Genomic DNA, 55,534 nt, shown 5'->3' on the forward strand with positions numbered 1-55,534 from the left:
CGGCGCCAGGGTCGGGGTCGTCACCGTTTCCGCCGGTGTCACCGGTGTCGTCGCTCTCGCCGGCGTCACCGCTGTCGCCGGTGTCCTCACCGGCGCCGGTGTCGTCGGCCTCGCAGCGCGGTCTGAGCACCGCGGTGGCGGTGGCCTTGGCCGTCTTGTTGTCCGTGCCGGGGATGATCGTGTTGCCCGTGTCGAACCGCGTCTCGATGCTGACGCTGTAACCGTCGTCGCCGTCGCGCGTGACCAGGTCGCAGGCCCGCAGGTCGGACCGGTTGCGGTTCGCGAAGCGTGTTGCCGCACCACAGCCGTCACCGGTCAGCGGGGCGACCGCGTCCAGCCAGTCCCGCCAGCCGTCCTCGTCGTCGAGTGCGTCCAGGAAGCCGTCGAAGAACTGTTGCCGGTCGTCCTCGGCGGCTCCGAGCGCCGCCGCGTCAGCTGCCGTCTGACCGCCGTTACGCACCGTTCCGGCTTGGGCCACGGCGAAGAAGGCGAAGGCGAGGAAGAGCAGTCCGGCGATCACCGCGCCGTACAGCAGGACCGTCTGACCGCTGTCACCGGTCGTACGGCGCGCGGTCAGCCACCCAGTACGGCGCTCACCGCGTTGGCGATCGCGCCGGAGATCATCGCGTCGAGCCCCAGTGCCCGGATCGCCAGGATGATGCCTGCGACGAGGATGACGATGCCGGCGTATTCGATCGAGTTGGCGCCGCGGTCTCCGGGGCGCCCCCGCATGAGGTCCAGGCGGGTGCGGATACGCCCGCGGGTGGCGCTCGACATCGGGTTCTCCTCCGTTGCTGGCTGACTCGGAGCCGCCCCCTCGGGGGCCGCCGCGGGTTTGTAACGTCACGTCGCGCGCGCCCCCTCCCGTTGCCACTCCGCGGTGTAGCTAACAGTCGTTACCCGAATGCAGACTGTGCCATAACTCCCCGCGGAGGGCGATGGGGTGAGGGGGAACGCCTCACGCTGAGGCTCCCTGTGTGGGCGGCGGGTCGGGCACCGTCGGTCCCGACCACCGCAGGCGTCAGCCACCCAGCACCGCGCCGAAGTCGGTGTCGGAGCCGAGGATGAAGGTGGCGACGATGAGGATGAGGGTGCCGGGGAGCAGGAAGGCGATGGTGGTCATGGTGGCTTTGGGGACGGTCTTGGCTGCCTTGCGGCGCGCGTTCTGAGCGTCGGTGCGGCGCATGTCGGTGGCGATCTGGATGAGGGTCTCGGCGATCGGGGCGCCGAGTTCCTCGCCCTGCTGGAGGGCTGTGACGAACTGGTCGACCTGGTCGCTGGCGTTGCGTCTGCGCAGCTCGTCGAAGGCTTGGCGGCGGCTGACGCCCATGTCCATCTGACGCAGGGTGATGCGCAGTTCGTCGGCCCAGGGGCCCTGGTAGCGGTCGGCGACCCGTTCCAGCGCCTGCCGGAAGCCGAGCCCCGCGGAGACGACGACGGCGAGGACGTCGAGGAAGTCGGGCAGGGTGCGCTCGATGACGCGCCGGCGGTCCTTGATCGCCTGCCGGATGGCGAGATCGGCCGCGAACCAGCCGAAGGCCAGCACGAGCGCGGTGAAGAAGAGGCTGCCGGCCGACAGCCCCACCAGGGCCATGACGATGCCGAACGCGCCGTAGACGGCGCGGCGCGCCGCGTACCGCTCCAGGGTGAGGCCGCCGGGGTTGCCGGCCTGGTCGATCCTGCGGCGTTTGGCGGCGACCTGCTTGGGGCCCATCAGCCGCAGCACCAGCGGCGCCAGCCGCATACCGAGCCGGTCGACGGCGGCCTCGCCCTTGGTGGTGCGGGTGGCGCCGACCTCCAGGGCGACGGCCAGATCGGGCGGCAGCCTGGTCTCGGCGCGGTACATCCGGAGGCCCGCGAAGGCACCGTAGACGGCGAGGGCCAGCAGCGCGGCCAGTCCGAGAGCGATCACGTCTCACACCTCGATCCGGCCGAGGCGGCGGATGACCAGGAACCCGGCGGCGAACAGCCCCACGGCGACGACCATCGCGACCTGGCCGACCGGGCTGCCGGTCACCCGGGCGAGGGCGCCCGGCATCATCGAGTTCATCATCAGCATGGCGCCGAGGCCCAGCAGCGGGATGGTGAAGGCCGTCGCGTTGACCTCGGCGAGCATGGTGCGTACTTCGCGCCGGGTCTCCTTGCGCTCCTCCAGCGTGGTGGTGAGGTTGCGCAGGGAGGCGACGATGGTGCCGCCCGCGCGGTTGGCGAGGACCAGCGTGGTGACCAGCACGACGAGTTCGCGGGAGGGCAGCCGCTCGGCGAGCTCGTTCAGCGCGTCGTCGATGGAGCGGCCGACCGCGAGCTGGTCGGTGACCAGCCGCAGTTCGTCCCCCGCGGGGGCTTCCAGCTCTTCGGCGGCCATGCCCAACGCCGTACGCAGTGCCAGCCCCGCGGAGGTGGCGTTGGCGAGGATGCGGGCGAGTTCGGGGAGCTGGTTGATGAACTGCTCGGTGCGGCGCTGCCGCTGGTGGCCCAGGAAGGCGTTGGCGGCCAGTACGCCGACGAGTCCGGCGATCGGCCCGAAGAAGGGGGCCAGGACGGACGAGGCCAGCATCCACAGCACCGCCACCAGGCCCGCCAGGTAGACGACGTACTCGCCGGGCGTGAGGTCGAGTCCGGTGAGGGCCAGCTTCCCCTGGAGGCGGCGGCCGGGCCCGGTGGCGCGTACCCGCCGGTCCACTCCCGCGAAGCGGCGCCGTCTGCCGCCGCTGCCGGGCGGGAGGGCGAGGGCGGGGCCTTCGTGCCCGCTGAGCCGTTCGAGGAGGACCCGGCGGCGGGCCCGCCCGGAGGCGAAGAGGAGTACTCCCGCGATGCCCAGGGCGCAGGCGGCCAGGGTGGCACCGAGCGCGAACTGGGCCGCGGCCGTGGAGTCCAGCGCCACGGTCACGGAATGCTGCATCGTCCGGGTTCTCACACCGCCTCCCGGGTGGCGAGTTGATCGTCGGAGCGGGCCACGCCGAAGGCCGCGGGCACCGGTTCGCCCGCCAGATGGAACCGGTCGGCGACGCGGCGGGGCAGCGGCAGGTGTTCGAACGTGCCGTGCACCCGCCCGTCGGGGCCCATGGGCCGGGCCGCGAACCGGGAGACCGTCGCGATCTGGAAGGTTTCGCGGCCGTTGGAGGCCAGCAGGGCGATCTCCACGATCTTGCGGGAGCCGTCCGCCAGCCGCGCGAGCTGGATGATCACGTCGACGGCGGAGTTGATCTGGTCCTGGAGGGCCTCGAACGGGACGTCGACCTCCGACATGGAGGCGAGAGTCTGGAGCCGCATCAGGGCGTCCTCGGCGCTGTTGGCGTGCACGGTGGCCAGCGAGCCGTCGTGCCCGGTGGACATGGCCTGGAGCATGTCCAGCGTCTCGCCCCCGCGCACCTCGCCGACGATGATGCGGTCGGGGCGCATCCGCAGGGAGTTGCGGACGAGGTCGCGTACGGTCACCTGGCCCTTGCCCTCGACGTTGGGCGGCCTCGTCTCCAGCCGGATGACGTGCTGCTGCTGGAGCTGGAGTTCGGCGGCGTCCTCGACGGTGATGATGCGCTCGTGTTCGGGGATGAGCGCCGACTGCGCGTTGAGGAGGGTCGTCTTGCCGCTGCCCGTACCACCGGAGACGATCAGGTTGAAGCGGGCCCGGACGAACCCGGAGAGCAGCGAGAGCATGTGCTCGTCCAGCGTCCCGAGGTGGATCAACTCACCGAGGGTGTAGGCGCGGGGGAAGCGGCGGATGGTGAGGGTGGCGCCGGTCAGCGAGAGCGGCGGGATGATGACGTTGACCCGCTCACCGGACGGCAGCCGCGCGTCCACCATCGGGTTGGACTCGTCCACCCGGCGGTTCACGGTGGAGACGATGCGCTCGATCGTCTGCATCAGCTGCTCTTCGGAGGCGAAGCGGACCGGCACCTGTTCGACGCGCCCGCCGCGTTCGACGAAGATGTTGTCCGGCCCGTTGACCATGATCTCGGTGATCGAGCCGTCCTCCAGGAGCGGTTCGAGCACCCCGAGCCCGAGGGCCTCGTCGACCACCCGGCGGATCAGCAGCGTCCGGTCCCCGGTCGCCAGCACCGGGCCCTCACGGCTGATGATGTGGCCGAGTACGCGTTCGAGGCGGGCGCGGCGCTCGGCGGGGCTGAGCGCCGACATCTCGGCGAGGTCGATCTCCTCCAGCAGTTTGGTGCGGTACGCGGAGACCAGGTGCCCGGTGCTGTCGACGGGGGACCCGGGGGACGGGCCACCGCTCCGCGCGGTGCTGCTCTCGTGCGTGGTGATACGGGAGCGCAGACTCATGGACCGACCTCGCTCATTCGTCTCCCCCTCGTTCGGCGCTGTCGCTGGGCATGGTCGCGGAGCGGGACGCGGTGCCGAGGCTGTCCATGCCGGGGATGAGGGAGGGGATGGTCACTCTTGTGGTGACCTTCACCTCGTCGCCGCCGCCTCCGAGCGCGAAACTGCTGCGCCGCGCCGTCCAGTCGGACATGGCGGCGCGTCCGCTCGCCTCGTACCGGTCCGCGATCTCCTCCTGGGAGGCCACCCGTGCCGCGGCCCGCGCGCCGGTGCCCGCCTGCTGCACCGCGTAGCCGACGATGCCGAGCTGGATGGCCGCCATCGCGACGAGCAGCAGCAGCGGCAGCATCCCGGCGAACTCCAGTGCGCTGGAACCGCGGTCGCGCTCGCAGTCGCGCCAGTACGGAGGAACAGCCATGCCCCCTCATCCCTCCTCCGCCGCGCCCGCCTCGCCGCCGATCGTGAACGGCAGCCCGGCGGCGCCGGGGAACAGCAGGGGCGTCCGCAGGTCGACGTTCGCCTTCCAGACGGTGCCGCCGCGGGTGCAGCTGACCGAGGCGTCCTGGCGCCACTTCGGGGGCAGGTGCTCACGCGCTGCGGCCTCGCACGCGCCCTGCGGGTCGCCGTAGGCGGCGGCAGCGGTGGCGGCGCGGGCGGCCTCGTCTGCGGAGTTGCCCGCGAGGGAGAAGGTGTAGCCGAGGAGCACGCACTGCCACAGCAGCACCAGCGTGACCAGCACGATCGGCGCCATCCCGGCGAACTCCACGGTCAGCGAGCCCCGGTCGGAGCCGAGGCGGGAGGCGCCGGGCGCCGGGCCGGGTCGGAGGCCGGGGTTGGGACTGGGGCTGGGGTTGGGGCCGGGCCCGGGGTCGGGGTCGGGGTCGGGCCGGGTGGCGGGCGTTGAGCCGGGCGGCAGGGCGTGCCGCGACTGCGGGGGCAGCGAGGGTCTGTGCCCGGCGGTGCCGCCCGCGCCCGTACCGCCGCTGCTCCCCTGCGCTCGCCCGCTCCCCCGGCGCCGCGCGCCGAGCCCGCGAGGCTGCTCCCCGTCCGGTGCGACGGCCAGCCCCAGTTCGCCCGCGAGTCCCCACAGCGCCTGCCGGACGCTGCCCTTGGGGTCCAGGTCCTGCATCCGTCCGGCGTCCAGCGCGGACTGGAGCTCCTTGAAGTTGGCCGGCACCGTCGTACGCGCTGCCGGGCTGCCGGTGATACGGGTGACGAGCTGCGGCTGGATCTCGGTGTGCCGGGAGGCCCGGTTGACGACGGTGACGGTCTCCTCCGCCTTGCGGATCTGGAGCCGTTCCCACAGCCGCACCATGCGCTTGGCACCGCGTACGGCGATCACATCGGGGGTGGTCAGCAGCAGCGCGAGGTCGGCCGCCTCGATGGCCGCCGCGTTTCCCGCGTGCATCTGGGTGCCGCAGTCGAGCACGACGATCTCGTAGTGCGAGCGCAGCGCGGCCACCAGCTGCCGGGCGGCCCGTTCGTCCACGTCCTCGCCCCGCTCGCCCTCCTCCGGCGCCAGCAGCAGGGCGAGGCCGGTCTCATGCAGATAGACGGCGTCCTGGAGGACGCGCGGCGTCAGGTCCTTGATGCCGGCGAGGTCGACGACGGACCTGCGGAAGCGCACATCCAGATGGGAGGCGACATCGCCGGCCTGCAGATCCAGGTCCACCAGCACCGTGCTGCGGCCGGAGGCACACGCGGCCAGGGAGAGCTGGACGGCGGCCAGGGTGGTGCCGACACCGCCCTTGGCACCCGCGACGGTGACGAGGGTGCCGCCGGCGCCCTGCCCACCGGGACCGTACGGCTCGCTCCCGTACCCCCGGCCCTCGTACCCACCCAGGTGGCGGCGGACCCCGGCGGCCCAGCTGGCGGCGGCGCCGATCCGGGCCGCCAACTCGTCGTAGGTGAGCGGCAGCCCGGCGACGCCGCGCGCTCCGGCGTCCATGGCCGCCGCGTACAGCGCGGGGCTGGTGTCCTGGGTGGCGAGGACGACACCGACGGCGGGGAACCGGAGGGCGATCCGGCTGATCAGCTCCAGCGCGGGCACCGGGCCGATCCGCTCGTGGACGAGGACCACCTCGGGCAGCTCGGCGGGTGCCTCGCCCGCCTGCCGGTCGAGCGCTTCCAGCAGCTGGGTGGAGTCGACGGCGGGCGGCACCGGCTCGGCGTCGGGGAGCCGGCTGAGCAGGGTGACGAGGTGACGGGCGGCGTCCGGGTCGCTGACGGCCGGCTGGATGCGGATCACCATCGGGGCCTCACTTGTCTCCGGGGAGCGTGTAGGTGCGGTCCTCCTCGGGGACCTCCGCGTCGTCGCCCGGTGCGACCAGCGCGAGCCGGACGTGCTCGGCGAACGATTCCGCGTAGGCGACGCGCTGGGCGTCCTTGGTGGTCAGCGCGAAGGTGATGGGCACTCCGTCGCGTTCGCGCTGCCGGGTGCGCTCGTCGCGGTCGCCGTCGTCCTCGAGCGGGGTGAGCTCGCCGACGTCGATCACCTTGGCGCGGCTGACGATGACGCGGGACTCGGACGGCGCCTTGGTCCCGCTGTCGTCGCCCTTGGCGCCGGGGCGCTGTTCGCCCTCGAAGGTGGCGTAGATGTTGACGCGGTTGCCGGGATTGATCTTCCCGGCGACACCGGTCTCCGCGTCGATCATGATGGCGATCTCCTGCTCGCCCGCCGCGAGCTCGGGCCGCTCGGCCATCATGTCGGACTGGAGCAGGGAGCCCTTCTTCAGCGGGTTGACGGCGATCTTGCGGCGGATGTCGCGCAGATCGGTGACGGCTGTCTTGGGCAGCCACCGCTTCGGCATGGACACCTTGGTGAACTGCGCGCCGGTCAGCGCCTGGTAGGCGGGCACGTCCTCCTTCAGCTTGTAGGCCGTCGTCTCGTCGCCCACCTTCGACTCCACGTTCCTGACGACGGCCAGCACTCCGGCGAACGCGGCGAGGGCGCACAGGACCGAGAGCACCAGCAGAAGAACGCCGCGGCGCTGGCGAGAGTTCATGGACGGATACCTCGGGGGTCGGCGACGACTGGCTCGGACACGGGGGGCGACGCGGGTGGCACGGGTGGCGCCTCCGGCGCGGGTGGCACGGGTGGCACGGAGGGGGCAGGTGGCGCGGAGGCGGCAGGTGGCGTGGACGGTGCGGCTGGCGTGGACGGTGCGGCTGGCGTGGACGGTGCGGGCGGCGTCGGCGGCAGCGGCGTGGCGCAGAACGCGCAGCGGTCACCGATCAGTTCGAGGCCGCATCCATGGCACTCGTCCCGCCGCACCGAGGCGACCAGCTGGTAGAGGACCGAGACATCGGGGATCGCGGCCACGAACTCCGTCAGCCTGGCCGTCCCCCACCAGGCCGGCGAGTCCCGCGGCAGCCGGGCCTCCTGCACCTGGGCGACCCGCCAGCGGGCCGGGAGGGTACGCATGGCCCAGTCGGAGGAGAGCTGCCCGGGGGCGACGGTCAGCCGGGTGGCGAACTGCGGTCCGGTGAGCCCCTCTTCCGCGTCGGGCGTCCCCAGCCGGACCAGCCCGGGAGTGGGCGCCGCGAGGACCGCGAACTGGGTGCCGGGCAGCCAGGAGCGGGCGTGCGAGGTGACGGCGACGGGCACCCGGTCCAGCTTGGCGACCGAGCCGAGCACGGCGCCCGCGTACAAGTAGTGGGTCAGCAGCCGCGCTGCCGCGCCCAGCACTCCGGGCGTGAAGTCGCAGAGCGACAGCTGCCGCAGCTGCCGTACGAGCACGCCGGTCGCCAGCGGGGGCAGCTCCACCGGGAGCAGCGCGATCCGGCTGCTCTCCAGCAGCGAGCGCACGGTGTGCAGCCGGTGCCGGAAGGCGGTGGGAAGGGTGGCCGGGTAGACGGTGACGAGGTAGCCGTGCTGTTCGAGCAGGGACTGCGTCTCGGCCAGCGCCGCCGCCAGCGGCTGCTCCTTGGGCGGGGAGAGCACATGGGCCTGCGGGGTGTGCCGGTCGGGCGGTGCCAGCAGGTGGTCGGGGCTGGTGACCGCTAACGCCGTAGACACATCCGCCTCCCCCGGAGCCCGCCACCGGCCTACCACACTAGCCATGGCCCCCCACACCGTGAACAGTTCGCCGAAACGCGAACCGTTCGCCGAACCCGGAACAGCGAGACCACTACCCGCCCCACCCCGGCCCCCAATCCCCGCAGGGCTTGTCCGGCGTCTCTTGCGTACCCGGCATGGTGGGCAAGCGCAGCAGGGTGACGCGGACGCGCCCCGTCAGGGGCGCGGGGAACTGCGCGATCAGCCACAACGCAAGCCGCAGCCCGCAAACTTCAGGCAGAGGCACCCCCCGTCGGAACAACGGGAGGGGCACCCGGAAATGGCAAGCCTCACCAGGGAAGTTCCCGCACCTGCTGAACGCACAGAACAAAAAACAACACACAAGAGGCGGCCAGCAGAACATTGCTGAGCCAGCCATTACGCCACTCCCGCGGAGTCCGCTCGCTGTTGAGCAGCCAGAGCAGCGTCGCGGCGAGGAAGGGCATGAAGAAGGCGCCGAGGACGCCGTAGGCGACGACGAGCGCGAAGGGCTGGTCGAGCCAGAGCAGGGCCATCGGGGGGAAGGTCAGCCACAGCAGGTAGGCACGGAAGGGCATCGAGCGCTCCTGCTCGCCGCGGGTGAGCGGCGCGACGCCCGCTTCGGCGGCCAGGCCCCGCGCGGCCCGCAGCCGCTCCACGAAGTCGGCGAACATCAGACTCACCCCGTGCCACACGCCCACCAGCGAGGAGAAGGAGGCGGCGAAGAAGCCGATCAGGAAGAGCGTGGAGGTGGAGCTGCCGAAGCGCTTCTCCAGCACCTCGTCCAGGTCGAGCAGGCCCTTGTCACCGGTGGCGAGGGCGATCTGCGAGCTGTGCAGCAGTTCCGCGCCGACGATCAGCATGGCGACGACGAAGATGCCGGTGGTGATGTAGGCGACGCGGTTGTCGAGCCGCATCATCTTCATCCAGCTGCTGTCGGCCCATCCCTTGGCGTTGATCCAGTAGCCGTACGCGGCCATGGTGATGGTGCCGCCGACGCCACCGATCAGGCCCAGCGTGAAGATCATGGAGCCGGACGGCAGCACGGGGAGCAGCCCGGCGAAGGCGTCGCCCAGGTTCGGACTGACGCGGATCGCGACGTAGACGACGACCAGGAACATCACGCCGACGAAGACCATCATGATCTTCTCGACGATGGCGTAGCGGTTGGTCCACACGAACACCAGGCCGATCAGACCGGTGATGATGGCCCACGCCTTGAGCGGCATCACGTCCGGGAAGAGCGCCTGGAGCGGCAGCGCGCTGGAGGACATGGCGGTGGCGCCGTAGACGAAGCCCCAGATGACGACATACACCGCGAAGTAGACCGTGGTCCACGGCCCGAGGCTGCGCCAGCCGTCGAAGATGGTGCGGCCGGTGGCCAGATGCCAGCGGCCGGTCGCCTCGGCGAGGGCGATCTTGATGATGCAGCCGATGACGGCGGCCCACATCAGTGTGTAGCCGAACTTGCTGCCCGCGATGAGCGTGGCGACCAGGTCCCCGGCGCCGACACCTGTCGCCGCGACGACCATGCCGGGGCCGATCATCTTCCAACTGGCCTTGCGCTCCGGGGGCGCGGCGCCGTTGGACGTGCCGGGTGTGATGTCCTCCGCTGCCATGACGCCTCCGCCGTACGCGAGCTTCGAGGGTGGACCACCTGCAGGTGGCAGGTGATGTAACCGCCTGCGGACGATCAGCACAAGGGGTCGCGGGCCACGACGTGTGCCCGGGGCCGGCGTCCGGCGCCACCGGCGAGCGCTGTCCGATGCCTTGACAACCTCATTGGTCTGGACCAGGTTGTACGGCGCACGCGCACCACCACCTCCCCTCTCCCCCCACACCGGAGGCAGTTGTGGCACGTTCCCGTACCAGACGTATTTCGTTCCCCCGGGTACTCGTCGGCCTCGTCGCCTCGGCCCTGGCCGCGGGCGGTCTGTTCGCCCTCGGGCCGGCCGCCGCGCAGGCGGGGACCCCCGCCACCGCCCAAGCCGGTCCCCAGGTGGGTGCCTCGCAGGTGCCCGCCCACGCCGTCACGGGCTACTGGCAGAACTTCGACAACGGCGCGACCGTCCAGACCCTCGCCGAGGTGCAGGACGAGTACGACATCATCGCCGTCGCCTTCGCGGATGCGACCGGCACACCGGGTCAGGTCGACTTCAAACTCGACCCGGCCCTGAACTACTCCGAGGAGGAGTTCAAGAAGGACATCGCCGCCAAGCACGACGCCGGCAAGTCCGTGATCATCTCCGTCGGCGGCGAGAAGGGCGCCGTCTCGGTCAGCGACGACGCCTCCGCCGACGCCTTCGCCAAGAGCATCGTCTCGCTCATGGACAAGTACGGCTTCGACGGCGTCGACATCGACCTGGAGAACGGGCTCAACTCGACGTACATGACCAAGGCCCTCGACGCGATCCACGCCGCCAAGAGCGATGTCGTGGTGACGATGGCGCCGCAGACGGTCGACATGCAGTCGCCGCAGAACGAGTACTTCAAGACGGCGCTCAACATCAAGAGCTATCTGACCGTCGTCAATATGCAGTACTACAACAGCGGTTCGATGAACGGCTGCGACGGCAAGGTCTACTCCGCGGGCACCGTGGACTTCCTCACCGCGCTGGCCTGCGTACAGATCAAGGGCGGTCTCGACCCCTCCCAGGTCGGCATCGGCACCCCCGCCTCACCGAGCGCCGCGGGCTCCGGCCATGTCGATCCGGGCGTGGTCAACAACGCGCTGGACTGCCTCGCCAAGGGCACCGGCTGCGGCAGCTTCACCCCTGACGAGAAGTGGCCCGGCATCCGCGGTGCGATGACCTGGTCCACGGCGTGGGACGCCAGCAACGGCAACAAGTGGTCCAGCACGGTGGGCCCGCACGTACACGGCCTGCCGTAACCGGCCGAACCTGCCGTAACCCATCCAACCCACCCACCGGACGTCCGCCACCCCCCACAGCCGGGCGTCCCGGGCCACCGAAGGCCCGGGGCGTCCGGCGCCGTACGTGCTACTTCTTCGGCTCCGGCAGGACGCAGCCGCGCGCGTCGAGGTCGAGCTGGTTGCCGCGGCCGAAGCAGGGGTTGATCAGATAGGTCTGCTGGCCGTAGGCGTTCAGGTGGCGGACGGTGATGTTGCCGCTCTTGTCCACCTCACACGGGTTGTTGAGGGTGCAGCGCTCCCCGTCCTCGTTGTGGGTGTTGTTGACGCCGATCACCTTGCCGGTGGCGTTGTCGATCACCGGGGAGCCGGAGGTGCCGCCCTTGGTCTGGCAGGCCATGGTGTAGCGGATGGAGTTCTTCCAGGTCCAGGCGGCTTCCTTGAGCCGATGGGCGAAGCCGTCCACGGAGCAGCCGAACTTCTCCTTCCAGTAGCCGGAGACGACCGTGATGTCCCGGCCCTGGCGCGGGTGCTTGGCGTCCAGCTTCAGCGCGTCGATGCCGTACTTCTGCTTGATCTGCCGGTACGTGGAGGTCGTCTCGTACAGGGAGATGTCGGTGTCGGTCATCGTCGCGTACGCGATCTTGTTCGAGTGGACCTTCCCGGCGTCGCTGCCGTCCGCGTTCAGCAGCGTGAAGTCGCGGCTGGTCTTCTTGTTCACCACGACCTCGCCCGCGCCCGGCATGCCTTCCTGGAGGCAGTGGCCGTTGGAGAGGACGAGCGCCGGGTCGCCGGGCTTGGAGTCCTTCAGCTTGACGACGGAGCCCGAGCAGTTGCTGAGCGCGACCGTACCCTCGAAGGAGGGGGCTGCCTTGTGGGCCGCCTTGCCGCTGTCGGCGGCAGCCGCCGGTGCCGCGGCTATGCCCGTGAGTGCGGCGGCGCCGAACAGCGCCGCCGCGAGCGTACTGACGAGGGGCTTTCTCATGTACTCCTCATTCTTCCGGATCGGGTGACAGGGATAGGAACGCCCCAACGTCCGTACAGCACTGCTGCGTTACGGCTTGGGGAGCGTGCAGCCCTCGCGGCTGAGGTCGATCTTGTTCCCCTCGGCCACGCACGGCGCGACGATGTAGGTCTGCTGGCCGTAGCCGATCCCCTCGTGCACGGTGGTCTTGCCGCTCTCGTCCACCTCGCAGGGGTTGTTGAGCGTGCACTCCTCGCCGTTCTCGTTCCGCGTGTTGTTGACGCCGACGACCTTGCCGGAGGCGTTGTCGATCACGGGAGAGCCGGAGGTACCGCCCTTGGTCTGACAGTCCGCGGTGTAGCGGATCGAGTCCTTCATCGTCCAGCCGTCTTCCTTGAGCTGGTACGCGAAGCCGTCGATGGCGCAGCCGTACTTCTCTTTCCAGTAGCCCGAGACGACGGTGATGGCGTTGCCCTTCGGGGGGTGGGCCGCCTCGACGTCGAGTGCCTTGATGCCGAACTTCGACTCGATCTCCTCGTAGGTGGAGCCGACTTCGTAGAGCGAGACGTCGGTGTCGGTCATCGTCGCGTACGCGATCTTGGTGGCCTTGACGGTGCCCGCGTCGCCACCATCGGCCTTCAGCAGCGTGAAGGAGCGGTTGGACGACTTGTCCGTGATGACCTGTCCCGGCTCGGGCATGCCCTCTTCCAGGCAGTGGCCGTTGGAGAGGACCAGCGCGGGGTCGCCGGGCTTCGAGTTGGGCATCTTGACGACGGAGCCCGAGCAATTGCTGAGCGCGACGGTGCCCTCGAAGGAGGGCGCGGCCTTGGGGGCTGCCTTGGGCGCGGCATTGGGGGCTGCCTTGCCGCTGTCGGCAGCCGTCGCGGGTGCCGCGGCTATGCCGGTGAGCGCCGCGGCGCCGAAGAGCGCGGCGGAGAGTGAGGTTGCGAGAGGTCTGTTCACAGGTGGGGGTTCCTCTCTTGATACCGAAGGTTCGTTCGGTCTGACGCCGTGCATTCTTGGGCCAGTTGACGCCCACCACAAGAGCGCCCCCGGAATCGGGAGACCGGATTCCGGGGGCGTGGCTCGGTTTATCGGGGAGGCGGTGCGAAAAGGGCGTCGCTCAGCCGAGGACGGCGAGCGCGTCGATCTCGACCAGCAGGCCGGCGGGGAGGCCGACGTACACCGTCGTACGCGCGGCCGGAGCCCCGTCAAGAGAGGCGAAGTACTCGTTGTAGATCTCGTTGAACTCCGCGAAGTGCGCGGTGTCCGTCAGATACACGCGGATCATCATCGCGTCCTCCCATCCGGCACCGCCTGCCTTGAGAACTGCCTCCACGTTGGCGAGGGTCTGGAGGGTCTGCTCCCGCAGCCCGGGGCCGACCGGCGTCGGGGCCTCGCCCTCGACGGCGGGGCCGAACCCGACCTGCCCGGCGACCTGGAGGATGTTCCCCTTGCGCACGCCGTGCGAGAACTTCGCGGGCGGCGTGGTGTGCGTGGCCGGGGTGAGGGCGGTCTTGGCAAGCTTCTCGCTCATGGTGCGGCTCTCTTGCTTCTCGTCGGCGGTCGGTCGGACCGCGGTCGGTCGGACCGCGGTTCGTCGGACTGCGGTTCGTCGGACTGCGGTCGGTCGGATCGAAGGCAGGGCGACTGTCCCGTGTATTCGGCGCTGATGGCCTCGGCGGTCCGCCGCACGCGGGGCAGCAGGGTGAGGAGTTCGTCGGCGGAGACGACGACGTTCGGCGCGGAGACCGACATGGCCGCCACCACCCGCCCCTCGGCGCCGCGGATCGGCGCCGCGACGCAGTTGATGGACTCCTCATGGCCACCGAGGTCGGTGGCCCAGCCCTGTTCGCGCACCTTGGCCAGCTCCGCGAGGAACGCGGCGGCGTCCGGGGTCGAACGCGGCGTGTACCGGGGATAGTCGAGCCGCTCCGCGACGGCACGCCGCTCCGGCTCCGGCAGATCGGCGAGGAGCAGCTTGGCCACCGCGGCGACGGTGATGGCGACGGGCTTGCCGATGCGCGAGTACATCCGTACCGGGTAGCGGCTCTCGACCTTGTCGATGTAGAGGACCTCGTCCTCCTCGTGGACGGCGAGGTGCACGGTGTGTCCGCAGGCCGCGTTGAGCTCGGCCAGGTGCGGGTGGGCGATCTCGCGGAGGTCGAGGTTCTCCACGGCCTGCTGCGCGAGCGCGAACAGCCGTGCCCCGAGCCGGTAGCGCTGGTCGGCCTGGCGGTAGACCATGCCGTGCTCGTGCAGGGTGCGCAGCAGCCGCAGCGCCGTCGACTTGTGCACGTCCAGCCGCGCTGCGACCTGCTCCAGGTTGGCGGGCCCTTCGGCGAGCAGCGGCAGGATGCTCAGCGCCCGATCGACGGTCTGGCTCATGAGAGGCACTCCTCCTCGCCGGGGTTGTCGGGCCGCCCGGCGGCTGCGGCCTGTGCCCCGCGCGCTGTCCAGCCGGGGCCCAGCCGCAGTCTCCCCCAGCTCTCGTCATCGAGGGCCACCAGCCGGTCGGCGACCTCACGGGCGGGTGGCTCGGCGAGGTCGCCCGCGTCCGTGAGCGCTGCTGCGGCCATCAGGTGCCCGTGCCGCAGCCGTTCGCACACCGGCAGCCCGCGCAGGGTCCCGGAAAGGAAGCCCGCAGCGAAGGCGTCACCGGCGCCCACCGGCGAGACGACGTCCACGCTCAGCGCGGGCGCGAAGACAGCGGGCCCGTCCCCGACGAACGCGGTGGCGCCGGCCGCACCCTGCTTGACGACGAGCACCGCGGGCTCGCGCAGCACCTCCCGTACGGCCTCGGGCCCGCCCGTCACCCCCCAGACGGCGGCGGCCTCGTCCTCGCCGACGAAGACGATGTCGCTGTGCCGGGCCAGTTCGCGCAGTACCTCGGCGCCGGCCCGGGGAGCGGTGGGCGTACGCCACAGGCCGACGCGGTAGTTGACGTCGAAGGAGACCAGCGGCCCCGGGCCTGCGCCGCTCCCGGCGGGGGTGCGTGCCGAGGTGAGGGCACGCAGCAGGGCCAGGCAGTCGGCGGACAGGGCTGCGGTGATCCCGGTCAGATGCAGCACCTGCCCCGCGTGGACGGCCTGCGGCGGAACGGTGGCCGGGGACATGGCGGAGGCGGCCGACCCGGCGCGGTAGTAGAGCACTTCGGAGAGCCCGGAAGGGTGCGCTGCGGGATCGGCGGCGCCGGTCGCGCGCTCGCCGTCCGTACGGAAGTAGATGCCGGTGGGCCGCTCCGGGTCGCGTTCGACCGCGCTGATGTCCACCCCGTACGCGGCGATCGTACGGACCAGATGGTCGCCGAAGCCGTCGGCGCCGACCCGGCTGACCCAGCGGGCGCGGTGCCCCGCGCGGGCCAGCGTGCAGGCGACGTTCGACTCGGCACCGCCGATCGCGCGGTCGAAGGAGGGCACGTCGGCGAGCGGGCCGGGGCGCGCGGGCAGGAACGTGACCATGGACTCGCCCAGGCAGACGACGTCGATGTCGGAGGTGGTGGTCACGGTGGCTGCTGCTCCTCGCTGCGTGTCCCGGGGCGGACATCTGTCCCGGGCGGGGGATCCCGGGTTGATGGGGTTCCGGCACCATTGACCGGCCGTTCCGCGGGATGCTAGACAGCCTCCAGCGTTATACGCAATGGTCGTTGCAGATAATGCAACAACGCTACTGGCTACTACGGAGACCGCATGGCAGCCCCCGCCCCCTCCCCTGTTGCCCGGCTCGCGGACGAGCCCGCCGACCACCGCTTCAAGGGGCTGCCCCCGGACGCCGCCGCCGCGGGCACCACCCTCGGCGAGCTGGCCGGCGAGCGCCGCTCCCTGTTCACCGGCGGCTTCACCACCCCCGTCCTCGCCCTCTCGGCGGAGCGCCTGGAGCACAACCTCGCCGCGCTCGCCGACTACTCCGCGCGCCATGGCCTCGCCTTCGCCCCGCACGGCAAGACCTCCATGGCGCCCCAGCTCTTCGACCGCCAGCTGAGGCACGGCGCCTGGGGGATCACGCTCGCCGTCCCGCACCAGGTGCGGGTGGCCCGCGCCTACGGCGTCCCGCGGATCTTCCTCGCCAACGAGCTGGTGGACGCGGCGGCACTGCGCTGGCTCGCCGCCGAACTGGACGCCGATCCGGACTTCCGCTGCGTCTGCTACGTCGACTCCCCGCACGGCGTCGCCCTCATGGACGAGGCCCTGCGCGCCGCCGGCGCCCGGCGTCCCGTCGAGGTGGTGGTCGAGCTGGGCGCGGGCGACGGCGCACGCACCGGTGCCCGTACGGAGACCGAGTGCGCCGCCGTCGCCGACGCGGTGGCCGCGACCGGCACGCTGCGCCTGGTGGGCGTCGCCGGATACGAGGGCGAGGTACCCGGCGCCGACCTGGAGGCGGTACGCGGATGGCTGCGGCGCCTGACCGGCCTGGCCGTCGCCTTCGATACGGCGGGACGCTTCGAGGGACTCGACGAGATCGTGGTCAGCGCGGGTGGCAGCGCCTGGTTCGACGCGGTCGCCGAAGCCTTCGCCGAGCTGCCCGAACTGTCGGCACCCACGCTGAAGCTGCTGCGCTCGGGCGCGTACGTCTCCCATGACGTCGGTCACTACCGCCATCTGACGCCGTTCAACCGGCACCCCGACGAAGGAGGTCTCCAGGCCGCCTTCACGCTGTGGACGCAGGTCGTCTCCCGGCCGGAGGCGGGGCAGGCGTTCCTCAACGCCGGCAAGCGGGACGCCGCCTTCGACCTTCAGCTCCCCGAACCCCATGTGGTGCGGGGCGCCGGGGGAACGGTGCGCTCCGCCGCGGGGCTCACCGTCACCGCGCTGAGCGACCAGCACGCGTGGCTGCGGGTGGACGAGGGCGTCGACCTGGAGGTCGGCGAGTGGGTGGGGCTCGGGATGTCCCATCCCTGCACCATGTTCGACAAGTGGCAGGTGATCCCCGTCGTCGACTCCGACGGCACGGTCACCGATCTGGTCCGCACCTTCTTCTGAGCTTCTGAGGCACCCGTCTTGGACACGGTCATTCGCGGCGCCCGCGTCGTCGACGGCACGGGCGCCCCCTCCTACCGGGCCGATGTCACCCTCCGCGAAGGCCGCATCCTCCGGATCTCCCCCGAGGGGGAGCCGCGCGCCGGCGGCACCCGCACCCTCGACGCCGACGGGCTCGCGCTGGCCCCCGGCTTCATCGACATGCACGCCCACTCGGATCTGGCGATCCTCCGCGACCCCGAGCACACCGCGAAGGCGGCCCAGGGGGTCACCCTGGAGGTGCTCGGCCAGGACGGGCTGTCCTACGCACCCACCGACGACACCACCCTCGGCGCGATCCGCGAGGCGATCACCGGCTGGAACGGTGACGGCAGCGATATCGACTTCGACTGGCGCACGGTCGGCGGCTATCTGGACCGGATCGACCGGCAGGGCACAGCGGTCAACGCCGCGTATCTGGTCCCGCAGGGCAGCGTCCGGATGCTGGCGATGGGCTGGGACGACCGCCCGGCCGCCCCGGACGAGCTCGCCACCATGAAGCGCCTGGTCGCCGAGGGGATGGCGCAGGGCGCGATGGGCCTGTCGTCCGGTCTGACGTACACGCCCGGTATGTACGCCTCCGACGCGGAGCTGACCGAGCTGTGCCGGGTGGTGGCGGAGTACGGCGGCTACTACTGCCCGCATCACCGCTCGTACGGCGCCGGTGCGCTGGAGGCGTACGCGGAGATGGTGGCGCTCACCCACGAGGCGGGCTGCGCGCTCCATCTCGCGCACGCCACGATGAACTTCGGCGTCAACCAAGGCCGGGCGCCCGAGCTTCTCGCCCTCCTCGACAGGGCGCTCGCAGGCGGCGCCGACATCACCCTGGACACCTACCCCTACACCCCGGGCTGCACCACGCTGGCCGCGATGCTGCCGAGCTGGGCCAACGCGGGCGGCCCGGAGGCGACGCTGGCGCGGCTGGCCGACCCGGCGACGGCGGCCCGTATCCGGCACGTCATGGAGGTGGAGGGTGCCGACGGCTGCCACGGGGTGCCGATCGAGTGGGACACCATCGAGATCTCGGGCGTCGGCAATCCGGAGCTGGCCGGCCATGTGGGCCGCACGGTCGCCGAGTCAGCGGCACTGCGCGGCGAGGAACCGTGGGAGACGGCACACCGGCTGCTGACCGAGGACCGGCTCGGCTCGACGATCCTGCAACACGTCGGCCACGAGGAGAACGTCCAGGCGATCATGCGGCACCGCGTGCACACCGGAGGCAGCGACGGCATCCTCCAGGGCGCCAAACCGCATCCACGCGCGTACGGCACCTTCCCGCAGTATCTGGGCCGCTACGTACGCGAGTTGGGCATCCTCTCCCTGGAGGAGTGCGTCGCCCACCTCACCGGCCGCCCGGCCACCCGGCTGCGCCTTCCCGACCGCGGCCTGCTCCGCGAGGGCTACCTGGCGGACCTGGTGCTCTTCGACCCGGAAACGGTCGCCGCCACCGCGACCTTCGACGCCCCGCGCTCCCTCCCCGTCGGCATCCCCTACGTCTTCGTCGCCGGCCGCCCGGTCATCAAGGACGGGCGACGCACGGATGTCCTGGCCGGACGGGCGGTACGGCGCACGGTATGAGGGCTACGCCCGTACGGGGAAATCGGAGGTGTCGACCTCGATCCGCTCGCCGGTGCTGAGCGTGAGCCTGAAGGGCTGCCCGTAAGGGATCTCCTTGACCTTGCCGTATCCGGTCGCATGAGGCTCGGTCAGCAGAGTGCAGAGTTGCTTGAACGGGTCGGCGATCAGGTAGAGGTCGATCCCGAACCGTGCGTACTTGGCGACGTTGCGGACGTAGTCCTTCTCGTCACCGGGCCGGGAAGCGACCTCGGCCACAGCAAGGACATCGATGCAGTCATAGCTGTCGCCGTGCCGCTCGGCGTCGTGGGCGAGGATGGCCAGGTCGGGCGCGGCATCGTTCTCCCCCGGAAATCTCAGCCACACATTGCCGATCACCCGCTCCCGGCCGATCGGAAACGGCACGGCGTCCTCGACGGCCCTCCTGATCTGGAAGGCGGTCCGGGACTGCTCCGGAGTCCGCGGCGACATGATCACCGTGCCGTCGAACACCTCGACTTTGTACCCCTCCGGCACACCGTCGCGTGCGAGCAAGTCGCGCATCACCGGCACAATGACCACCTCTCCCCGGCAGGGACTACGCGTGCTGGTAGGCCACCAACGAAATCCCCACATAGTGGACGACGAACGCGGCCAGCGTGAAGGAGTGGAAGACCTCGTGGAAGCCGAACCAGCGAGGCGAGGGGTTCGGGCGCTTGATGCCGTAGATGACGCCGCCCGCGCTGTAGAGGAGGCCGCCGACGATGACACACACCAGCACCGCGATCCCGCCGGTCCGCATGAAGTCGGGCAGGAAGAAGACGGCGGCCCAGCCCATGGCGATGTAGCAGGGGGTGTAGAGCCAGCGGGGCGCGCCGACCCAGAAGACACGGAAGGCGATACCGAGACCGGCGGCTATCCAGATGCCCCACAGCAGCAGGTCGCCCCGCCCGTCGGGCAGCAGCAGGATCGTCAGCGGGGTGTAGGTGCCCGCGATGATCAGGAAGATGTTCGCGTGGTCGAGCCGCCGCAGCACGGCGTTGATCCGGGGGCTCCAGTCACCGCGGTGGTAGAGCGCGCTGATCCCGAACAACAGGCAGGCCGTCAACGTGTAGACGGCGCAGGCGATCCGGCCGCGCGTGCTGTCGGCGAGCGCGGTCAGGAACATTCCGGAGATCAGCACGGCGGGGAACATCCCCAGGTGCAGCCAGCCCCGCAGCTTGGGCTTGATGACCTGCGCCGCGGAGTGCGCCGATGCAGACAGCCGGGCGGCGGCCGAGTGACCGGCCGAATGGTTGGCCGAGTTGTGGTCGGCCGGGGCAGCGGCCGGCTGGGAGGACGAGGCATCGGCTGCGGGGGAGGCCGGATGCGGGACCGTGGGTGAGGCCGTGGGGGAGGCCGAGCGGGAGTCGGGCGAGGACGACGCGCCGGACGGTGGGGACGTCACGGCGGCGGGCTCCGAAGACGGGGACGCGGAGTCGGTCATCGGGCCATCGTACCCACGCACGTCCTCGACCTACGTGCCCGTAGGTTACGGCTCACCAGCAGCAGGAATGACCCTGCGTGCCAGCTGGGAAGACCTTACGTGTCGACAGCCACACACCCCCCGTCTGGACAGACAACCATTCGCACCGCATGATCAGATGAGCATAAGCGGCACCGGATGAGCGACGAGACAAACTGCCACGAAAGCATCCGGGTCGCGGCCCCCAAGGGGCGCGCTGACAGTCGAAAAAACCCTCAAACGTCTGGAGCGATCGTGGCGCGCAGTTCTGCGGCTCCCCTCACCTCAGCCCCGTCTCCCTCGCACACTTCGGCCACCGGGGACGCCCCCACCCGCCACCAGGAGCTGCTCTCCTGGGTCGGCGAAATCGCCGAGCTGACCCAACCCGACCGCGTCGTATGGTGTGACGGCTCCGAGGCCGAGTACGACCGTCTGTGCGAAGAGCTGGTCGCCAAGGGCACGTTCAGGAAACTCGACCCGGTCAAACGCCCCAACTCCTACTACGCCGCCTCCGACCCGTCCGACGTCGCCCGGGTCGAGGACCGCACCTTCATCTGCTCCGAGAAGGAGGCGGACGCGGGCCCCACGAACCACTGGAAGGACCCCGCGGAGATGAAGGCCGTCTTCGCCGGGGAACAGGGCATCTTCCGCGGTTCGATGCGCGGCCGCACCATGTACGTCGTCCCGTTCTGCATGGGCCCGCTCGGCTCCCCGCTCTCCGCGCTGGGCGTGGAGATCACCGACTCCGCGTACGTGGCCGTCTCCATGCGCACGATGACGCGGATGGGCAGCACGGTGCTCGAAGAGCTCGGCGAGGACGGCAACTTCGTCAAGGCCGTGCACACCCTCGGCGCCCCGCTCGCCGAAGGCGAGGAGGACGTGCCCTGGCCGTGCAACTCGACCAAGTACATCTCGCACTTCCCCGAGACCCGCGAGATCTGGTCCTACGGCTCCGGCTACGGCGGTAACGCACTGCTCGGCAAGAAGTGCTACGCGCTGCGCATCGCCTCCGTGATGGCACGCGACGAGGGCTGGCTGGCCGAGCACATGTTGGTGCTCAAGCTGACGCCGCCGCGCGGTGAGGCCAAGTACGTGGCCGCGGCGTTCCCGTCCGCCTGCGGCAAGACGAACCTGGCCATGCTCCAGCCCACCGTCCCCGGCTGGACGGTCGAGACGATCGGCGACGACATCGCCTGGATGCGGTTCGGCGAGGACGGCCGCCTCTACGCCATCAACCCGGAGGCGGGCTTCTTCGGCGTGGCCCCCGGCACCGGCGAGGACACCAACGCCAACGCCATGAAGACCCTGTGGGGCAATGCGGTCTTCACCAACGTCGCGCTCACCGACGACAACGACGTGTGGTGGGAAGGGATGACGGAGGAGCCGCCCGCTCACCTCACCGACTGGAAGGGCAACGACTGGACGCCGGAGTCTGGGACCCCGGCTGCCCACCCCAACGCGCGGTTCACCGTCCCGGCAGGACAGTGCCCGATCATCGCCCCCGAGTGGGAGGACCCGCGCGGTGTGCCGATCTCGGCCATCCTCTTCGGCGGCCGGCGCGCCTCCGCCGTCCCGCTGGTGACCGAGTCCTTCGACTGGCAGCACGGCGTCTTCCTCGGCGCGAACGTCGCCAGCGAGAAGACCGCCGCCGCCGAGGGGAAGGTCGGCGAGCTGCGCCGGGACCCGTTCGCGATGCTGCCCTTCTGCGGCTACAACATGGGCGACTACTTCGCCCACTGGCTGGAGGTCGGCGAAGGTGCCGACGCCGCCAAGCTGCCGAAGATCTACTACGTCAACTGGTTCAAGAAGGACGAAAACGGAAAGTTCGTCTGGCCCGGCTTCGGCGAGAACAGCCGGGTGCTCAAGTGGATCGTCCAGCGGCTGAACGGGGAGGTCGAGGGCGTCGAGACCCCCATCGGCCTCCTGCCGCGGAAGGAGGACCTCGACACCGAGGGGCTCGGCCTGTCCGAGGCCGAGCTGGACTTCGTCCTCGCGGTCGACAAGGACGTCTGGCGCGACGAAGCGGCGCTCATCCCCGAGCACTTGAACACCTTCGGTGACCACACGCCGCGTGCCCTCTGGGACGAATACCAGGCTCTGGTGCAGCGCCTGGGGTAACCGGCATGGCCGGTTGTGGGCAATCGTTCCTCCCCCAGCCTCCGGCCGGGGGTACCCCCAGGGTGGAACGGGTGGGCACAACCGGCCCGCACGCCGCACGACGGCCGTACCCCGCGCCGTGCAGTGGGCGTCTTTCGGGTGCGGCCCGGTGGGCAAGCGCAGCAGGTGGCGGGCGCAGCCCAAGTGCAGTAGGGGTGAGCGGTGCCCAAGTGCGGCGGGGTGATTACGCCGCGGCTGTTTCTGGGGAGTGCGCCGTGAGGCGTTCCGTCATCAGTGCGGTGACTGCCTCATCGCCGCGGGAGGTGGCGACAGCCAGCGCGTTGCCCGCGAGGGTGTGGGCCCGCGCGTGGAGGGAGGCGACATGCTCGGCGTCGGCCCGCAGGGCGGAGGGCTCGGCGCGTAGCGGCGCCCTCCCGCCGGAAAGGCGGCCCGCATGAGCGGCGAGCTCATGAGCGGCGGCGTCCAGCGAAGCGGAAGGCGTCAGCGCCCGCAGCTCGTCCGTCACGGTCAGCAACGCGGTCAGGTGCCCCGCCAGGCGGATGTCCAGCTCTTCCTCGCGGGTGCGCCGCGGCAGTCCGGACTGGGTGCTCTCGGCCACGGTGTGGACCGACTTGGTGCGGATCGGTTCGTACATGGACGGCCTCCTGATGCATTCAGGAGGCCATCCTAACTTAGACACCGTCTAAAGTTGTCCCGCGTTCATGAAACAGCTACAGGCGGTCACAAACGGTCACGGCTGGCTGTAGCCGTCCAGGAAGCGGCCGATCCTGGTCACCGCATCGCGCAGTTCGGTCACGCCGGGCAGATTGACGATCCGGAAGTGATCGGGTTCGGGCCAGTTGAACCCGGTGCCGTGGACGATCATGATCTTCTCGGCCCGCAGCAGGTCGATCACCATCTGCCGGTCGTCCTTGATCTTGTACACCTTCGGATCGAGCCGCGGAAACGCGTAGATCGCACCCTTGGGCCGTACGCAGGTGACGCCCGGGATCTGCGTCAGCAGCTCGTACGCCGCATCACGCTGCTCGCACAGCCGGCCGCCCGGCAGCACCAGGTCCTCGATCGACTGCCGTCCGCCCAGCGCGGCGGCGACAGCGTGCTGCGCGGGCACGTTCGCGCACAGCCGCATGTTGGCGAGGATCGTCAGGCCCTCGATATAGCTCTCGGCGTGCGCCTTGGGCCCGCAGACCGCGAGCCAGCCGCTGCGGTAGCCGGCGACCCGGTAGGACTTGGACAGGCCGTTGAACGTCAGCGTCAGCAGGTCGGGCGCGACGAGGGTGGTCGGGGTGTGCGTGGCGCCGTCGTAGAGGATCTTGTCGTAGATCTCGTCGGAGCACACGATCAGGTCGTGGCGGCGGGCGATGTCGGTGAGGCCGCGCAGGACCTCCTCGTCGTAGACCGCGCCGGTGGGGTTGTTGGGGTTGATGATGACGAGCGCCTTGGTGCGGTCGGTGATCTTGCGCTCGACGTCCACCAGATCGGGCATCCAGTCGGACTGCTCGTCACATCGGTAGTGCACCGCGGTGCCGCCCGCCAGCGAGACCGAGGCGGTCCACAGGGGGTAGTCGGGCGCGGGGACCAGCACCTCGTCGCCGTCGTCCAGCAGCGCCTGCATCGACATCTGGATCAGCTCGGAGACGCCGTTGCCCAGATAGATGTCGTCGACCGACAGCTCGATGCCCTGCTTCTGGTAGTGCTGCATCACGGCTCGGCGGGCCGAGAGCAGGCCCTTCGCGTCGCCGTAGCCGTGCGCGGTCCCGACGTTGCGCAGCATGTCCTCGAGGATCTCCGGCGGGCAGTCGAAGCCGAACGCCGCCGGGTTCCCGGTGTTGAGCTTGAGGATCTGATGCCCTGCCGCCTCCAGCCGCGTCGCCTCCTCCAGGACCGGGCCCCGGATCTCATAACAGACGTTGGCGAGCTTCGTCGACTGGATGACGTGCATAGCTGCCACCCTACGGGCGCCGCTGAACGGCCGCTTCGTGTTTTCCCTCACCTCGGGGATCCCCGCCCCGGCGACCTTGGAGCTGATATTGACAGTGTCTCCTATTTGAGAGTTACTGTCATCACGCTCGAAGGAAGGGGGCAGCCCCATGACCACCGCACCCCGCAGCACGGCACACCGGTGGTGGGCACTGGGCGCGCTCGGCGCCTGCATGCTCACGCTCGGTTTCGACCTGACGATCCTGAATGTCGCACTGCCCGAGATGGCGTCCCAACTGCACGCCGACACCGGTGACATGCAGTGGATCGTCGACGCGTACGTCGTCGTCTTCGCCGCGACGATGCTGCCCGCCGGTCTCCTCGGCGACCGCTACGGCCGCCGGCGGCTGCTGATGGCGGGGCTCGCCGTCTTCATCGTCGGCTCGCTGCTGGGCACTCTCGCCGACCGGCCCGGCTGGGTGATCGCGGCCCGCGCCGGGATGGGGCTGGGCGCGGCGCTGGTCTCGCCCCTGGTGCTGTCCGTGCTGCCACCGCTCTTCCCGGACGAGAAGGAGCGCACCAAGGCCATCGGAGTGGTGACGGCGGCCGTCGCGGGCGGGATGCCGCTCGGGCCGATCGTCGGCGGCTGGCTGCTGGACCACTACTGGTGGGGCTCGGTCTTCCTTGTCAACGTCCCGCTGGCAGCGCTCGGCATCCTCGCCTGTCTGCTCCTGCTGCCCGAGTCCCGCGACCCGTCGGCCCCCCGTGTCGATCCGCTGAGCGGCGTGCTGGGCGTCGCCGGACTCGCCGCGCTCGTCTTCGCGATCATCGAGGGGCCGACGCGTGGCTGGGGCGATCCGCTGGTCGTGGGGCTCTTCCCCGGCTCGGCGCTGCTGCTGGCGGGCCTGCTGCTGCGTGAGCGGCGCACGGGGCAGCGCGGGGCCCGGCCGATGCTCGACCTCACGCTGCTGCGCGCCCCCGGATTCCGCTGGAGCGCGCTGACGGTGACGCTGGTGACGATGGTGCTGGCAGGACTGCTGTTCATCGTCCCGCAGTACCTCCAGGCGGTCCTCGGCCATGACGCGCTCGGCACCGGTGTGCGGCTGCTGCCGATGATGGCCGGGATCGTGGTCGCAGCCCGGGCGGCCGGACCGCTGGCCGGGAAGCTGGGGCCGCGGCCGGTGATCAGCGCGGGGCTCACCACGCTCGCGTTCGCCGCGTTCCTCGGCGCCCGTACCGGCACCGCCGACGGCTATCCGCTGGCCGCCACCTGGCTGACGATCACCGGACTCGGCGCCGGTCTGGCCATGGTGCCCGCCATGGACGCGGCCCTCGCCGCGCTCCCCGCCGACCGCACCGGCAGCGGCTCGGGACTGCTGATGACGGTTCGGCAGATGGGCACGGCGCTCGGCATCGCGCTGCTGGGGAGCCTGCTCGCCCAGACATACGCGACGCGGCTGGACGTGGACCGGGACGCGATGGGCACCCGCGCAGCGGCAGCGGCGGAGGATTCGGTCGTCTCCGCGCATCTGATCGCCGACAGGCTCGGCCTGCCGCGGCTCACGGACGCCGCCGACACCGCCTTCCTGGCCGGGATGAGCCAGGTGCTGCTGCTGTGCGGGGCGGCGGCGATGGCAGGCGCGCTGCTGTTGGTGGCCACCCCCGGCGCGCTGCCGCGGCGGCACCGGCCCGACACCGGCAGCGCCCCGGACATGGCCCTGCCCGGGGACGATGCCCGACAATAAGATCCATGGCCCCCGCACGTACAGATTCCGCCGACGACACCGACGCGAACGCAGAGCTTCCCCCGGCCAAGCCGAGCCTGCGTGAACGCAAGAAGATCCAGACCCGCCAGGCCATCCGGCGGTCCGCCTACCGCCTCTTCGAGGAACAGGGGTACGACGCCACGCCCGTCGACCAGATCGCCGAAGAGGCGGAGGTCTCCCCCAGCACGGTCTTCCGCTACTTCCCCACCAAGGAAGACATCGTGCTGACCGACGAGTACGACCCGCTGATCGAGCAGGCGCTGCGGGAGCGACCGCCGGGCGAGCCGCCGATCGCCGCGCTGCGCGAGGCGCTGTACGCCTCGATGGCCCGTATCTACCAGGCCGACGCCGCCGAGACCCTCCAGCGCATCCGCCTCATCCGGGAAGTGCCCGCACTGCGCGGCCGGATGAGCGAGCAGTCCGCCGAGACGGCCTGGCTGCTGCGGCGCGCCCTTGCCGAGCGCACCGGCCGCTCCGAGGACGACCTCGAACTGCGGATCGTGACCGGCGCCATGCTCGGGGCCCTGACGGAGGCCATGTACTCCTGGGTGGACACCGGCATGACGGGCACGCTGGAGGACCTGCACGCCCTGGTGACACGCGCGCTGGCCGTACTGGAACGCGGCCTGACGCTGTAGGGCCTCGCGCGGCGGCGCGAACCCGGGGCGTACCTCACTCCCGCAAGGCCGCCTCCAGCGCCTCCGCGTCCGTCACCGGCGCCGCGCAGACGAATCCCCGGCATACGTACGCCGCCGGCCGTCCGTCCACCAGCCCCCGGTCCCGCAGCAGCGGAACGCCGGACGTACCCGGCGCGCCCACGGCGATCACCGCGCCGGGTGCGCCGGACAGCAGGGCGGTCCGGTGCAGTGCGCCGACGCCCTCCTCGCCCACCACGGCGACCTCACGCGGCCCGTCCAGCAGCGCCTCGCCGACGGCGAGCCCCCAGCCGATGAACCGGGGCGCCCGTGAGGCCAGTTCGCGGACGACACCGAGGGCCCGCTCGGCGGCCTCCCGGTACCGGTGGTCCCCCGTGTAGGCGCCGTATGTGAGCAGCGCACCGGCGGCGGCGTTCCACCCGGAAGGCACCGCGTTGTCGGTGGGGTCCTGGGGGCGCCGGATCAGCTGTTCGGCGTCGTCGGCCGTGTCGTACAGCGTGCCGTCCTCACCGGCGAACCGTTCCAGCACGGTGTCCAGCAGCAGGCCCGCGCGGTTGAGCCACTCCGCTTCGCCGGTCACCGCGTAGAGCGTCAGCCAGCCCTCCGCCGTGTCGGCGTAGTCCTCCAGCACGCCCGCGCTGCCGCCCCGCACACCGTTGCGGGAGGTGCGCACCAGTCGCCGCCCCTCATCGAGGGTGTGCACCTCGGCGAGCAGCCGCGCGGCGCCCACGGCGGCCTCGACCAGATCGGGCCGTTCGAAGTAGGCGCCGGTCTCGGCGAGTGCGGCGACGGCCAGGCCGTTCCAGGCGGTGACGACCTTGTCGTCGCGCTCGGGCCGGGGCCGCCCGGCACGCGCCTCGAACAGCCTGCGCCGTACGGACTCGAAGCGGGTGGCGTCCGTCAGCGGAGACTCGCGGTCCGGGAGCTGCAGCACCGAGGCACCGCCCTCGAAGGTGCCCTCCTCGGTGACGTGGAAGCACTCGGCGGCCAGCTGCGCGTCGGCCTCGCCCAGCACCTCGGCCAGCTGCGCCGGGGTCCACACGTAGTAGGCGCCCTCGGCATGGCCGCCGTGCCCGTCGTCGCTGTCGGCGTCCAGCGCGGAGGCGAAGCCGCCCTCGGCGGTGCCCAGTTCACGGACCAGGAAGTCCGCCGTCTCCAGGGCGACGCGGCGGGCCCGCTCCGCCCCCGTAGTACGCCACAGATGCGCGTAGACGCGGCACAGCAGCGCATTGTCGTACAGCATCTTCTCGAAGTGCGGAACGACCCACTCCGCGTCCACGGAGTAGCGGGCGAACCCGCCTCCGAGCTGGTCGTAGATGCCGCCCCTGGCCATCGCCTCGCATGTCGCCTCGACCATCTGCAGCGCGCCCTCGGAGCCGGTGCGGGCGTGGTGCCGCAGCAGGAACTCCAGCACCATCGACGGCGGGAACTTCGGTGCGCCGCCGAACCCGCCCCGCCGGGCATCGAAGTCCTTGGTCAGCCCGAGCAGCGCGGCGCCCATCTCCTCGGCACCGGGGATCTGCGGCGCGCCCAGCCGGATGCTGCGCCCGGCCAGATCGGCGCTGATCCGGGAGGCGACGTCGGCCACCTCCTCGCGCCGGTCCTGCCACGCGGTCCGTACGCCCTCCAGGATCTGCCGGAAGGACGGCATGCCGTGCCGGGGCTCGGGCGGAAAATACGTCCCGAAGTAGAACGGCTCGGCCTGCGGCGTCAGAAACACCGTCATCGGCCAGCCGCCCTGCCCGGTAGCCGCCTGCACGGCCTCCATGTAGACGGCGTCCACATCCGGCCGCTCCTCGCGGTCCACTTTCACGCTGACGAAGCTCTCGTTCATCAGCCGCGCCGTCGCCTCGTCCTCGAAGCTCTCGTGCGCCATCACATGGCACCAGTGGCAGCTCGCATACCCCACGCTGAGCAGCACCGGAACCCCGCGCCGCCGGGCCTCCTCGAACGCCCCCTCCCCCCAGGGCCACCATTCGACGGGGTTCTCCGCGTGCTGGAGCAGATACGGAGAGGTTTCCTCCGCGAGTCGATTCGCCATACCGCCATGGTGACGCACGGCCCCGACAGCCGCCGACTCCGCAAAGAAGTGGGCGGCGTGCCTCAGTGCGGGGTGCGGTCGCCGCCGGTGGCTTCCCAGCCGGCGACCGCGAGGGCGCGGTAGGCGGTGTAGGAGGCGGCGGGGTCGCCCTCGTCGACCCAGGGGACGGCGCCGACGTGGCCGTCGACGGCGGCGAGGGCTTCCATGGCCTCGCCGTAGCGTTCGGCGCGGACGAGGAACCAGACGAGCAGGTGCAGGACGTGGGGGCGTACCGGGTGGTCGTCCTCGACCTGGTCGACGGCGTACTCGGCGGCCTCGATGGCCTTGCTGATCTCCTCGCTCTGGTAGAGGCCGCGGACCATGTTCACCTCGGGCAGGTGGTCGTAGGCCGCGAACAGCGGCAGTGCGGCCAGCAGCGAGCCCTCGGGGGCCTGGGCTGCGGCGGTGCGGGCGAAGGTGTCGGCCTGCTCCTTGGAGCCCATCCCCTTCGCCGACCGGTAGGGCAGCGCCGCGAGGTGGGCTCCCATGTGGTCGGGTGCCAGCCGGCGGACGGTGTCCCACAGCGACTCGAAGTCGGCCTCGCGATAGCTCAGGTGGCGGGCGATGAACAGCTCGGTGATGTACGGCGTCGGGTCGGCGGGCGCGAGCTTCGCGGCGTCGTGCGCGACCTTGCGGGCCTCTTCCAGGATGATGCGGTGGTCGCCGGAGCCGGAGTCCGTCAGCGCCTGGAAGACCAGGAACTGTGCGTACACCTGCGCGCCCCCGTGGTCGCGCGGCTGCTCGGCGCGCCATTCGCGCAGCCACCGCGCGTCCCGTACCTGCGCGGCCTGCTGGTCCTTGCTGAAGGACACCACGTCGGGCGGCCCGTCCGCGCCCGCGGTGGCGCTGTGCGCCCGGGAGCGCGCCAGCTCCATCGCCGCGGCGCCCGCCAGGGACTGCACCCGCTGCCAGCGCAGCTCGTACTCGTCGCCGGTGAAGGCCAGCAGCCGTGCCACCGGCTGCCAGTCCTGGGTGCGCTGGGCCTCCTCCAGCGCCTCGACCAGCTCCCGGTCCGGTCCGGGCAGCCGTACGTCGAGCTGGTCGGAGGGGACGAAGCCGTACCCGGCCGTCGGGTCGAGCGCCTGGGTCAGCCCTCTCGCACCGTCCTGCTGCAGCCGCCTGCGGCGCATCGCCGGATAGACGGCCACACCGAAGATGGCGACGAGTGCGATCAGGAAAAGCAGGGCTTCCATGGCGTCGGATCTCCACGCTGTCACGGGCTGGGCGCACCTCCCGGCCACAGTCCCCCAGCTGCCGCTGGGAGGTGCCCCCGGGGATGCTGGGTCGGGGCCGTACGAGGGCGAAGCTTGCTGCGCGCCCCACTCCACCGTACGGCCCACTAGTCTCGCCCCCATGAGTGAGCAGCGCGACAATGGCATGGGCAGCGGGGCGGACAGCACCCCGGGATCCCCGCAGCAGACACAGCAAGGCTTCGAGACCCTCGCCATCCATGCGGGGCAGGCCGCCGACGAATGCACGGGGGCGGTCGTACCGCCCATCCACCAGGTCTCCACCTACAAGCAGGACGGCGTCGGCGGGCTGCGCGGCGGCTACGAGTACAGCCGCTCCGCGAATCCCACCCGCACCGCGCTGGAGGAGAACCTGGCGGCGCTGGAGGGCGGCAGGCGCGGGCTGGCCTTCGCCTCGGGGCTGGCCGCCGAGGACTGCCTGCTGCGCACGCTGCTCACCCCCGGCGACCACGTGGTCATCCCCGACGACGCGTACGGGGGCACCTTCCGGCTCTTCGCGCGGGTCGCCGAGCGGTGGGGCGTGCAGTGGTCGGTTGCCGACTCCTCCGACCCGGCCGCCGTACGGGCCGAACTGCGCGAGCGCACCAAGGCCGTCTGGGTGGAGACTCCCTCCAACCCGCTGCTGGGCATCACCGACATCGCGGCGGTCGCGCAGGTGGCGCACGAGGCGGGTGCGCGGCTCGTCGTCGACAACACCTTCGCCAGCCCCTATCTCCAGCAGCCGCTCGCGCTCGGCGCCGATGTCGCCGTGCACTCGACGACGAAGTACATGGGCGGCCACTCCGACGTGGTGGGCGGCGCGCTGGTCGTCACCGACCCCGCGCTCGGCGACGAACTGGCCTTCCACCAGAACGCGATGGGCAGTATCGCCGGGCCGTTCGACTCCTGGCTGGTGATGCGCGGCATCAAGACGCTGGGCGTCCGGATGGACCGGCACGGGGAGAACGCGGCCCGCGTGGTGCAGCTGCTGACCGCGCACCCGAAGGTCACCGAGGTCTTCTACCCCGGGCTGCCCACCCACCCCGGGCACGAGATCGCCGCCAAGCAGATGCGGGGCTTCGGCGGGATGGTGTCCTTCCGGGTCACGGGCGGCGAGGAGGCTGCCGTACGGGTCTGCGACCGTGCGCAGCTGTTCACACTGGGTGAGTCACTCGGTGGTGTCGAGTCCCTGATCGAGCACCCGGGCCGGATGACCCACGCCTCGGTGGCGGGCTCCGCGCTGGAGGTGCCGGCCGATCTGGTCCGCCTCTCGGTGGGCATCGAGTCGGCGGACGACCTGCTGGCGGACCTGACCCAGGCGCTGGACTGACCCCTTTCCCAGATCTCCCGGGACCTTTTTCCCGGATCCCCCGGGACCTTCCCGATCTTCCCGGGTCGCTTTGCCGGATCGGCCCCCCTCGCCGCTCACCAGCCCACCGCAGGTGACGTCGTCGTCGGGGGCGGCTCCGACCAGGGGTGGGTGGTGAGGGACCAGATGCCGAGCGCCAGCAGCCCCGCCAAGACCCCTGCCCACAGCGCCGTGAGCAGTATCCGGCGCCGCCGCAGCAGGCGGGCCCCGTCCGCGAGGGCCCGCTCCGCGAGATCGGGGGGCACGGGTTCGGCGGTGCGCTGCGCCAGCAGGCGCCGCACCTCGACCTCCTTGCGGTCAGGCAGGCTCATGCGCGGCCTCCGCGCCCGCACGGGGACGGCTGAGTACCGTCGCCATGGCGCGGGTGTGCAGCGCGCGCACCCGCTCGACCGGGAGGCCGAGCCCCGCGGCGACCTGTTCCTCGGCAACGCCCTCGTACAGCCGCAGCACCAGCACCAGCCGCTCCTGCGGGGTCAGCACCCCCAGCAGTCCGCCCCGCGGGCGGCGGTGGCGCCAGCCGGTGTGGGCGAAGCGGGCCGCCAGCGTCAGCCGGGTGCGGTCGTAGGGGTCCTCGCCGCGCAGCCGCCCCCAGTCGGCACGCGTCCGCGCGAGCGCCCACACCAGCAGCCGCTCCGCCTCGGGCGCAGCGCCGGGGGGCTCGGCGGTCAGCAGCGTGGCGGCATGCAGCAGCCGGCCACCCGCGCCCGCGACGAACGCCTCGAACTCCCGGGCGCGGAGGCGCTCCTGCCGTGCATGACGCTCTCGCACGCCGCCTCCCGTGCCGCCTATAGGACGGCAGGCGGACAGATCAAATCAAGAGGCGCGTCAGGGACTCGGTCCCCCGGAAGCAGAACGTGTCACAAACCGTCTCGCCAGGAGACGGTCCGGTCAGGAGCCGGGCGTGGGGGGCTGCGCGAGACTGCTCGGGTTCAGTTCGAGCATCGACTTGTTGAAGCGGGTCAGCAGCTGGCAGAACGTCCCGCGTTCCTCGTCCGTCCAGTCCTTGGTGATGAGTTGCATCAGGTTGCGGCGCGAGGAGCGCACCTCCTCCAGCCGCGCCTGACCGCGCGGCGAGAGCTGGAGGACGACGGCGCGCCCGTCCTCGGGGTGCGAGGTCCGCTTGACCAGGCCGGACTCGACCAGCGGTGCGACCTGCCGGGTCACCGTCGAGGAGTCGATGCCCATACCTGCGGCGAGCGCCTTGACGCCCATCGGACCCTCCTGGTCGAGGCGGTTGAGCAGGAGGTAGGCGGCGCGGTCCATGGAGTTGCGGGCCTGACCGAGCCCGCCGAGCCGGGTCTGCTCCGCGCGGCGCGCGTACACGGCCAGCTGGTGCTGCATGGCGTCCAGCACAGCGGTTCCGGAAGCGGCGTCGGGGGCGGCTGAGGCGGTGGCACCGTCGTCGGCAGGCACCGCGGGTTCGTTGTCCGGCGCGTCGGGGGTGTCTGTCGTCATGTCCGGGTGCGTGGGCATGGCAGGTGCGCTCACTTCGTCGGTCTGCGGGATTTTTTGTGGAGTTTTGACAGTTTTGGGGTGGTCTATTGGGTGCGTCGACCTGAGGTGGTGGCCACAGAGTACGCGGAGCGGACCGAGGACGTACCTCCAGTGCACAAACCAGTGACGTGGACCACCCCCGCCCGCCTGCCCTTCCGCCCGCGCCCCGTCCGCCTGCCCGCCCGTTCACCGGCTGCCAGACTGGCGGAATGGTCACCAGTGCAACCCCCTCCGCCCCCTCCCAGCACCGCGAACTCCCCGTCTCGCTGGACGATGTACGCCTCGCCCAGAAGACCCTCGCCGGGGTCGCCCGTACGACGGCCATCGAGGGCAGCCGGCACCTCTCCGCGCTGGTCGGTTCGCCCGTCCACCTCAAGTGCGAGAACCTCCAGCGCACCGGGTCGTTCAAGCTGCGCGGCGCCTACGTACGGATCGCCGGGCTCTCGCCCGAGGAGCGGCGGCGCGGCGTGGTCGCCGCGAGCGCGGGCAACCACGCGCAGGGCGTCGCGCTGGCGGCCTCCCTGCTCGGGGTGACCTCCACGGTCTTCATGCCGGTGGGAGCGCCGCTGCCGAAGGTCGCGGCCACCCGCGAGTACGGGGCCCGGGTGCGGATGCACGGCCAGGTCGTGGACGAGACGCTGGAGGCCGCCAAGGAGTACGCGCACGCCACCGGCGCCGTCCTCATCCACCCCTTCGACCACCCGCATGTGGTGGCGGGCCAGGGCACGCTGGGCCTGGAGCTGCTGGAACAGTGCCCCGAGGTGCGGACCGTCGTGGTGGGCGTCGGCGGCGGCGGACTGCTCGCCGGGATGGCGGTGGCCATCAAGTCGCTGCGCCCGGACGTGCGGCTGATCGGGGTGCAGGCCGAGGGGTCGGCCGCGTATCCGCCGTCGCTGCGGGCCGGGCGCCCGGTGGCGCTGGAGTCGGTCTCGACGATGGCGGACGGCATCAAGGTCGGCAAGCCCGGGGACGTGCCGTTCGAGATCATCCGCACCCTGGTCGACGACATCCGTACGGTCTCCGAAGACGCCCTCTCCAGCGCCCTGTTGCTCTGCCTGGAGCGGGCCAAGCTGGTCGTGGAGCCCGCCGGGGCGAGCTCGGTGGCGGCAGTGCTCTCGGCGCCGCACAGCTTCGAGGGCCCGGTCGCCGCGGTGCTCTCGGGCGGGAACGTCGACCCCCTGGTCATGCAGCGGACGCTGCGGCACGGCATGGCGGCAGCGGGGCGCTATCTGTCGCTGCGGCTGCGCCTCTCGGACCGGCCGGGAGCGCTGGCTGCGCTGCTGGGGGAGCTGTCGGTGATGGACGCCAACGTGCTGGACGTGAGCCATGTGCGGACCGATCCGCGGCTCGGCCTGGACGAGGTGGAAGTGGAGCTGCATCTGGAGACGAAGGGGCCGGAACACTGCGTCGAGGTCGCCTCCGGGCTGCGCGCGGCGGGTTACACGGTCATGAGCTGACGGGCGCGGGGTACCCGATGCCGGACGCGGACTATCGCGTATTGCTTGACGCGATACATCGCGTCACTTCATACTGCTGTGCGACGGGGCTCAAGCCTCGTGGTGCATCCGTACATGCCGGAATTGTCCGGCAGATCTAGCATCTTCGTAGAGCTTCACGCTCCACACTCTGGGAGTCCATCCATGCCAGGTGCCATTTACGCCGAGGGTCTGGTGAAGACCTTCGGCGAGGTGAGGGCTCTGGACGGCGTCGATCTCGACGTCCCCGAATCCACCGTGCTCGGCCTGCTGGGGCCGAACGGCGCGGGCAAGACCACCGCGGTCCGAGTGCTGACCACACTCCTGCGGCCCGACGCGGGCACGGCCGTCGTCGCCGGTGTCGACGTGCTCAAGAACCCCACGGCGGTGCGCCGTTCGATCGGCCTCTCGGGCCAGTTCGCCGCCGTCGACGAATATCTGACCGGCCGCGAGAACCTGCAAATGGTCGGCCAGCTCTACCAGATGTCCGCACGCGACGCGAAGAAGCGGGCCAACGAACTGCTGGAGCGGTTCAACCTGGCCGACGCCGCGGACCGTACGGCCAAGACGTATTCGGGCGGCATGCGCCGCCGCCTCGACCTGGCCGCCGCGCTGGTCGTCAGCCCGCCCGTGATGTTCATGGACGAGCCGACCACGGGCCTCGACCCGCGCAACCGGCAGCAGTTGTGGGAGGTCATCGAGGAACTGGTGGCCGGCGGTACGACGCTGCTGCTGACGACGCAGTATCTGGAGGAGGCCGACCGGCTCGCGCACGACATCGCCGTCGTCGACCACGGCAAGGTCATCGCCCGCGGCACCTCCGACCAGCTCAAGGCCCAGACCGGCGGCGAGCGCATCGAGGTCGTCGTCCACGAGCGCGAGCACATCCCCGCGGCACGGGAGATCCTCGACAGCCACGCACTGCGCGGAACGGCGTGCGAGGGCTGCACCGTCGAGCAGCACACCCGCAAGCTGACCGTCCCGGTCACCGGCGGCGCCAAGCTGCTGGCCGAGGTCATCAGGGAGCTGGACGCACGCGGTATCGAGATCGACGACATCGGCCTGCGCCGCCCCACCCTCGACGACGTCTTCATCTCCCTGACGGGCCATGCCGCCGAAACCGAGCGGGAGCCGCAGACCGCCGGTCCGAACACACCCGAGGACGAGCCGGTGGAAGCCGTCCAGCACACGCCCGAGTCCGAGGAGACCGCGAAGTGACTGCCACAGCACAGGCGGCGGCGCCGACAGCCCCCGACGGCCGCGACGGCATCGCCCAGTCGATAACCGACTCGCTCGTGATGGCCAAGCGCAACCTGATACGTATGGTGCGCATACCCGAGGTCGTCATCTTCGGACTGATCCAGCCGATCATGTTCGTGGTGCTGTTCAGTTACGTCTTCGGCGGCTCGATCAAAGTGCCCGGCGCCGGCACGAACGCCGGCTCCTACCGCGAGTTCCTGATGGCGGGCATCTTCGCGCAGACCGTCACCTTCGCGACGGCGGGCGCCAGCGCCGGTATCGCAGAGGACATGCACAAGGGCCTCGTCGACCGGTTCCGCTCCCTGCCGATGACCCGCGGCGCCGTGCTGACCGGGCGCACCATCGCCGACCTTGTACAGACGGCGCTGACGCTGGTCGTTCTGGCCATCGTGGCGGCACTCGTCGGCTGGGCGCCGCACGACGGCCTCCTCGAAGCCCTCGCCGGCTTCGGACTGCTGCTGCTGCTCGGCTACGCGTTCACCTGGATCGGCGCACTGATCGGGCTCTCCGTACGCACCCCCGAGGCCGCCACCTCCGGCGGGCTGATCTGGCTGTTCCCGCTGACCTTCATCTCCGTCGCGTTCGTGCCCTCGCAGAACATGCCGACGTTCCTCCAGCACGTCGCGGAGTGGAACCCCTTCAGCGCGACGGTCGTCGCTTGCCGCGAGCTGTTCGGCAACCTGCCCCCCGGCTATCCGGTCCCGGACGCCTGGCCGATGCAGCACCCGGCGTTGGCCTCGCTGATCTGGTCCGTCGCCATCGTGGTGGTCTTCCGCACCCTGGCGGTCCGCAAGTACCGCTCGGCGACGGCGTAAGCCCCGGCCGGCCCTGACCCGGCCCCGAGCCCGGCCCCGGCCCCGAGCCCCGAGCCTCACGAACGGCGGACGGCCCGCGCTGCTGCGCGGGCCGTCCGCCGTCGGTAGGTGGGGCGCTTCCCGGCCGGGGCCCGGGGAAGTTCCGCCGTCGGCCCGGCAAGGCTCGGGCCGGTAGGAATCAGCCCTGGTAGGGCTTGGCCTCCAGGATGCGGACCGAGGCCAGCTTGCCGTTCGGCAGCTCGTACTCGGCGTCCTGGCCGACCTTCTTGCCCATCACGCCGGAGCCCAGGGGCGACTGCGGGGAGTAGGTCTCGATGTCCGAGCTGGCGTATTCGCGGGACGCCAGGAGGAAGGTGATGGTGTCGTCCTCGTCACCGTCGAAGGCGATCTTGACCACCATGCCGGGCTCGACCACACCGTCGTCCGCCGGAGCCTCACCGACCTTGGCGTTCTCCAGGAGCTGCTGAAGCTGCCGGATCCGCAGCTCCTGCTTGCCCTGCTCCTCCTTGGCCGCGTGGTACCCGCCGTTCTCGCGGAGGTCGCCCTCCTCGCGAGCCGCCTCGATCTTCTTGGAGATCTCGGTGCGTGCAGGACCCGACAGGTACTCCAGCTCGGCCTTGAGCTGGGCGTACGCCTCCTGGGTCAGCCAGGTGACGTTGTCGCTGGTCTGGGTCACAGGTGCTCCTCGTCGGTACTGGGGATATCAGCTGATGCAGCAAACGCCCTACCAGAAAGGGTGCGCCTTCACTGGTGGGCGAAACCACGAGCTTAACAATTCCGTCGGAAAAGGGAAGAAGACCCTCGCTCCACCGCAGGTCAGCGCGGTCCGCGGGGCATGCCGGTGAGCGGGGCCGCCGGGCTCACCTCGGCTGGCAGCCCACCAGCTCCGCGCTGGTGGCGCGAGCCGTCGTACGCACCGTGATCACCTTGTCGACGCGGGAGGTCCCCGAGGGGAACTCCGCGTCCTTGCGGCCGACCTCGCTGCCGTTCTCGGCCCGGGTACGCAGCGTGCACACGCCCGCGGCGCCCGCGTCCTTGCGCACCTCCAGATGCACTTCCACGGCGCTGTCGGAGACGACCTTGAACTTGATCAACTCGCCGCTCACGTCGTGGTCCGAGACGTAGGAGACCCCGATCCAGCCGATCAGGGCGAGCATCAGCACACCCAGCACACCGCCGGTGATCTTCAGACGGCGGTCGGTGCGCGCCTCCGCGCTCCCGTCCTGACCCACAGAACGGCCCGCCGTACGCCCGTAACGCCCTTCGGGGACCTGTTGGCGCAGGTCAACCATGGTCCGTTCCTCTCGGCCTGCGCTCCGGTCGCACCCTGGGGGCCGGGCCGGAGCTGAGCGGGGTCGTACCGGGAATACATCACGGTGCTGATTCGGTCACTATAGAAGCCGCTCCCGGAACCGCCGAAGGCGGGCCGGGCCGATGGCGGAGCCGCTTTGACCTTATGAGGATTGAGTTGTGACTGAGCAACTGCGACTGATGGCCGTGCACGCGCACCCCGACGACGAGTCGAGCAAGGGCGCGGCCACCATGGCGAAGTACGTCGACGAGGGGGTGGACGTGCTCGTCGCGACGTGCACGGGGGGTGAGCGGGGCTCCATCCTCAACCCGAAGCTCCAGGGCGACACCTACGTCGAGGAGCACATCCACGAGGTACGCCGGAAGGAGATGGACGAGGCCAGGGAAATACTGGGCGTCAAGCAGGCGTGGCTCGGCTTCGTCGATTCCGGCCTGCCCGAGGGCGACCCGCTGCCGCCGCTGCCGGAGGGCTGTTTCGCGCTCCAGGACGTGGACGAGGCCGCCGGCGCACTGGTGCGGCTGATCCGCGAGTTCCGTCCCCAGGTGATCACCACCTACGACGAGAACGGCGGTTACCCGCACCCCGACCACATCATGACCCACAAGATCTCGATGGTCGCCTTCGAGCACTCCGCGGACACCGAGAAGTACCCGGAGGCGGAGTTCGGCCCGGCGTGGCAGCCGCAGAAGCTCTACTACAACCAGGGCTTCAACCGGCAGCGCACCGAGGCCATGCACAACGCGATGCTGGAGCGCGGCCTGGAGTCCCCGTACACCGAGTGGCTGGAGCGCTGGGAGCAGATGGGGATCAAGGAGCGCCAGATCACCACCTATGTGCCCTGCGGCGAGTTCTTCGAGATCCGTGACAAGGCGCTGATCGCGCACGCCACCCAGATCGACCCCGACGGCGGCTGGTTCCGGGTCCCGATGGACATCCAGCGGGAGGTCTGGCCGACCGAGGAGTACGAGCTGGCGAAGTCCCGCGTGGAGACCTCCCTCCCCGAGGACGACCTCTTCGCGGGGATCCGCGAGAATTGACGGTATGAGCCCGACGCAGACAACGCTCGTCCAGGTCCTCCCGCTGGCCAAGGACCTGGACGAGAACAAGGTGACCCCCGGTGTGCTCGGCTTCATCGTCTTCGCGTTGATCGGCGCCGCCGTGTGGATGCTGATGAAGTCGATGAACAAGCACATGAAGCGCGTGGACTTCGAGGAGCAGCCCGCGGACGAGCAGTCTGCGGACAAGCGGCCCGCGGACGAGCAGCCCGCGGCGGGCGGCAGCTCCGAGAAGACCGCGGCGGATGACGACGCACCCGCCGGGGCGTCCGCCGAGGCCACGGCCTCGGCAGCCCCGAAGCGGAAGGGCTGAAGCGGAGGGCTGAGCCCCTCTCTTCCCTCCCGGCCCTCCGCATCCGACCTCCGTCCGTCTGGAGAACGACATGTTCGGCAGGTTCAAGAACCGCGTCCCCACTCCCGAGGAGGCCCTCAAGGGCCGCCCGGAGCCGGAGTTCGCCGTGCCCGAGCGGCACACCGTGCTCGGCACGGCGCTCCAGGGCCCGTACCCGGAGAACCTGGAGGTCGCCGACTTCGGCATGGGCTGTTTCTGGGGCGCCGAGCGCGTCTTCTGGACGACGCACGGTGTCTGGACGACTCTCGTCGGCTACCAGGGCGGCTCCACCCCGAACCCGACGTACGAGGAGGTCTGCTCGGGCCTCACCGGCCACACCGAGGCCGTGCGCGTCGTGTTCGACCCGTCGGAGGTCGGTTACGAAGCTCTGCTCAAGCGCTTCTGGGAGGCCCACGACCCGACCCAGGGCTTCCGCCAGGGCAACGACACGGGCACCCAGTACCGCTCTGCGATCTACACCCACTCCCCCGCGCAGGCCGCCGCTGCCGACGCGTCCCGGACCGCCTACCAGCAGGTCCTCACCGCCTCCGGGCACGGCGACATCACCACGGAGATCCTCCCCGCCGAGGGCCGCCCCTTCTACCCCGCCGAGGGCTACCACCAGCAGTACCTGGACAAGAACCCCGGCGGCTACTGCGGCATCGGCGGCACGGGCGTGAGCTGCCCGGTCGGGCTCACCCCGAAGAACGAGTGACGCCCCGCGCGGCCGTCCCGTGACAGGGCGGGCTCAGGCCGTACGCCCCCGCTCCGGCAGTGAACGGGGGCGTACGGGTTCTTCGAGCCGTGCACAGTCTGCGAAGAACTCCCAGCCCACCGACCCTGTCGCGGAATGCAGGACGGTGGGTCACGACGTCAGAGCTTGTCCATTCCCGTGTACGGGTTGACGATTCGGGCCTGGTGGGAGCCGAAGTCGACGAGCATCGCGACCCCGTCCTCGACGCCGATGATCCTGCCGAGGCCGTACCGGTCATGTGAGACTCGGTCTCCCAGCGTGAAGTGCTTGGCCACCGGGTGGGCCGGAGCTTTGAAGGGGCTTGTGGGCAGATGGCGCCGAGGCGCGGGGGGATTCGTCATCGTGATACCAGTGTGCGCTGTCTGAGCCCCGAGTGGTCAGGGGCGGGAGAGCGAAGGCGGGATCGGATGGGCGTTGTCCACCTCGGCTTTCTGCTCCGGTCCCTTACCTCCCGCCATGGCCTGACCGGCCGGATTCTGTGATCGTCCCTGGCCGGAGCGCCGCCAGAGCGGCTTCGGCGTTGCCCGCCATGACGGACGGATTCCGTACGCTTTCGGCGTACTGCTCGGGCGACAGCCCCTTGAGCAGCACGGCGCGGGCGGCTTCGATGCGCGCGGCGACGTGCCTGGAGCGCATCCGCGATTTCCGCCGCCGGGTCTTCGCCGAGGTCACCGCCGAGTGGACCGCCGAGGGCAGGGCCGCCTTCGCTCGCCTCCTCACCCGCTTCGTACGCGATGTCGACGCCCTCAGCGCTCCATGACGAATGCGCCCGCCCCCATCTTGAGGTCTGGCGATCGGCCTCGGCCTGGTGGAGACCGGCGATGAACGAGGACCATGCGGCGCCCCCGAAGACCAGCGCGGGGACGTCCGGGTTCTTCGAGCCCCGCACGGGGGCGGGCGCGCGCACTGTGGCGGCATTCGAACTCCTGGCGCACAGTGGGGGATTGGGACGGGGGTGGATGGGGCAGAGGCGCTAATGCATGTATGTCATGAGCATGATTCCACCCTTCCCCCACAGGAGGATCACCGTGACACTCAGAAGCGCAGCGCGGGCACTGATCACCATGCTCGTGGTGGCTCTGTCCTGGACCGTCACCCAGGCGTCCGCCACAGCCGCGCCCCCGACGCCCGCCGCCGCGGTCGTCTTGACGTACGACACCTCGGGAGCCGCGGAGTTCGTCGACGCGGTCGACAAGGGCGCGGCGGTCTGGAACGACAGCGTGAAGAACGTCCAGCTGAAGCCGGCCGCGTCGGGCGACCAGGCCAACATCGAGATACTCGCGGACGACGGCTGGCCGCGCGCGCAGACCACCAGCCTGGGCAACGGCACCGTCTGGATGGGGCGGCAGGCGGTGGACGAGGGTTACGACACCACGCGCATAGCCGCGCACGAACTCGGCCACATCCTGGGTCTCCCGGACATGAAGCCGGGTCCGTGCAGCAGCCTCATGTCCGGCTCCTCCGCCGGGGTGGAGTGCACCAACCCCAACCCCGATGCGAGTGAAAAGGCCGCCGTCGAGGACAACTTCGCCTCCGGCGCCGGCCCCGCGGTGTACGAGCCCCGGATGTACGTGGACTGAGCGAACCGCCCCTCAGACGGCACGGTGTCCCGCCCTGTGCGGGGCACCGTTGCCCGTCCGGTGCTGTCCGCCGAGAACTGATCGCATCCGTACGCCGGCTTCACACTCCTCGAACATTGCTTCCGGATGCTGGCCCCCATGGAGACCACAAGCACCGCGAAGACCGGGATGGGGACGACGGGGAGGTCCCCACTCTCGGGCATGGCCGTGCGGAGCGCCCTACTCGGCCTGCTTCTTCTGCTGTTGCCGGCCGCCACCGGGTGCCTCGTCCAGAACGACTCGCAGGGCAAGAAGAAGCGGCCCAATGTGCTGGTCGTGATGACCGACGACCAGTGGCTGGAGTCGATGAGAGTCATGTCCCGGACCCGGAAACTGCTGGGCGACGAGGGCGTGACCTTCGACCGCTACCACCCGTCCACGCCGCTGTGCTGTCCCTCGCGATCGACCTATCTGAGCGGGCAGTTCGCGCACAACAACGGCGTACGGCACAACAGCGCCCCGCAGGGCGGCTACGACAAGCTCGACGAGAAGAAGACGCTGCCGGTGTGGATGCAGAAGGCCGGCTATGAGACCTCGCACATCGGCAAGTACCCCAACGGCTACGGCCGCAAGGACCCGGAGCATGTGCCGCCCGGCTGGGACGAGTGGCGGGGCTCGGTGGATCCGACCACGTACCAGATGTGGGGCTACAAGCTCAACGAGAACGGCAAGGTGCACACGTACGGGAAGCCCGACGAGGAGGACCCGAAGCTCTACCAGACAGACGTCTACCGCGACAAAGGTGCCGACTTCATCAAGCGCCAGGCCGAGGGTGACAAGCCGTTCTTCCTGAGCCTCGCCTTCCTCGCACCGCACGGGGAGAACATCAAGGCTCAGGGCGAGAACTCCGGTGACAGGCAGGACGCCCGGCGGGCCAAGCGTCCGGCCGTCGGGCCGGCCCCGCGTCCGGCGCCTCGCCACAAGGGCGAGTTCGCGAACGAGAAGCTGCCCGAGAACCCCGCGTACAGCGAGAGCGACATGCGGGACAAGCCGGCGTTCCTCAAGAACCGCCCGGAGCTCGACAGCGAGACCACCGAGCGCATCACCGAGAGCTACCGAGGGCGGCTGGAATCGCTGCTGGCCGTGGACGAGGCCGTGGAGAAGCTGATGAACACGCTCAAGTCCACCGGCCAACTGGACAACACCTACGTACTGTTCACCGCGGACAACGGATTCTTCTTCGGCGAACACCGCGTACCCACGGGAAAGTTCCTCCCACACGGAGCATCGGGACAGGTACCGATGCTGCTGCGCGGTCCCGGCATCGCCGCGGGGCAGCACTCCAAGGAGCTCACCAGCAACGCAGATCTGGCCGCCACCATCACGGACATCGGCGGCGCCGACCCGGACCTCGCGCTCGACGGACGTTCGCTGCTGCCGTACGGGCGTGACCCCCGCAAGCGCAGTGACCGGCCGGTGCTTCAGGAGATCGCGGAAGGTGCCCGCCGCACACCGACAGCCGGACCGGGCCACGGCAAGCCCCCGGCTGCCGGGCCGCCGAACGACGACGTCTCGGCGGGGCGGGCCGCGGGCGCCGGAGATCTCGACCAGGACGGGGAAGCCTCGCCCCCTGCTGCGTCGCAGGGGAAGCAGAACCGGAAGGGCCCCCGCAAGGCACGGTCCGTGGCATACGAGGCGATCCGGGCCGACCGCTATCTCTACATCCGCTACGTCACGGGCGCCCGGGAGCTGTACGACCTGGCCACCGACCCGCACGAGTTGACCTCACGCCACAACGATCCCGACTACGCAAAGGCGCGTACGTTCCTCGACCGCCGGCTGGACAAGCTGCAAGGGTGTGTGGGCGAGGAGTGCCGGGAGGAGATCCCGAAGGTGCCTGAGCCCGAATGAACGACGCCGCAGCCGGCAGAGGAGGGGACCAACTGACCGGACGCAACCGCGGTCTCGTACTGGTCGTCGAGGACGAGCGTGCCATCGCCGAGCTGGTCCGCACCTATCTGGTACGCGACGGCTTCACCGTCATCACGGAGTCGACCGGGGAGGCGGCGCTGGCGACCGCGCGCCGCCACCGCCCCGTTGCGCTGATTCTCGACATCATGCTGCCCGATATGGAGGGCACCGAGGTGTGCCGGCGGCTGCGCGGCCGGCAGGACTGGACGCCGGTGCTGTTCCTCACCGCGCGCGACGAGGAGGTGGACCGGCTGCTCGGCCTGGAGATGGGGGCCGACGACTACGTCACCAAGCCCTTCAGCCCACGGGAGCTGGTGGCTCGGGTGCGTGCGGTGCTGCGCCGCACCTCGGGCGTCGTCGCCGAGCAGATACGCTGCGTCGGCCCGGTCAAGGCCGATGTGCCGCGCCGCCGCGTCTTTGTGGAGGACGGACCCGTGGAGCTGACGGCCACCGAGTTCGATCTGCTCGCCCATCTGATGGAGCGGCCGGGACGGGTCTGTACGCGCAGCGATCTGCTGGCCGCGGTGTGGGGTCACCGTTCCGACGTGGGGACACGGACGGTCGATGTGCACATCGCGCAGCTGCGGGCCAAGCTGGGCCGGGGAGCAGCGGTGATTCGGACGGTGCGCGGTGTCGGATACAGCGTGGAGGAGTGAACCGGCCACCGGTGCGGGCCGGTTGTCCAAGTGGCCGCTGTCCGGCGGCGCCGGGCGGATGACTTCCCGTACCGTGCTCGTCACTCTGCTCGTGGCGATCGTCTCGGTGTTCGCCACCGCGGCCGTGGGGGTGCCGCTGATACGTGAGGCCGCGACCGCTCACGCCCGGCAGTCACTGCGTGAACAAGCGAACGTGGCCGCGACGATGCTCGCCGCGCGCAGCGGCCGGCCCGTCCGCGTGCAGCACATGGCGCGGCTGATGCGCAGCAACGGCATCCGTATCTCCCTCGTACGCGCACACACCCCCGACCGCGGCTGGGTCCCCCGGTCCGCGATGCGCCGGCTCGGGCAGGGAAAGCCGGTCCACAGCAGCGTCACCCGGAACGGCGAAGAGGTGCTCTTCGAGGCCCGGCCGGTCGGAAGAGCCGGCGGCGTCGTGCTGATGCAGCAGGTTTCCGAGGCCCGCGGGGAGACGGCCGGGCTGCGGCTGGCGCTCGCGCTGGCCGTCGGCGCATCCGCGGGTACCCTCGCAGGCGTGCTCCTGGCCAGGCGGCTGTCCCGGCCGCTGCGGCAGGCAGCACGGACGGCGGACCGCATACGGCAGGGCGACCGCAGCTGTCGCATGCCGTTGAATCAGCCGGAGGAGGTACGCGAACTCTCCAGCGCCCTCAACGAGTTGACCACCGCACTGGAGGTCAGTGAGCGGCGCCAGAAGGACTTCCTGATGTCCGTCTCCCACGAACTGCGTACCCCGCTGACGACCATACGCGGCTACGCCGAAGCCCTCGCCGACGGCGTGCTGTCCACGGACGCGGACACCGCGCAGGATGCCGGGCACACCGTGCTGACCGAGGCGAAACGCCTCGACCGGCTCGTCACCGATCTCCTCGCACTGGCCCGCCTCCAGGCGGACGACTTCGCCGTCGAACAGGAGGAGGTCGATGTCACCGCGCTGGCCGCAGCGGCAGTGACCGCTTGGCGTCCGTCCCTGGAAGGCAACGGCACCGAGCTGCGCACCGAGCTGCCGTCGCATTCCGTGCGGGTGCATACCGACCCGGTACGCCTGCGGCAGGTGCTGGACATCCTGATGGAGAACGCGGGCCGGGTCGCGCCACATGCGCCGCTGGTGGTCGCGCTCGCTGCGGACGCCGGCGCTGCCTCCGATTCCTGCGGGCAGGTGCTGCTCTCCGTGCGCGACGGCGGTCCCGGTCTGACGGACGAAGATCTCCGGGTGGCCTTCGAGCGGGGCAGGCTCCACCATCGCTACCAAGAGAACCGACCGGTTGGTACGGGGCTCGGCCTCGCGCTGGCGGCCCAGCTCGTCGACAAGCTCGGCGGCACGATCGCCGCCGCTCACGCACCGGAAGGCGGCGCCCACTTCACGATCCGGCTGTGGGGCTGAGCCCAAGCGCAGCAGGGAGACGCGCCCCGAAGGGGCGCGGGGAACTGCGCGAGCAACCACAACACACCCGCAGCCGTGTACATCGAACAGGGCCCCCTCACCGGCCACGGCCTAACCGGCGGAGCCCTCCGCACGGGAGAGGGCGACTTCGAGCACCACCAGCAGCGCGTCCCGGACCGAGCCCGTCTTCCGGGCGTCGAAGACGACCAGCGGAACGTGCTCGGAGACATCCAGCGCCCACCGCACCTGGTCGAGGTCGTGCTGGATCTCCCCGTCGAACGCGTTGACGGCGACGGCGAAGGGGATGCCCTTGTGCTCGAAGTAGTCCACCGCCGCGTAACAGTCGTCCAGCCGGCGGGTGTCCACGATCACCAGTCCGCCGAGGGCGCCCTCGGTCACGTCGTCCCACATGAAGCCGAACCGGTCCTGGCCCGGGGTGCCGAACAGATAGAGCTTCAGGGTCGGGGAGATGGTGATGCAGCCGAAGTCCATGGCGACCGTGGTGGTGGTCTTGCCGGGAGTGTGCGTGAGATCGTCCACGCCCGCCGCGACCTCCGTGATCGCGGCCTCGGTGGTCAGCGGCCGGATCTCGGAGATCGCGCCGACGGCCGTCGTCTTGCCGACCCCGAAGCCACCGGCGATGACCAGTTTGACCGGCAGCGGCGGCTGTTCAACTGCTGTCGCGGAGTGAGCCCCGTGAGTCGGGGACGGCACGGAGACCATCGATAACCCTTCGCAGTACGGAGATGTCCTGGGAGGTCCTGGCGTTCGGCACGTGCACCGCCAGATGTCCGGCGGCGCGCAGGTCATCGGCGAGCACTCGGACCACGTTGAGGTGCAGCCGCAGCCTGGCGGCCAGTTCCGCCACCGACTGCGGCCGTCGGCAGGCGGCGACGATGTCGTGTTGCTCGAAGGTGAGCGAGGGCAGCGCCAAGAGCCCGGCCGCGGTCGCCACGATCTGGGTCTCGACCGGGAGCGGTGCCGCGGCGCCGCTCCCCGAGACCCGGCCGGCGGTCAGCAGGAACGGCCGGATCGCGGGCGCGCGGCCCACCGGCTCCGGCGAGTCCCATGCACTGCCCGCCCCCTCGTGCGGTACTGGTTCACCGGCAGCCATCACGATCCCTCCTGAGTGCCTGCACCCCTGCCTCCGCGCCGTTCTCCGCCAGCCGGACGGATCAGCCGGCCGGGGCGGCGCCGGCGCTCTTCTTCAGCTCCAGCACCAGCTGCGGGGTGAGCGCCGAACCGGCCCGGTTGGCGAAGAGGGTCATCTCGTACGCGATGTTGCCCAGCTTCGCCTCCTTCGAGGTCACCACGCCGAGCACGGCACCGCAGCCGATGGCCGACACCAGTACGTGGCCGCCCTCCAGGTCGATGATGACCTTGTTGAGGCCGCCGAGACCGTAGTTGCCGGAGGCGCCCGCGGCGAGGCTCGTGATGCCCGAGACGATCGCGGCGAGCCGCTCGGAGGCTTCCTGCTCGCGCGGCTGGGAGACGGCGATCAGCAGGCCGTCGGAGGACACCGCGATGGCGTCGACGACCCCTGCGGTCTCGGTGGCGAACCGGTCGAGCAGCCAGGTGAAGTCGGCCACGGCGGCTCGCAGGTCGGTGGTTTCTGCCCGCTCGGAACTGCTGTTACCTGTCGGCGTGCTCACTGCCCGGCTCCTTCGGAAGTTGCTGGTGTTGCGACGATGCCGGCTCCGCCGGGGCAGTGGCACCGTCCTGCTCCGCCCTGCGCACGGCCGCCTCGAACTCGTCGAGTTCCGAACGGACCGCGTCGGCGTCGACGGGTTGGCGCACGGCCGGGATACCCCGGTCGGCCGGTGGGGTGGTCATGGGGAGTGTCGCTCCTCGTACCCGCCGTCGCAGCGGCCTGGGGGCCTGTGCGCCGGGCGGCTGGTCGGCAGCGGTGGTCTGCTCCGCATCCTTGGCGGCGCCGGTCTGTTCCGCACTCTGACGGGCCGGGATGCGCCGGGGGAGACCGCCGTCGGGCGACGGGGCCGCCGGACGCCGCTCGGGCTGGGTGGTGGGGGCCGGTGCGGGCACGGACTTGACGGCTACCGGCGCGGGCGCGGGCGCGGGTCCGGCGGAGGTCCCGGCGGGCTCCTGCGCGGAGCTCTTCGCAAGTTCCGGCACCGGCCCGGCCACGCTGTCGGCCGGGGCCGGCGACTGCGTGAGGTCGGTGGGCTTCGCGGTCAGCAGGAGCGCGGAGGGGATCCAGACGGTGCCGGTGATCCCGCCGCCCGGCGTCCGGCTCAGGGTGACCCGGATGCCCCAGCGCCGGGCGAGGCTGCCGACCACGAACAGGCCGAGCACCTTGGTCGGTACGAGGTCGAGCCGTTCCCTGCGGATCAGCCGGGCGTTCTCCTCCGCGAGGCGTTCCGCACTCATGCCGAGGCCGTGGTCGATGACCTCGATCAGCGCACCGCCGTCCGAGGTGACGTCGGCACCGGGCCGGACGACGACCTCGACGGGGGTGTGGGACGGGGAGAACGTGACCGCGTTCTCCAGCAGTTCGGCGAGCATCAGCGTCAGGTCGCCGATGATGTCGGGAGCGACGGTGACGTCCGCCTCGGCCCGCAGGGACACCCGCTGGTACGCCTGGATCTGGCCGAGCCCTGCCCGCAGGACGTTGGCCAGGGTGGTCGGCCGGGCCTCCATCTCGGTCTCCCTGATCCCGGCGAGCAGCATCAGGCTGTCGGCGTTGCGCTGGAGGCGTACGGCGATGTGGTCGATGCGGTAGAGCCGCTCCAGGACCTCGGGGTCGGTCTCCTCGCGTTCGACGGCATCGATCAGCATGAGCTGACTCGATGTGAGGTTGCTGACGCGGCGCCCGACGTTGCCGAACATCTCGGCGACGTTGCGGCGGCTGAGCACCTGCCGTTCCAGCAGCGCCGCGGCGGTCACCTGGACCTGGTTGAACGCCTCGGCCAGATTGCCGACCTCGTCGCGGACCGGAACGGGGATCGGCCGCGGCTGCAGCGGAGTGCTGTCCTCCGACTCGTCCTCCCCGACCCGGGCGAGCTCCTCCCCCGCCACGTCGACCACCTGCTGCGCCGCGCCGGTCAGAGCCGTCAGCGGGCGTACGACCGAGCGCCGGACCAGGACGGAGAAGGTCAGCCAGGAGGCGAACCCGAGCAAGGCGAGACCGAGCAGGGCCAGGGCCCTCTCCAGGGCGCTCTCGGAGAGTTGGTCGGCCTGGGCGGCGATCTGCTCGATCAGCGACCCGGTGATGTCGTTACGGGCCTCGGCCTGCCGCGTTCCGGCGGCCATCGCCTTGCGCAGCGCTTGCGGCGACTGGCCCTGGAGGGAGCTCGGGTCGATCTGGAGCTCCTGGAACTGGGCGTCGACGCCGTTCTCCTCGGCATTGCGCTCGATACCGCTCAGAGCCAGGACCTGCTTGGGGGTGGCGATCCTGCCGAACCGTTCCTCCTGGTGCTCGTAGAGCTCATGGGCACCGACCGCGCGGGTGTACTCGGTGAGGGCGTTGGCGTCCTGGGTCTGCGCGGAGAACACCCCGCTCTCGAACGCCGCGTGGGCGGCGTCGGCGCGCAGCAGCGTATCGAGCAGACCGGTGACCGAGGAGGTTTCGGTGCCGGAGAACCGGTCGAGTCCGACGCCGTCGATCAGGTAGGTGACCGCAGCGGCGTACGCGGGGCTGATTCCGGCCGCGTGGACCGAGCCCCGCTCGACCTTGTCGCGCAGTACGGCGAGGTTCTGGATGTACTCCAGCGCCTGCGTCTCCTCCTTCGGCAGGCCCGAACCGAACGCCGAACGCACGGCGGCGACCTGCTTGTCGGTGGCCCGCTGTGCCTCGCGGTAACCGGTGGTCGAGGGCAGGGCGGCGCCGGGCCGGGTCTCCTCGTGCCGCACGGACAGCAGCAGCGCCTGCCGCTGTTCGGCCTGTACGGAGTTGATCAGCTCCGTGACCTGCTTGCTGTCACGCACCAACTCCGCGATCCGACCGGCGTCCTGGGCCTGCCCCACCTGGCTGCTGACGCTCACGCCCAGGAGTACGCCGACAGCCACGACGGGCACGACCACCAGAACGTTGAGTTTCCGCCGGAACGGCCATCGGTCGAGGAAGGCTCCAGCCCGCTGCCGAAACCGCGGTTTCTGCGCAGCATGCCGAGCCGGATCGCTTTCGCGCGGTGGGTCCACTGTGTCCACTGACGCCCCTGGCCTCCTTCCATGTACTTCAGCGGTGACCGAGGTGTCGTTGTTACCGAACCACCGACGACCGGGGGAGCGTGACGCTCTCATAACTCACGCCGAACTCACACCGAATGTGAGCGAAAAGATCGCGCCACATATCCGGGGGCGGTGAACACTACCGTTTGCGCGCGTTCATGCAAGACATGCCTTGATCCAGGGCACGAAGTCTGCGCTGTTTGAGGGCTTTTCGTTCACCACTTCATTCACGGGGAACGCCCCCGGTCCTACCGAGCGGGCTCCACCCGTACTCTGTGTCTCCCCCCTGGCCCCGGCCCCAAGCCGTCCGTAACCTCTCTTGCCTTGTGAGGAGAACCGTGTATCCCACCCGCAAGGCGGTCGTGACAGCCGCCGCACTCCTGACCGTGGTCTCCGCAGCCGGCTGCGAATCCGACACCACCGCATCCCACAGCAACAGCAGCCCCGCCAAGCCGGGGTGCCCCGCAGCGCTCAGCAGAGCCAAACAGGCCGTGAAGAAGGCCGAGGACGTCGACGCCCCCTGGACCGGACCCACCACCGGCCCCAAGGCCGTCCGCGACAAGTCCGTCGTCTACATAGCCCAGACCCTGTCCAACCCCGGCGTCGCCGGTGTGGCCCAAGGTGTGCAGGAGGCCGCCAAAGTCGTCGGCTGGCGCGCCCGGACGATCAACGGCAAGGGCACCCCCGAGGGCCTCCGGGCCGCGTTCAAGGAGGCCCTCGCCCTCAAGCCGGACGGCATCGTCCTCGGCAGCTTCGACTTCAAGGTCGCCTCCAAGGAGGTCGCACAGGCGCACAAGGCCGGCATCCCGCTGATCGGCTGGCACGTCACCGCCACCCCCGGCCCCAGCAAGAAGCCGAAGCTCTTCACCAACGTCACCTCCAGTCTCGGGAACGTCGCGAAGATCAGCGCCGACTGGATCATCGCCCGGTCCAACGGCCGGGCGGGCGTCGTCGTCTTCACCGACCCCACGATCCCCTTCGCCAAGCGCAAGTCGGATCTGATCAAGAAGCGACTCGCCACCTGCTCCGACGTCAAGCTGCTGAAGACCGAGAACATCCCCATCCCCGAAGCCAACAGCCGCTCCGTCAAGGAGGTCTCCTCCCTGCTCAAGCGCTTCGGGAACAAGTGGAACTACTCCGTCGCCATCAACGACCTGTACTTCCGCCACGCCGCCCCCGCCCTCCGCGCCGCGGACAAGGACGGCGACGGCGCCCCGTTCAACATCGGCGCCGGTGACGGGGATCCGTCGGCCTTCCAGCGCGTCAACGGCAAGCAGTTCCAGACCGCCACCGTGCCCGAACCGCTCTCCGAACAGGGCTGGCAGATCATCGACGAGTTCAACCGCGCCTTCTCCGACCGGCCGGCCAGCGGATACGTCGCGCCCGTCCACATCTCCACGGCTGACAACACCGGCGGCGCCCTGTCCTGGGACTCCGAGGGCTACCGCCAGGCTTACCGCAAGATCTGGGACTCCTGACCGGAGGTTGTGCGCGCTGCCGTACGCCGTTCGCCTACACGAAGTCGCCGAAGTCCATATTGGCTATCTCCAGGTTGACGGCCATCGACCCCGCCTCGGCCAGGGGGACGCGGGTCGCCTGCCCAGGAGTGTCGTACAGGTCCACCACGAACAGCGGGTGGGCCGGATCCGCCATGGTCGTGGCGTCAGCGAGCGCGACCATGGTGGTGTGCTCGTCGGGCGGCACCAGAGCGGGCACCTGCCCCGGCTGGAGGTGTTCGTACCGGCGGTCGTCGACGACCAGGGCGCTCAGGTTCGTTTCTTCGTAGAACACCTCGGCCGTGGGCTGCCGGCCGTCCTCGTCGGTCGCGCCCAGGGCGTCCACGAGCGCGCGCCAGCGCTGGTCGTCGGTGAAGTCGGTACGGACCAGCAGCGTCGCCTCGACGGCCGGCAGCCGGGGGAAGGAGGTACGGATCACCGCCGTCGGCGTGGGGACCGTCGGGGCGTCGTTGTAGCCCTGATAGACACCGAACCGGTCCATCCCGCGCACGAGGTCGTCGAAGTGCAGGGAGCCGCCCAGCAGTTCCGCCAGAACAGGGCCGAGCGCATCCGCCGTGACCCGCACTCCCCGCCCCGGGATGCCCTGCAGATCCACCAGCAGCACATCGTGGCTGTCGTCGTAGACGGCGGCGATGTCCACCAGGACGGCGAGCGGCGCCGCGCTGCCCTCTCCCACAAGCGCGGGGAAGTTCCCCCCGTGGAGGAAGTCCCATCGCGGGTCCTCCGCGAGGCGGAGCCGCACCCCGCCGTCCCCCAGCGCGACCGTGTCCCCCTCCCGCCGCCCGCCGAGGGCACGGAGAACGTCGTCCCACTGAGCCCTGTCCTCCTCGTAGCTGGTGCAGATCAGCAGCACTTCGCCGGGAGCGGGAACCGGAAGCTTCGGATACGACATGGGACCTCCACTACGAGGGACCGGAACGGTGAGTGGCCGGGAAATCCCTTCGCCACGCTGCCGATTGTGCCGAGCCCCTCTGACAGCGAGGCCCGCGATCAGACGGAGATCCGCGACGGTCGCATGCGTCTTGCCGCGCCAGTCCTCGTACAGACTGCCCGCACCGTCGGTGACGTCACCCTCCACGGCACGCATGCGCTCACCAACGCGGAGCCGGCCGACCGGGCGGACCGCTGTCGGCAACTGCTGCTCGGCCACCCGGAGTCCGGGCAGGTGCGGGGGCGGGAGCCGCTGTCAGCGGGTACGGCGTGACCCTGCGGGGCGGTACGGCAACGTGCCAGCCCGGGTTGTAGGTGCCGGGGACGGGGTGGAGCTGCCAGCCCGCCCCGGCCGCCCAGGCGGGGAGCGCGGTCCGGCGGAGCACCAGGGCGTGCGGGCGGCCCGCGGGGGCGGTCCGGCAGCCCGCGGTGTGCGCGACGGGGATGGCGGAGCTGTTGCCTGCCAGTACGCAGGGCGGGCGTACGCCGTGAGCACGCAGCACGCGTTCCATGCGCTGCCAGTCCTGGCGGGCCGCGGCCTGGATGCCGGAGTGCAGCTCCAACTGGTGCAGCTGGAGCACCAGATGCAGCAGCGCCACGGCGCCCGCCAGCGGGGCGAGCACCCACAGCCGCCGCACCCCGCACGCCCACCGCACGGCGCCGCCCACCCCCAGCGCCGCGACGGGCGCCAGCAGCGCATAGCTGGGCAGCAGGAAGCGCGGGGCCGCGTAGTCCATGAAGAAGAGGTACGGAACGGCCACGGCGGCAGCCGCGAGGGTGGGCAGCACGGCGAGCGCCGTACGGCCGTCCCTGCGTGCCGCGTGGACGCCCAGGGCGATCATTGGCGGGATCAGCAGCCACCACCCCGCGGACGACCATTCGACCGTCGCACCGTCGCAGGGGCGGCACAGCAGCGGCCCGTCGAGTGCTGCGGCGTGCTGCCGCAGGGTGCCTAGGGAGAGCCGCGGGCCCATCCCGCCCTGGATCTCCCCCGCCGCGTGCACCCGCTCCAGTACCCCGCCGAAGCGGAGCCGGGCTTCCACGGCCCAGGGGAGCACGCCGAGAACCACCCCGCCGGTCACGGCCACCGCGGACCGCACGGCCTGGGTCCCGGACAACTCCCCCTTGATACGGGCACACAGCGCCGCCGCCAGCAGTACCGCCGTGGGCCACACCGTGTCGTTGGGCCGCATCAGCGTGGCGCCGCCGAGCGCCGCTGCCGCCGCCACGTACGTACGGGCCCGAGGCGCCTCGGGCCCGGTGCCGCGTACGAGGCAGCCGACGGCACCGGTCAGCCCCATCGCCACATAGTGGTTGGGCATCGCCGCGCCCGCGTAGAACAACGCGATCCACACGCTGCCGTACAGCGCGGCGGCAACCGGAACCACTCGGCGACGCCGGATCGCCCGCAGCCACGGCAGATACCCCAGATACAGGGCCAGCGACGCCACCACGGTCAGATAGCAGCGCAACAGCACCACGGAGTCACCGACCGCCGCCACAGGTGCGATCAGCGCCGGCACGCCGCGTGTGCGCGGCGCACTGAACGGCGTTTCGGGGCCGAACGGGGTGAAGCGGCTGGCGTATACGAGTTCGTCCCAGCCGAGGGGGAGGGCGGGGTGGACGACGATCAGTGAGAGTGCGCCGAACGCGGTGCAGATGCTGGCCAGCCAGCGGTGGTCAACTCGTACGGAAGATGACATACCGGCATCTTCCTGCCGTGAGGGTACGCCTCCTTTGTTCTTCGGCTGCCGCCGACCGGTCGTGTCGGGGGACTCCGCCCCAAAGGGCTTGGCCCTCAAGTGTTGGCGGCGCCCCAGTCCCATAGGGATTGGAGGACGGGCCCAAGGGTCCGTCCGCGTTCGGTGAGCCGGTACCGAACCGTGGTGGGCCAGCCCGGCAACCGCTCACGCCGCACGACACCGACCTCGACAAGCTGCCGAAGCCGCTCGGCCAGCACCTTGTCGGAGAGCTCAGGCAACACCGCGCCGAGCTCACTGAACGTGTGCGAGCCGCGCAGCAGCTCGCGGACGACCAGCGTCGTCCAGCGACCACGCAACGCATGCAGCGTGATCTCGACCGGGCAGGACGGCATCGGCGCAGCCGTCCTGGCACGCGGATCGTCGGGCAGGCCGGGCCGCGGACTGCGGTGGCCGCAACTGACCGTTCGGTGAGCCACGTCAGCGGGTCCTAACGTCGGGAGCGTCCGTACGCGCCGAGCCTACGGCGCCGTTCGAGTCGGAAGGGAACCCCACTGTGAGCAGCGGAAAAAGCATGACCGAAGCAACGGGTACCGCACCTCTCCCCCTTGCCCGCGAGGCGGCCGAGGTCCCGGCCGTCTTCGCCGAGCGCTTCAACACCGGGCAGCCACAGGCGGTGGCCGAGATGTACGCGCCGGGCGCCGTTTTCGTCTCTCCGGACGGCAGCGTGGCCGACTCGCCCGAGGGCATCGCCCGTGCCAACGAGGAGTTCCTCGCCCTCGGCCTGCCGATCACCGTCCGGCCGCGGCACATCTATACGGCGGACGACACGGCACTGCTCGTCGTCGACTGGGAGATCGACGGCACGGCCCCGGACGGGCAACCGCTGCACATCCAGGGCACGGCCACCGATGTCGCACGGCGGGGCTCCGACGGCGTATGGCGGTACGTCATCGACCGCCCGGCGGGCTAGCCTCCCGCGCCTGCCACGCCGACGTACACCATCAGTCGAACACCGGTACGGATTGCTGTGTAGCGTGACCAGTGCCGCCGCGCCGGGCGGCACCGGCGATGACGCCGCAGGTAATGGAGGAGCACCGTGGCACACGCACGTTTGGACAGCGAGCCGTTCACCGTTCCCGTGACGGTGCGGGGGTACGAGACGGACACCCAGGGGCATCTGAACCAGGCGGTGTACCTCCAGTACGGGGAGCATGCGCGCTGGTCGCTGCTGAAGGCGGCCGGTATCGAGCAGGCCGCCCTGGTGGCCTCGGGCATCGGCCCGGTCACCCTGGAGCAGACCCTGCGCTACAAGGCCGAGCTGCGGTCCGGGGACGAGGTGACGGTCAGCTGCGCCTTCGAGTGGAGCGATCGCAAGGTCTTCGGGGTGCGCCAGCTCATCCGTAAGACGGACGGCACACTGGCCGCCGAACTGACCGGCTTGGGCGGGATCATGGATCTGAGCGCCCGGCGCCTGGTGGCCGACCCCGGCGGGGCGCTGCGCGAACTGGCCACCGAGCCCAAGCTGCTGGGGTTGGAGTAGAGCCGTTCCGACCGCACATGACTGTGGGCCCCGCACTCGGCGGGGCCCACAGTCGTGGTGAGGCGTTCAGTTGTTCAGCGGCCCTGACTCAGAGTGCGGAGCCGGCCTTCCACTCCGACCAGCTCATGTTCCAGCCGTTGAGGCCGTTCTCGGGCTGGATCGTCTTGTCGGGCGAGCCCTTGACCACCACGAGGTCGCCGATCATCGAGTTCTC

56 protein-coding genes and 1 pseudogene (2 of these 57 only partly in view) are annotated in these 55,534 nt (G+C 70.7%); 21 read left to right on the forward strand and 36 right to left on the reverse strand.

Features of this window, described 5'->3' with window-relative positions; translation table 11 throughout:
- The 10 genes from ACTWP9_RS01025 to ACTWP9_RS01070 all read right to left on the reverse strand — a co-directional run.
- On the reverse strand, window positions 1-520 hold the 5' portion of the coding sequence (locus ACTWP9_RS01025; protein WP_443243991.1) for a hypothetical protein. It extends 116 nt beyond the left edge of the window; 520 of the gene's 636 nt are visible here — the first part of the coding sequence; its start codon is at window positions 518-520; the stop codon falls past the left edge of the window.
- Window positions 521-573: 53 nt separating this feature from the next.
- Window positions 574-777, reverse strand: a complete 204-nt coding sequence (locus tag ACTWP9_RS01030; RefSeq protein WP_443243992.1) for a hypothetical protein — start codon at window positions 775-777, stop codon at window positions 574-576.
- A 244-nt stretch (window positions 778-1,021) separates the two neighbouring features.
- Window positions 1,022-1,912, reverse strand: a complete 891-nt coding sequence (locus tag ACTWP9_RS01035) for a DUF5936 domain-containing protein (protein WP_443243993.1) — start codon at window positions 1,910-1,912, stop codon at window positions 1,022-1,024.
- Between the two features lie 3 nt (window positions 1,913-1,915).
- Window positions 1,916-2,902, reverse strand: coding sequence for a type II secretion system F family protein (locus ACTWP9_RS01040; protein WP_443243994.1), 987 nt, complete (start codon window positions 2,900-2,902; stop codon window positions 1,916-1,918).
- Between the two features lie 11 nt (window positions 2,903-2,913).
- Window positions 2,914-4,281 carry a CpaF family protein gene (locus tag ACTWP9_RS01045; RefSeq protein ID WP_443243995.1) on the reverse strand — a complete coding sequence of 456 codons (1,368 nt, stop codon included), beginning with the start codon at window positions 4,279-4,281 and terminating at the stop codon, window positions 2,914-2,916.
- A gap of 13 nt (window positions 4,282-4,294) precedes the next feature.
- Window positions 4,295-4,696: a TadE family protein gene (locus ACTWP9_RS01050; RefSeq protein ID WP_443243996.1), complete on the reverse strand. Its 402-nt coding sequence runs from the start codon at window positions 4,694-4,696 to the stop codon at window positions 4,295-4,297.
- Window positions 4,697-4,702: 6 nt separating this feature from the next.
- The gene (locus ACTWP9_RS01055; protein WP_443243997.1) at window positions 4,703-6,529 is read right to left on the reverse strand and encodes an AAA family ATPase; all 1,827 of its coding nucleotides are present in this window, start codon (window positions 6,527-6,529) and stop codon (window positions 4,703-4,705) included.
- 7 nt (window positions 6,530-6,536) lie between these two features.
- Window positions 6,537-7,283: a Flp pilus assembly protein CpaB gene (gene cpaB / locus ACTWP9_RS01060; protein WP_443243998.1), complete on the reverse strand. Its 747-nt coding sequence runs from the start codon at window positions 7,281-7,283 to the stop codon at window positions 6,537-6,539.
- Window positions 7,280-8,296 (reverse strand): hypothetical protein, encoded by a 1,017-nt coding sequence (locus ACTWP9_RS01065; RefSeq protein ID WP_443243999.1) that lies wholly within the window; start codon window positions 8,294-8,296, stop codon window positions 7,280-7,282. Before ACTWP9_RS01065 ends, cpaB begins: the two co-directional genes overlap by 4 nt.
- A 329-nt stretch (window positions 8,297-8,625) precedes the next feature.
- A complete protein-coding gene (locus ACTWP9_RS01070; protein WP_443244000.1) occupies window positions 8,626-9,933 on the reverse strand; it encodes an Nramp family divalent metal transporter in 1,308 nt (435 codons plus the stop codon).
- Between the two features lie 233 nt (window positions 9,934-10,166).
- Between ACTWP9_RS01070 and ACTWP9_RS01075 the strand changes: the two genes are divergently transcribed.
- Entirely contained in the window at window positions 10,167-11,204 is a 1,038-nt protein-coding gene (locus ACTWP9_RS01075; protein WP_443244001.1) for a chitinase, read from the forward strand.
- 109 nt (window positions 11,205-11,313) lie between these two features.
- On the opposite strand, the gene ACTWP9_RS01080 is transcribed toward ACTWP9_RS01075, so the two are convergent.
- The 5 genes from ACTWP9_RS01080 to ACTWP9_RS01100 all read right to left on the reverse strand — a co-directional run bounded on the left by ACTWP9_RS01080 (window position 11,314) and on the right by ACTWP9_RS01100 (window position 15,608).
- On the reverse strand, window positions 11,314-12,168 hold the full coding sequence (locus tag ACTWP9_RS01080; protein WP_443244002.1) for a S1 family peptidase: 855 nt from the start codon (window positions 12,166-12,168) through the stop codon (window positions 11,314-11,316).
- 69 nt (window positions 12,169-12,237) lie between these two features.
- Window positions 12,238-13,110 (reverse strand): S1 family peptidase, encoded by an 873-nt coding sequence (locus ACTWP9_RS01085; protein WP_443244003.1) that lies wholly within the window; start codon window positions 13,108-13,110, stop codon window positions 12,238-12,240.
- 160 nt (window positions 13,111-13,270) lie between these two features.
- Complete coding sequence (locus ACTWP9_RS01090) at window positions 13,271-13,684, reverse strand: RidA family protein (protein WP_443244004.1); 414 nt, start codon at window positions 13,682-13,684, stop codon at window positions 13,271-13,273.
- Window positions 13,681-14,535, reverse strand: a complete 855-nt coding sequence (locus ACTWP9_RS01095; RefSeq protein ID WP_443244005.1) for an IclR family transcriptional regulator — start codon at window positions 14,533-14,535, stop codon at window positions 13,681-13,683. The genes ACTWP9_RS01090 and ACTWP9_RS01095 overlap by 4 nt, the downstream gene beginning before the upstream one ends.
- Complete coding sequence (locus ACTWP9_RS01100; protein WP_443244368.1) at window positions 14,532-15,608, reverse strand: sugar kinase; 1,077 nt, start codon at window positions 15,606-15,608, stop codon at window positions 14,532-14,534. The genes ACTWP9_RS01095 and ACTWP9_RS01100 overlap by 4 nt, the downstream gene beginning before the upstream one ends.
- A gap of 228 nt (window positions 15,609-15,836) precedes the next feature.
- Between ACTWP9_RS01100 and ACTWP9_RS01105 the strand changes: the two genes are divergently transcribed.
- Window positions 15,837-17,126 carry an alanine racemase gene (locus ACTWP9_RS01105; protein WP_443244006.1) on the forward strand — a complete coding sequence of 430 codons (1,290 nt, stop codon included), beginning with the start codon at window positions 15,837-15,839 and terminating at the stop codon, window positions 17,124-17,126.
- 18 nt (window positions 17,127-17,144) lie between these two features.
- The gene (locus ACTWP9_RS01110; protein ID WP_443244007.1) at window positions 17,145-18,740 is read left to right on the forward strand and encodes an N-acyl-D-amino-acid deacylase family protein; all 1,596 of its coding nucleotides are present in this window, start codon (window positions 17,145-17,147) and stop codon (window positions 18,738-18,740) included.
- Between the two features lie 3 nt (window positions 18,741-18,743).
- Here ACTWP9_RS01110 and ACTWP9_RS01115 read toward each other — a convergent pair whose 3' ends face one another.
- Both ACTWP9_RS01115 and trhA read right to left on the reverse strand, forming a co-directional pair.
- On the reverse strand, window positions 18,744-19,280 hold the full coding sequence (locus ACTWP9_RS01115) for a Uma2 family endonuclease (protein WP_443244008.1): 537 nt from the start codon (window positions 19,278-19,280) through the stop codon (window positions 18,744-18,746).
- Between the two features lie 34 nt (window positions 19,281-19,314).
- Complete coding sequence (gene trhA / locus ACTWP9_RS01120; protein ID WP_443244009.1) at window positions 19,315-20,202, reverse strand: PAQR family membrane homeostasis protein TrhA; 888 nt, start codon at window positions 20,200-20,202, stop codon at window positions 19,315-19,317.
- A gap of 273 nt (window positions 20,203-20,475) precedes the next feature.
- On the opposite strand from trhA, the gene ACTWP9_RS01125 reads away from it, so the two are divergent.
- Entirely contained in the window at window positions 20,476-22,338 is a 1,863-nt protein-coding gene (locus tag ACTWP9_RS01125) for a phosphoenolpyruvate carboxykinase (GTP) (protein ID WP_443244010.1), read from the forward strand.
- A 223-nt stretch (window positions 22,339-22,561) separates the two neighbouring features.
- On the opposite strand, the gene ACTWP9_RS01130 is transcribed toward ACTWP9_RS01125, so the two are convergent.
- Together ACTWP9_RS01130 and ACTWP9_RS01135 are read right to left on the reverse strand one after the other, a co-directional pair.
- A complete protein-coding gene (locus ACTWP9_RS01130) occupies window positions 22,562-22,972 on the reverse strand; it encodes an SCO4983 family protein (RefSeq protein ID WP_443244011.1) in 411 nt (136 codons plus the stop codon).
- A 96-nt stretch (window positions 22,973-23,068) separates the two neighbouring features.
- Window positions 23,069-24,280: a pyridoxal phosphate-dependent aminotransferase gene (locus ACTWP9_RS01135; RefSeq protein WP_443244012.1), complete on the reverse strand. Its 1,212-nt coding sequence runs from the start codon at window positions 24,278-24,280 to the stop codon at window positions 23,069-23,071.
- Between the two features lie 148 nt (window positions 24,281-24,428).
- Between ACTWP9_RS01135 and ACTWP9_RS01140 the strand changes: the two genes are divergently transcribed.
- Window positions 24,429-26,003: an MFS transporter gene (locus ACTWP9_RS01140; protein ID WP_443244013.1), complete on the forward strand. Its 1,575-nt coding sequence runs from the start codon at window positions 24,429-24,431 to the stop codon at window positions 26,001-26,003.
- Between the two features lie 5 nt (window positions 26,004-26,008).
- The gene (locus ACTWP9_RS01145; protein ID WP_443244014.1) at window positions 26,009-26,662 is read left to right on the forward strand and encodes a TetR/AcrR family transcriptional regulator; all 654 of its coding nucleotides are present in this window, start codon (window positions 26,009-26,011) and stop codon (window positions 26,660-26,662) included.
- Window positions 26,663-26,696: 34 nt separating this feature from the next.
- On the opposite strand, the gene ACTWP9_RS01150 is transcribed toward ACTWP9_RS01145, so the two are convergent.
- Window positions 26,697-28,721 (reverse strand): thioredoxin domain-containing protein, encoded by a 2,025-nt coding sequence (locus tag ACTWP9_RS01150; protein WP_443244015.1) that lies wholly within the window; start codon window positions 28,719-28,721, stop codon window positions 26,697-26,699.
- A gap of 62 nt (window positions 28,722-28,783) precedes the next feature.
- Window positions 28,784-29,953 carry a hypothetical protein gene (locus ACTWP9_RS01155; RefSeq protein WP_443244369.1) on the reverse strand — a complete coding sequence of 390 codons (1,170 nt, stop codon included), beginning with the start codon at window positions 29,951-29,953 and terminating at the stop codon, window positions 28,784-28,786.
- A gap of 184 nt (window positions 29,954-30,137) precedes the next feature.
- Between ACTWP9_RS01155 and ACTWP9_RS01160 the strand changes: the two genes are divergently transcribed.
- Window positions 30,138-31,319, forward strand: coding sequence for a cystathionine gamma-synthase (locus ACTWP9_RS01160; protein ID WP_443244370.1), 1,182 nt, complete (start codon window positions 30,138-30,140; stop codon window positions 31,317-31,319).
- 95 nt (window positions 31,320-31,414) lie between these two features.
- On the opposite strand, the gene ACTWP9_RS01165 is transcribed toward ACTWP9_RS01160, so the two are convergent.
- The 3 genes from ACTWP9_RS01165 to ACTWP9_RS01175 all read right to left on the reverse strand — a co-directional run bounded on the left by ACTWP9_RS01165 (window position 31,415) and on the right by ACTWP9_RS01175 (window position 32,831).
- A complete protein-coding gene (locus tag ACTWP9_RS01165) occupies window positions 31,415-31,669 on the reverse strand; it encodes a hypothetical protein (RefSeq protein WP_443244016.1) in 255 nt (84 codons plus the stop codon).
- Entirely contained in the window at window positions 31,656-32,126 is a 471-nt protein-coding gene (locus tag ACTWP9_RS01170) for a sigma factor-like helix-turn-helix DNA-binding protein (RefSeq protein ID WP_443244017.1), read from the reverse strand. The genes ACTWP9_RS01165 and ACTWP9_RS01170 overlap by 14 nt, the downstream gene beginning before the upstream one ends.
- A 120-nt stretch (window positions 32,127-32,246) precedes the next feature.
- Window positions 32,247-32,831 carry a MarR family winged helix-turn-helix transcriptional regulator gene (locus ACTWP9_RS01175; protein WP_443244018.1) on the reverse strand — a complete coding sequence of 195 codons (585 nt, stop codon included), beginning with the start codon at window positions 32,829-32,831 and terminating at the stop codon, window positions 32,247-32,249.
- Between the two features lie 230 nt (window positions 32,832-33,061).
- On the opposite strand from ACTWP9_RS01175, the gene ilvA reads away from it, so the two are divergent.
- From ilvA to ACTWP9_RS01190, 3 genes are all read left to right on the forward strand, one after another.
- Complete coding sequence (ilvA, locus tag ACTWP9_RS01180) at window positions 33,062-34,309, forward strand: threonine ammonia-lyase (protein ID WP_443244019.1); 1,248 nt, start codon at window positions 33,062-33,064, stop codon at window positions 34,307-34,309.
- Between the two features lie 183 nt (window positions 34,310-34,492).
- Window positions 34,493-35,545, forward strand: a complete 1,053-nt coding sequence (locus ACTWP9_RS01185; RefSeq protein WP_443244020.1) for an ATP-binding cassette domain-containing protein — start codon at window positions 34,493-34,495, stop codon at window positions 35,543-35,545.
- Window positions 35,542-36,402 carry an ABC transporter permease gene (locus ACTWP9_RS01190; protein WP_443244021.1) on the forward strand — a complete coding sequence of 287 codons (861 nt, stop codon included), beginning with the start codon at window positions 35,542-35,544 and terminating at the stop codon, window positions 36,400-36,402. Before ACTWP9_RS01185 ends, ACTWP9_RS01190 begins: the two co-directional genes overlap by 4 nt.
- Before the next feature lie 178 nt (window positions 36,403-36,580).
- Here the strand turns inward: ACTWP9_RS01190 and greA are convergent, their stop codons facing one another.
- Window positions 36,581-37,078, reverse strand: coding sequence for a transcription elongation factor GreA (gene greA / locus ACTWP9_RS01195; protein ID WP_443244022.1), 498 nt, complete (start codon window positions 37,076-37,078; stop codon window positions 36,581-36,583).
- Window positions 37,079-37,262: 184 nt separating this feature from the next.
- Complete coding sequence (locus ACTWP9_RS01200) at window positions 37,263-37,694, reverse strand: DUF4307 domain-containing protein (RefSeq protein ID WP_443244023.1); 432 nt, start codon at window positions 37,692-37,694, stop codon at window positions 37,263-37,265.
- 178 nt (window positions 37,695-37,872) lie between these two features.
- On the opposite strand from ACTWP9_RS01200, the gene mca reads away from it, so the two are divergent.
- From mca to msrA, 3 genes are all read left to right on the forward strand, one after another.
- Entirely contained in the window at window positions 37,873-38,751 is an 879-nt protein-coding gene (mca, locus tag ACTWP9_RS01205; protein WP_443244024.1) for a mycothiol conjugate amidase Mca, read from the forward strand.
- Window positions 38,752-38,755: 4 nt separating this feature from the next.
- Entirely contained in the window at window positions 38,756-39,082 is a 327-nt protein-coding gene (locus ACTWP9_RS01210) for a hypothetical protein (RefSeq protein ID WP_443244025.1), read from the forward strand.
- A gap of 70 nt (window positions 39,083-39,152) precedes the next feature.
- A complete protein-coding gene (msrA, locus tag ACTWP9_RS01215; RefSeq protein WP_443244026.1) occupies window positions 39,153-39,815 on the forward strand; it encodes a peptide-methionine (S)-S-oxide reductase MsrA in 663 nt (220 codons plus the stop codon).
- Between the two features lie 158 nt (window positions 39,816-39,973).
- Here msrA and ACTWP9_RS01220 read toward each other — a convergent pair whose 3' ends face one another.
- Window positions 39,974-40,195 carry a hypothetical protein gene (locus ACTWP9_RS01220; protein ID WP_443244027.1) on the reverse strand — a complete coding sequence of 74 codons (222 nt, stop codon included), beginning with the start codon at window positions 40,193-40,195 and terminating at the stop codon, window positions 39,974-39,976.
- Window positions 40,196-40,383: 188 nt separating this feature from the next.
- On the opposite strand from ACTWP9_RS01220, the gene ACTWP9_RS01225 reads away from it, so the two are divergent.
- Window positions 40,384-40,614 (forward strand): hypothetical protein, encoded by a 231-nt coding sequence (locus ACTWP9_RS01225; protein ID WP_443244403.1) that lies wholly within the window; start codon window positions 40,384-40,386, stop codon window positions 40,612-40,614.
- 63 nt (window positions 40,615-40,677) lie between these two features.
- On the opposite strand, the pseudogene ACTWP9_RS01230 reads toward ACTWP9_RS01225, so the two are convergent.
- Window positions 40,678-40,761, reverse strand: a pseudogene (locus ACTWP9_RS01230) (DUF397 domain-containing protein); the annotation flags it as partial.
- A 121-nt stretch (window positions 40,762-40,882) separates the two neighbouring features.
- On the opposite strand from ACTWP9_RS01230, the gene ACTWP9_RS01235 reads away from it, so the two are divergent.
- The 4 genes from ACTWP9_RS01235 to ACTWP9_RS01250 all read left to right on the forward strand — a co-directional run bounded on the left by ACTWP9_RS01235 (window position 40,883) and on the right by ACTWP9_RS01250 (window position 45,442).
- The gene (locus ACTWP9_RS01235; protein WP_443244028.1) at window positions 40,883-41,434 is read left to right on the forward strand and encodes a snapalysin family zinc-dependent metalloprotease; all 552 of its coding nucleotides are present in this window, start codon (window positions 40,883-40,885) and stop codon (window positions 41,432-41,434) included.
- A 138-nt stretch (window positions 41,435-41,572) separates the two neighbouring features.
- Window positions 41,573-43,324 (forward strand): sulfatase family protein, encoded by a 1,752-nt coding sequence (locus ACTWP9_RS01240; protein WP_443244029.1) that lies wholly within the window; start codon window positions 41,573-41,575, stop codon window positions 43,322-43,324.
- Window positions 43,321-44,040, forward strand: coding sequence for a response regulator transcription factor (locus ACTWP9_RS01245; protein WP_443244030.1), 720 nt, complete (start codon window positions 43,321-43,323; stop codon window positions 44,038-44,040). The genes ACTWP9_RS01240 and ACTWP9_RS01245 overlap by 4 nt, the downstream gene beginning before the upstream one ends.
- Entirely contained in the window at window positions 44,015-45,442 is a 1,428-nt protein-coding gene (locus tag ACTWP9_RS01250) for a HAMP domain-containing sensor histidine kinase (RefSeq protein ID WP_443244031.1), read from the forward strand. Before ACTWP9_RS01245 ends, ACTWP9_RS01250 begins: the two co-directional genes overlap by 26 nt.
- A gap of 111 nt (window positions 45,443-45,553) precedes the next feature.
- Here the strand turns inward: ACTWP9_RS01250 and ACTWP9_RS01255 are convergent, their stop codons facing one another.
- The 4 genes from ACTWP9_RS01255 to ACTWP9_RS01270 form a co-directional block, all read right to left on the reverse strand.
- Window positions 45,554-46,165, reverse strand: a complete 612-nt coding sequence (locus ACTWP9_RS01255) for a GTP-binding protein (protein WP_443244032.1) — start codon at window positions 46,163-46,165, stop codon at window positions 45,554-45,556.
- Window positions 46,113-46,556: a DUF742 domain-containing protein gene (locus tag ACTWP9_RS01260; protein WP_443244033.1), complete on the reverse strand. Its 444-nt coding sequence runs from the start codon at window positions 46,554-46,556 to the stop codon at window positions 46,113-46,115. The genes ACTWP9_RS01255 and ACTWP9_RS01260 overlap by 53 nt, the downstream gene beginning before the upstream one ends.
- Window positions 46,557-46,617: 61 nt before the next feature.
- Window positions 46,618-47,094, reverse strand: a complete 477-nt coding sequence (locus tag ACTWP9_RS01265) for a roadblock/LC7 domain-containing protein (RefSeq protein ID WP_443244034.1) — start codon at window positions 47,092-47,094, stop codon at window positions 46,618-46,620.
- Window positions 47,075-49,702, reverse strand: coding sequence for an ATP-binding protein (locus ACTWP9_RS01270; protein ID WP_443244035.1), 2,628 nt, complete (start codon window positions 49,700-49,702; stop codon window positions 47,075-47,077). The genes ACTWP9_RS01265 and ACTWP9_RS01270 overlap by 20 nt, the downstream gene beginning before the upstream one ends.
- A 266-nt stretch (window positions 49,703-49,968) precedes the next feature.
- Between ACTWP9_RS01270 and ACTWP9_RS01275 the strand changes: the two genes are divergently transcribed.
- Entirely contained in the window at window positions 49,969-51,108 is a 1,140-nt protein-coding gene (locus tag ACTWP9_RS01275) for a substrate-binding domain-containing protein (RefSeq protein WP_443244036.1), read from the forward strand.
- A gap of 34 nt (window positions 51,109-51,142) precedes the next feature.
- Here ACTWP9_RS01275 and ACTWP9_RS01280 read toward each other — a convergent pair whose 3' ends face one another.
- From ACTWP9_RS01280 to ACTWP9_RS01290, 3 genes are all read right to left on the reverse strand, one after another.
- Entirely contained in the window at window positions 51,143-52,039 is an 897-nt protein-coding gene (locus ACTWP9_RS01280) for a DUF6924 domain-containing protein (protein ID WP_443244037.1), read from the reverse strand.
- Between the two features lie 199 nt (window positions 52,040-52,238).
- Window positions 52,239-53,780, reverse strand: coding sequence for a hypothetical protein (locus tag ACTWP9_RS01285; protein ID WP_443244038.1), 1,542 nt, complete (start codon window positions 53,778-53,780; stop codon window positions 52,239-52,241).
- Between the two features lie 95 nt (window positions 53,781-53,875).
- On the reverse strand, window positions 53,876-54,256 hold the full coding sequence (locus ACTWP9_RS01290) for a winged helix-turn-helix transcriptional regulator (protein ID WP_443244039.1): 381 nt from the start codon (window positions 54,254-54,256) through the stop codon (window positions 53,876-53,878).
- A 95-nt stretch (window positions 54,257-54,351) separates the two neighbouring features.
- Between ACTWP9_RS01290 and ACTWP9_RS01295 the strand changes: the two genes are divergently transcribed.
- On the forward strand, window positions 54,352-54,750 hold the full coding sequence (locus ACTWP9_RS01295) for a YybH family protein (RefSeq protein ID WP_443244040.1): 399 nt from the start codon (window positions 54,352-54,354) through the stop codon (window positions 54,748-54,750).
- Between the two features lie 126 nt (window positions 54,751-54,876).
- Entirely contained in the window at window positions 54,877-55,320 is a 444-nt protein-coding gene (locus ACTWP9_RS01300; RefSeq protein WP_443244041.1) for an acyl-CoA thioesterase, read from the forward strand.
- Window positions 55,321-55,408: 88 nt separating this feature from the next.
- On the opposite strand, the gene ACTWP9_RS01305 is transcribed toward ACTWP9_RS01300, so the two are convergent.
- Window positions 55,409-55,534: the end of a L,D-transpeptidase gene (locus tag ACTWP9_RS01305; protein ID WP_443244042.1), read on the reverse strand. Its footprint extends 1,110 nt past the window's final position; the window shows 126 of its 1,236 coding nt (coding positions 1,111-1,236); the start codon falls outside the window, past its right edge; it ends in the stop codon at window positions 55,409-55,411.

The organism is Streptomyces sp. 3N207 (genome assembly GCF_052246355.1).
Lineage (GTDB): Bacteria > Actinomycetota > Actinomycetes > Streptomycetales > Streptomycetaceae > Streptomyces.

Coding starts and splice junctions, on each gene's coding strand:
- ACTWP9_RS01045 (WP_443243995.1), bottom strand. CDS start 4,281: ATGAGTCTGCGCTCCCGTATCACCACGCACGAGAGCAGCACCGCGCGG.
- ACTWP9_RS01150 (WP_443244015.1), bottom strand. CDS start 28,721: ATGGCGAATCGACTCGCGGAGGAAACCTCTCCGTATCTGCTCCAGCAC.
- ACTWP9_RS01220 (WP_443244027.1), bottom strand. CDS start 40,195: ATGACGAATCCCCCCGCGCCTCGGCGCCATCTGCCCACAAGCCCCTTC.
- cpaB (WP_443243998.1), bottom strand. CDS start 7,283: ATGAACTCTCGCCAGCGCCGCGGCGTTCTTCTGCTGGTGCTCTCGGTC.
- ACTWP9_RS01270 (WP_443244035.1), bottom strand. CDS start 49,702: ATGAGAGCGTCACGCTCCCCCGGTCGTCGGTGGTTCGGTAACAACGAC.
- ACTWP9_RS01130 (WP_443244011.1), bottom strand. CDS start 22,972: ATGTACGAACCGATCCGCACCAAGTCGGTCCACACCGTGGCCGAGAGC.
- ACTWP9_RS01140 (WP_443244013.1), top strand. CDS start 24,429: ATGACCACCGCACCCCGCAGCACGGCACACCGGTGGTGGGCACTGGGC.
- ACTWP9_RS01185 (WP_443244020.1), top strand. CDS start 34,493: ATGCCAGGTGCCATTTACGCCGAGGGTCTGGTGAAGACCTTCGGCGAG.
- ACTWP9_RS01050 (WP_443243996.1), bottom strand. CDS start 4,696: ATGGCTGTTCCTCCGTACTGGCGCGACTGCGAGCGCGACCGCGGTTCC.
- ACTWP9_RS01070 (WP_443244000.1), bottom strand. CDS start 9,933: ATGGCAGCGGAGGACATCACACCCGGCACGTCCAACGGCGCCGCGCCC.
- ACTWP9_RS01055 (WP_443243997.1), bottom strand. CDS start 6,529: ATGGTGATCCGCATCCAGCCGGCCGTCAGCGACCCGGACGCCGCCCGT.
- ilvA (WP_443244019.1), top strand. CDS start 33,062: ATGGTCACCAGTGCAACCCCCTCCGCCCCCTCCCAGCACCGCGAACTC.
- ACTWP9_RS01245 (WP_443244030.1), top strand. CDS start 43,321: ATGAACGACGCCGCAGCCGGCAGAGGAGGGGACCAACTGACCGGACGC.
- ACTWP9_RS01285 (WP_443244038.1), bottom strand. CDS start 53,780: ATGTCATCTTCCGTACGAGTTGACCACCGCTGGCTGGCCAGCATCTGC.
- ACTWP9_RS01255 (WP_443244032.1), bottom strand. CDS start 46,165: ATGGTCTCCGTGCCGTCCCCGACTCACGGGGCTCACTCCGCGACAGCA.
- ACTWP9_RS01100 (WP_443244368.1), bottom strand. CDS start 15,608: ATGGTCACGTTCCTGCCCGCGCGCCCCGGCCCGCTCGCCGACGTGCCC.
- ACTWP9_RS01040 (WP_443243994.1), bottom strand. CDS start 2,902: ATGCAGCATTCCGTGACCGTGGCGCTGGACTCCACGGCCGCGGCCCAG.
- ACTWP9_RS01260 (WP_443244033.1), bottom strand. CDS start 46,556: ATGGCTGCCGGTGAACCAGTACCGCACGAGGGGGCGGGCAGTGCATGG.
- ACTWP9_RS01240 (WP_443244029.1), top strand. CDS start 41,573: ATGGAGACCACAAGCACCGCGAAGACCGGGATGGGGACGACGGGGAGG.
- ACTWP9_RS01165 (WP_443244016.1), bottom strand. CDS start 31,669: ATGAGCCTGCCTGACCGCAAGGAGGTCGAGGTGCGGCGCCTGCTGGCG.
- ACTWP9_RS01200 (WP_443244023.1), bottom strand. CDS start 37,694: ATGGTTGACCTGCGCCAACAGGTCCCCGAAGGGCGTTACGGGCGTACG.
- ACTWP9_RS01135 (WP_443244012.1), bottom strand. CDS start 24,280: ATGCACGTCATCCAGTCGACGAAGCTCGCCAACGTCTGTTATGAGATC.
- ACTWP9_RS01115 (WP_443244008.1), bottom strand. CDS start 19,280: ATGCGCGACTTGCTCGCACGCGACGGTGTGCCGGAGGGGTACAAAGTC.
- ACTWP9_RS01280 (WP_443244037.1), bottom strand. CDS start 52,039: ATGTCGTATCCGAAGCTTCCGGTTCCCGCTCCCGGCGAAGTGCTGCTG.
- ACTWP9_RS01155 (WP_443244369.1), bottom strand. CDS start 29,953: ATGGAAGCCCTGCTTTTCCTGATCGCACTCGTCGCCATCTTCGGTGTG.
- ACTWP9_RS01105 (WP_443244006.1), top strand. CDS start 15,837: ATGGCAGCCCCCGCCCCCTCCCCTGTTGCCCGGCTCGCGGACGAGCCC.
- ACTWP9_RS01095 (WP_443244005.1), bottom strand. CDS start 14,535: ATGAGCCAGACCGTCGATCGGGCGCTGAGCATCCTGCCGCTGCTCGCC.
- ACTWP9_RS01225 (WP_443244403.1), top strand. CDS start 40,384: ATGACGGACGGATTCCGTACGCTTTCGGCGTACTGCTCGGGCGACAGC.
- ACTWP9_RS01080 (WP_443244002.1), bottom strand. CDS start 12,168: ATGAGAAAGCCCCTCGTCAGTACGCTCGCGGCGGCGCTGTTCGGCGCC.
- ACTWP9_RS01145 (WP_443244014.1), top strand. CDS start 26,009: ATGGCCCCCGCACGTACAGATTCCGCCGACGACACCGACGCGAACGCA.
- msrA (WP_443244026.1), top strand. CDS start 39,153: ATGTTCGGCAGGTTCAAGAACCGCGTCCCCACTCCCGAGGAGGCCCTC.
- ACTWP9_RS01295 (WP_443244040.1), top strand. CDS start 54,352: ATGACCGAAGCAACGGGTACCGCACCTCTCCCCCTTGCCCGCGAGGCG.
- ACTWP9_RS01175 (WP_443244018.1), bottom strand. CDS start 32,831: ATGCCCACGCACCCGGACATGACGACAGACACCCCCGACGCGCCGGAC.
- trhA (WP_443244009.1), bottom strand. CDS start 20,202: ATGACCGACTCCGCGTCCCCGTCTTCGGAGCCCGCCGCCGTGACGTCC.
- ACTWP9_RS01030 (WP_443243992.1), bottom strand. CDS start 777: ATGTCGAGCGCCACCCGCGGGCGTATCCGCACCCGCCTGGACCTCATG.
- ACTWP9_RS01160 (WP_443244370.1), top strand. CDS start 30,138: ATGGGCAGCGGGGCGGACAGCACCCCGGGATCCCCGCAGCAGACACAG.
- ACTWP9_RS01210 (WP_443244025.1), top strand. CDS start 38,756: ATGAGCCCGACGCAGACAACGCTCGTCCAGGTCCTCCCGCTGGCCAAG.
- ACTWP9_RS01090 (WP_443244004.1), bottom strand. CDS start 13,684: ATGAGCGAGAAGCTTGCCAAGACCGCCCTCACCCCGGCCACGCACACC.